At 63.9% G+C, this 57,446-nt stretch carries 48 protein-coding genes (1 of these 48 running past the window's edge); 19 read left to right on the forward strand and 29 right to left on the reverse strand.

The genetic code is table 11. The annotated features are described in order from the left end of the window. Nucleotides 1-340 precede the first annotated feature (340 nt). From I8N66_RS03350 to I8N66_RS03375, 6 genes are all read left to right on the forward strand, one after another. The gene (locus tag I8N66_RS03350; RefSeq protein ID WP_113539745.1) at nt 341-634 is read left to right on the forward strand and encodes a XapX domain-containing protein; all 294 of its coding nucleotides are present in this window, start codon (nt 341-343) and stop codon (nt 632-634) included. Next, nucleotides 634-2,616 carry an amidohydrolase gene (locus I8N66_RS03355; protein ID WP_291149811.1) on the forward strand — a complete coding sequence of 661 codons (1,983 nt, stop codon included), beginning with the start codon at nt 634-636 and terminating at the stop codon, nt 2,614-2,616. Before I8N66_RS03350 ends, I8N66_RS03355 begins: the two co-directional genes overlap by 1 nt. A gap of 23 nt (nt 2,617-2,639) precedes the next feature. After that, nucleotides 2,640-2,855 (forward strand): hypothetical protein, encoded by a 216-nt coding sequence (locus I8N66_RS03360; RefSeq protein WP_291149659.1) that lies wholly within the window; start codon nt 2,640-2,642, stop codon nt 2,853-2,855. A 50-nt stretch (nt 2,856-2,905) separates the two neighbouring features. After that, nucleotides 2,906-3,364, forward strand: coding sequence for a DoxX family protein (locus tag I8N66_RS03365; protein ID WP_291149661.1), 459 nt, complete (start codon nt 2,906-2,908; stop codon nt 3,362-3,364). Then, nucleotides 3,361-4,959 (forward strand): MFS transporter, encoded by a 1,599-nt coding sequence (locus I8N66_RS03370; RefSeq protein ID WP_291149663.1) that lies wholly within the window; start codon nt 3,361-3,363, stop codon nt 4,957-4,959. The genes I8N66_RS03365 and I8N66_RS03370 overlap by 4 nt, the downstream gene beginning before the upstream one ends. Nucleotides 4,960-5,046: 87 nt before the next feature. Continuing rightward, the gene (locus I8N66_RS03375; protein WP_291149665.1) at nt 5,047-5,877 is read left to right on the forward strand and encodes an alpha/beta hydrolase; all 831 of its coding nucleotides are present in this window, start codon (nt 5,047-5,049) and stop codon (nt 5,875-5,877) included. A 94-nt stretch (nt 5,878-5,971) separates the two neighbouring features. Here I8N66_RS03375 and I8N66_RS03380 read toward each other — a convergent pair whose 3' ends face one another. Then, nucleotides 5,972-6,865 (reverse strand): LysR family transcriptional regulator, encoded by an 894-nt coding sequence (locus I8N66_RS03380; RefSeq protein ID WP_291149668.1) that lies wholly within the window; start codon nt 6,863-6,865, stop codon nt 5,972-5,974. Nucleotides 6,866-6,968: 103 nt separating this feature from the next. Between I8N66_RS03380 and I8N66_RS03385 the strand changes: the two genes are divergently transcribed. Then, on the forward strand, nt 6,969-8,162 hold the full coding sequence (locus tag I8N66_RS03385) for an MFS transporter (protein ID WP_291149670.1): 1,194 nt from the start codon (nt 6,969-6,971) through the stop codon (nt 8,160-8,162). A gap of 8 nt (nt 8,163-8,170) precedes the next feature. Here I8N66_RS03385 and I8N66_RS03390 read toward each other — a convergent pair whose 3' ends face one another. Together I8N66_RS03390 and I8N66_RS03395 are read right to left on the reverse strand one after the other, a co-directional pair. Then, entirely contained in the window at nt 8,171-8,815 is a 645-nt protein-coding gene (locus I8N66_RS03390) for a PQQ-binding-like beta-propeller repeat protein (RefSeq protein ID WP_113539861.1), read from the reverse strand. Between the two features lie 10 nt (nt 8,816-8,825). Beyond that, nucleotides 8,826-10,046 (reverse strand): helix-turn-helix domain-containing protein, encoded by a 1,221-nt coding sequence (locus I8N66_RS03395; RefSeq protein ID WP_291149675.1) that lies wholly within the window; start codon nt 10,044-10,046, stop codon nt 8,826-8,828. 323 nt (nt 10,047-10,369) lie between these two features. On the opposite strand from I8N66_RS03395, the gene I8N66_RS03400 reads away from it, so the two are divergent. Further along, on the forward strand, nt 10,370-11,584 hold the full coding sequence (locus I8N66_RS03400; RefSeq protein WP_291149678.1) for an MFS transporter: 1,215 nt from the start codon (nt 10,370-10,372) through the stop codon (nt 11,582-11,584). Between the two features lie 94 nt (nt 11,585-11,678). On the opposite strand, the gene I8N66_RS03405 is transcribed toward I8N66_RS03400, so the two are convergent. The 11 genes from I8N66_RS03405 to I8N66_RS03455 all read right to left on the reverse strand — a co-directional run bounded on the left by I8N66_RS03405 (nt 11,679) and on the right by I8N66_RS03455 (nt 26,332). After that, on the reverse strand, nt 11,679-12,983 hold the full coding sequence (locus I8N66_RS03405) for a CynX/NimT family MFS transporter (protein WP_291149681.1): 1,305 nt from the start codon (nt 12,981-12,983) through the stop codon (nt 11,679-11,681). Continuing rightward, the gene (locus I8N66_RS03410; RefSeq protein ID WP_291149684.1) at nt 12,980-13,657 is read right to left on the reverse strand and encodes a FadR/GntR family transcriptional regulator; all 678 of its coding nucleotides are present in this window, start codon (nt 13,655-13,657) and stop codon (nt 12,980-12,982) included. Before I8N66_RS03410 ends, I8N66_RS03405 begins: the two co-directional genes overlap by 4 nt. 214 nt (nt 13,658-13,871) lie before the next feature. Further along, nucleotides 13,872-14,213: an STAS domain-containing protein gene (locus I8N66_RS03415; protein ID WP_291149687.1), complete on the reverse strand. Its 342-nt coding sequence runs from the start codon at nt 14,211-14,213 to the stop codon at nt 13,872-13,874. Between the two features lie 13 nt (nt 14,214-14,226). Then, nucleotides 14,227-14,787, reverse strand: coding sequence for an ATP-binding protein (locus I8N66_RS03420; RefSeq protein ID WP_291149688.1), 561 nt, complete (start codon nt 14,785-14,787; stop codon nt 14,227-14,229). Between the two features lie 4 nt (nt 14,788-14,791). Continuing rightward, complete coding sequence (locus tag I8N66_RS03425) at nt 14,792-17,152, reverse strand: SpoIIE family protein phosphatase (RefSeq protein ID WP_113539733.1); 2,361 nt, start codon at nt 17,150-17,152, stop codon at nt 14,792-14,794. Next, on the reverse strand, nt 17,149-18,324 hold the full coding sequence (locus I8N66_RS03430) for a class I SAM-dependent methyltransferase (RefSeq protein ID WP_291149691.1): 1,176 nt from the start codon (nt 18,322-18,324) through the stop codon (nt 17,149-17,151). Before I8N66_RS03430 ends, I8N66_RS03425 begins: the two co-directional genes overlap by 4 nt. Next, nucleotides 18,321-18,839: a ubiquinone biosynthesis methyltransferase UbiE gene (locus tag I8N66_RS03435; protein WP_223728474.1), complete on the reverse strand. Its 519-nt coding sequence runs from the start codon at nt 18,837-18,839 to the stop codon at nt 18,321-18,323. Before I8N66_RS03435 ends, I8N66_RS03430 begins: the two co-directional genes overlap by 4 nt. A 144-nt stretch (nt 18,840-18,983) precedes the next feature. Further along, nucleotides 18,984-20,660 carry an EAL domain-containing protein gene (locus I8N66_RS03440; protein ID WP_113539730.1) on the reverse strand — a complete coding sequence of 559 codons (1,677 nt, stop codon included), beginning with the start codon at nt 20,658-20,660 and terminating at the stop codon, nt 18,984-18,986. A gap of 549 nt (nt 20,661-21,209) precedes the next feature. After that, entirely contained in the window at nt 21,210-23,006 is a 1,797-nt protein-coding gene (gene ade, locus I8N66_RS03445; protein WP_291149699.1) for an adenine deaminase, read from the reverse strand. Nucleotides 23,007-23,072: 66 nt separating this feature from the next. After that, a complete protein-coding gene (locus I8N66_RS03450) occupies nt 23,073-24,473 on the reverse strand; it encodes an NCS2 family permease (RefSeq protein ID WP_291149702.1) in 1,401 nt (466 codons plus the stop codon). Nucleotides 24,474-24,532: 59 nt separating this feature from the next. Then, complete coding sequence (locus I8N66_RS03455) at nt 24,533-26,332, reverse strand: adenine deaminase (protein ID WP_291149705.1); 1,800 nt, start codon at nt 26,330-26,332, stop codon at nt 24,533-24,535. 111 nt (nt 26,333-26,443) lie between these two features. Here I8N66_RS03455 and I8N66_RS03460 point away from each other — a divergent pair, with 111 nt between their 5' ends. Then, nucleotides 26,444-27,385 (forward strand): LysR family transcriptional regulator, encoded by a 942-nt coding sequence (locus I8N66_RS03460; RefSeq protein ID WP_291149708.1) that lies wholly within the window; start codon nt 26,444-26,446, stop codon nt 27,383-27,385. Between the two features lie 29 nt (nt 27,386-27,414). Here I8N66_RS03460 and I8N66_RS03465 read toward each other — a convergent pair whose 3' ends face one another. From I8N66_RS03465 to I8N66_RS03490, 6 genes are all read right to left on the reverse strand, one after another. Further along, the gene (locus tag I8N66_RS03465) at nt 27,415-28,377 is read right to left on the reverse strand and encodes a pyridoxal-phosphate dependent enzyme (RefSeq protein ID WP_291149711.1); all 963 of its coding nucleotides are present in this window, start codon (nt 28,375-28,377) and stop codon (nt 27,415-27,417) included. After that, on the reverse strand, nt 28,374-29,351 hold the full coding sequence (locus I8N66_RS03470; RefSeq protein ID WP_291149714.1) for an ornithine cyclodeaminase family protein: 978 nt from the start codon (nt 29,349-29,351) through the stop codon (nt 28,374-28,376). Before I8N66_RS03470 ends, I8N66_RS03465 begins: the two co-directional genes overlap by 4 nt. Then, nucleotides 29,348-29,959, reverse strand: a complete 612-nt coding sequence (locus tag I8N66_RS03475; protein ID WP_291149717.1) for a PAS domain-containing protein — start codon at nt 29,957-29,959, stop codon at nt 29,348-29,350. The genes I8N66_RS03470 and I8N66_RS03475 overlap by 4 nt, the downstream gene beginning before the upstream one ends. Nucleotides 29,960-30,116: 157 nt before the next feature. Beyond that, the gene (locus I8N66_RS03480) at nt 30,117-31,622 is read right to left on the reverse strand and encodes a tripartite tricarboxylate transporter permease (protein WP_291149720.1); all 1,506 of its coding nucleotides are present in this window, start codon (nt 31,620-31,622) and stop codon (nt 30,117-30,119) included. 24 nt (nt 31,623-31,646) lie between these two features. Next, nucleotides 31,647-32,105, reverse strand: coding sequence for a tripartite tricarboxylate transporter TctB family protein (locus I8N66_RS03485; protein WP_113539859.1), 459 nt, complete (start codon nt 32,103-32,105; stop codon nt 31,647-31,649). Between the two features lie 134 nt (nt 32,106-32,239). Then, nucleotides 32,240-33,211, reverse strand: a complete 972-nt coding sequence (locus I8N66_RS03490; RefSeq protein WP_113539723.1) for a tripartite tricarboxylate transporter substrate-binding protein — start codon at nt 33,209-33,211, stop codon at nt 32,240-32,242. Nucleotides 33,212-33,490: 279 nt separating this feature from the next. Between I8N66_RS03490 and I8N66_RS03495 the strand changes: the two genes are divergently transcribed. Genes I8N66_RS03495 through I8N66_RS03505 form a run of 3 tightly spaced genes read left to right on the forward strand, consistent with a single transcriptional unit; the run spans nt 33,491 to nt 36,640 of the window. After that, nucleotides 33,491-34,165: a response regulator transcription factor gene (locus tag I8N66_RS03495; protein WP_291149726.1), complete on the forward strand. Its 675-nt coding sequence runs from the start codon at nt 33,491-33,493 to the stop codon at nt 34,163-34,165. After that, the gene (locus I8N66_RS03500) at nt 34,152-35,537 is read left to right on the forward strand and encodes a sensor histidine kinase (protein WP_291149729.1); all 1,386 of its coding nucleotides are present in this window, start codon (nt 34,152-34,154) and stop codon (nt 35,535-35,537) included. Before I8N66_RS03495 ends, I8N66_RS03500 begins: the two co-directional genes overlap by 14 nt. Then, the gene (locus I8N66_RS03505; protein WP_113539858.1) at nt 35,537-36,640 is read left to right on the forward strand and encodes an ABC transporter substrate-binding protein; all 1,104 of its coding nucleotides are present in this window, start codon (nt 35,537-35,539) and stop codon (nt 36,638-36,640) included. Before I8N66_RS03500 ends, I8N66_RS03505 begins: the two co-directional genes overlap by 1 nt. A 253-nt stretch (nt 36,641-36,893) precedes the next feature. On the opposite strand, the gene I8N66_RS03510 is transcribed toward I8N66_RS03505, so the two are convergent. After that, nucleotides 36,894-37,688: a DeoR/GlpR family DNA-binding transcription regulator gene (locus I8N66_RS03510; protein ID WP_291149732.1), complete on the reverse strand. Its 795-nt coding sequence runs from the start codon at nt 37,686-37,688 to the stop codon at nt 36,894-36,896. A gap of 235 nt (nt 37,689-37,923) precedes the next feature. Between I8N66_RS03510 and I8N66_RS03515 the strand changes: the two genes are divergently transcribed. Together I8N66_RS03515 and I8N66_RS03520 are read left to right on the forward strand one after the other, a co-directional pair. Beyond that, nucleotides 37,924-41,211, forward strand: a complete 3,288-nt coding sequence (locus I8N66_RS03515; protein ID WP_291149735.1) for an autotransporter domain-containing protein — start codon at nt 37,924-37,926, stop codon at nt 41,209-41,211. Nucleotides 41,212-41,667: 456 nt separating this feature from the next. Continuing rightward, entirely contained in the window at nt 41,668-43,482 is a 1,815-nt protein-coding gene (locus tag I8N66_RS03520; protein WP_291149738.1) for an ABC transporter ATP-binding protein, read from the forward strand. Between the two features lie 52 nt (nt 43,483-43,534). On the opposite strand, the gene I8N66_RS03525 is transcribed toward I8N66_RS03520, so the two are convergent. From I8N66_RS03525 to I8N66_RS03540, 4 genes are all read right to left on the reverse strand, one after another. Further along, nucleotides 43,535-44,749 (reverse strand): TIGR03862 family flavoprotein, encoded by a 1,215-nt coding sequence (locus tag I8N66_RS03525; RefSeq protein ID WP_291149741.1) that lies wholly within the window; start codon nt 44,747-44,749, stop codon nt 43,535-43,537. 78 nt (nt 44,750-44,827) lie between these two features. Continuing rightward, nucleotides 44,828-45,901 (reverse strand): amino acid ABC transporter permease, encoded by a 1,074-nt coding sequence (locus I8N66_RS03530; protein ID WP_291149744.1) that lies wholly within the window; start codon nt 45,899-45,901, stop codon nt 44,828-44,830. After that, entirely contained in the window at nt 45,898-47,088 is a 1,191-nt protein-coding gene (locus I8N66_RS03535; RefSeq protein WP_291149747.1) for an ABC transporter permease subunit, read from the reverse strand. The genes I8N66_RS03530 and I8N66_RS03535 overlap by 4 nt, the downstream gene beginning before the upstream one ends. A 20-nt stretch (nt 47,089-47,108) precedes the next feature. Next, a complete protein-coding gene (locus tag I8N66_RS03540; protein ID WP_291149750.1) occupies nt 47,109-48,152 on the reverse strand; it encodes an amino acid ABC transporter substrate-binding protein in 1,044 nt (347 codons plus the stop codon). Nucleotides 48,153-48,511: 359 nt separating this feature from the next. Between I8N66_RS03540 and I8N66_RS03545 the strand changes: the two genes are divergently transcribed. Next, nucleotides 48,512-49,588, forward strand: a complete 1,077-nt coding sequence (locus I8N66_RS03545; protein WP_291149752.1) for a DUF930 domain-containing protein — start codon at nt 48,512-48,514, stop codon at nt 49,586-49,588. Nucleotides 49,589-49,781: 193 nt separating this feature from the next. Here I8N66_RS03545 and I8N66_RS03550 read toward each other — a convergent pair whose 3' ends face one another. Beyond that, complete coding sequence (locus tag I8N66_RS03550) at nt 49,782-50,984, reverse strand: MFS transporter (protein ID WP_291149755.1); 1,203 nt, start codon at nt 50,982-50,984, stop codon at nt 49,782-49,784. A 107-nt stretch (nt 50,985-51,091) separates the two neighbouring features. Between I8N66_RS03550 and I8N66_RS03555 the strand changes: the two genes are divergently transcribed. Then, complete coding sequence (locus I8N66_RS03555; protein ID WP_291149756.1) at nt 51,092-52,030, forward strand: AraC family transcriptional regulator; 939 nt, start codon at nt 51,092-51,094, stop codon at nt 52,028-52,030. 21 nt (nt 52,031-52,051) lie between these two features. Here I8N66_RS03555 and I8N66_RS03560 read toward each other — a convergent pair whose 3' ends face one another. Beyond that, entirely contained in the window at nt 52,052-53,167 is a 1,116-nt protein-coding gene (locus I8N66_RS03560; RefSeq protein WP_291149758.1) for an autotransporter domain-containing protein, read from the reverse strand. Between the two features lie 394 nt (nt 53,168-53,561). On the opposite strand from I8N66_RS03560, the gene I8N66_RS03565 reads away from it, so the two are divergent. The 3 genes from I8N66_RS03565 (at nt 53,562) to I8N66_RS03575 (ending at nt 55,939) form a co-directional block, all read left to right on the forward strand. Beyond that, nucleotides 53,562-54,620 (forward strand): P1 family peptidase, encoded by a 1,059-nt coding sequence (locus I8N66_RS03565; protein WP_291149760.1) that lies wholly within the window; start codon nt 53,562-53,564, stop codon nt 54,618-54,620. 71 nt (nt 54,621-54,691) lie between these two features. Continuing rightward, nucleotides 54,692-55,558, forward strand: coding sequence for a D-amino-acid transaminase (locus I8N66_RS03570; protein ID WP_291149763.1), 867 nt, complete (start codon nt 54,692-54,694; stop codon nt 55,556-55,558). A 36-nt stretch (nt 55,559-55,594) separates the two neighbouring features. Continuing rightward, nucleotides 55,595-55,939: a hypothetical protein gene (locus tag I8N66_RS03575; protein WP_291149766.1), complete on the forward strand. Its 345-nt coding sequence runs from the start codon at nt 55,595-55,597 to the stop codon at nt 55,937-55,939. Here I8N66_RS03575 and I8N66_RS03580 read toward each other — a convergent pair. Together I8N66_RS03580 and I8N66_RS03585 are read right to left on the reverse strand one after the other, a co-directional pair. Then, nucleotides 55,936-56,835 (reverse strand): LysR substrate-binding domain-containing protein, encoded by a 900-nt coding sequence (locus I8N66_RS03580; RefSeq protein ID WP_291149770.1) that lies wholly within the window; start codon nt 56,833-56,835, stop codon nt 55,936-55,938. The genes I8N66_RS03575 and I8N66_RS03580 overlap by 4 nt on opposite strands. A gap of 87 nt (nt 56,836-56,922) precedes the next feature. Continuing rightward, nucleotides 56,923-57,446, reverse strand: the 3' end of a protein-coding gene (locus tag I8N66_RS03585) for a serine hydrolase domain-containing protein (RefSeq protein ID WP_291149773.1). The gene runs 997 nt beyond the window's last position; the window shows 524 of its 1,521 coding nt (coding positions 998-1,521); the start codon falls outside the window, past its right edge — the gene reads right to left on this strand; its stop codon occupies nt 56,923-56,925.

Raw genomic sequence — 57,446 nt, forward strand, 5'->3', positions numbered from 1 at the left:
GCAGTCGTAACCCACTGAATATACACGCGCGCCGCCGCGGCAAGGCGAGCGTAATTTTCAAAAATCCATCTTTGGCGACAAGAACGAGAGCGCCGTCGGCGGCATAGTTGGGCTTCTCCAGTCGGAGTCAGTTTCAACAGAAAGAGGTCTGGACCATGTCCGCGACAGCGACCCCCGGCAAACTCCTCGTCTCGCCTAGGGATGGCCTCGGCATCATCTATGCCAAGTCGATGTTCGGCGCGTCCGAAGGCCACTGACAGAACGCTTCTGCGCTCTAGATTAACGCTCTGACCACAACGATGCGGCCGGGGCGACACTGTCATTCGCGAAGGAGTTGGCGATGAAGATGTATCTTCTCTCGCTCGGAGCCGGGCTGCTTGTCGGCGTCATCTATTCCCTCTTGAACGTCCGCTCGCCGGCGCCGCCTGTCATTGCGCTCGTCGGATTGCTCGGCATCCTCATCGGGGAGCAATCGGTCCCGTTGGTCAAGCGCGCCCTATCGGGCGAACCGGTCAATCTCAGCTGGTTCAACATGCAGTGCATGCCGCACATGTTCGGCCATCTCCCTGGGGGCGGGCAGGCCAGTGCCGGCACGGCGAAGGACGCAGCCGTCAACGACGAAAGGGCCGGATGATGCCCACCCGACGCACGTTCCTCGGCGCAGCCTCATCGCTTGCCCTGCCTGCTCTCTTTTCGTCGGCCCGCACCGCCGGCGCCCAACAGTCCGGAGACACCACGATGACGCCTGACCTCATTCTCCACAACGGCCTTGTCACGACGCTCGATCGCGCCAATCCGATGGCCACCGCCATTGCCATCGCCGACGGCCTCATTCTTGCGGTCGGCGACGACCGGACGATCATGGCGCTTTCAGGCCCGGGCACCCGAGTGATCGACCTCAAGGGCAAGCGCGTCCTGCCGGGTCTCAACGACAATCATACCCACGTCGTGCGCGGCGGTCTGAACTACAACATGGAGCTGCGCTGGGACGGCGTGCGTTCGCTGGCCGATGCCATGGCGATGCTGAAGCGGCAGGTGGCGATCACGCCGGCGCCGCAATGGGTGCGGGTCGTCGGCGGCTTCACCGAGCACCAGTTTGCGGAAAAACGCCTGCCGACGATCGACGAGATCAATGCGGTGGCGCCGGATACGCCGGTGTTCCTGCTGCATCTCTACGACCGGGCACTGCTCAATGCCGCAGCACTCCGGGCGGTCGGCTATACCAGGGACACGCCGAACCCGCCGGGCGGCGAGATCACCCGGGATGCCAATGGCAACCCGACCGGCCTGCTTTTGGCCAAGCCCAATGCCGGCATCCTCTATTCGACGCTCGCCAAGGGGCCGAAACTGCCCTTCGACTATCAGCTCAACTCGACGCGCCATTTCATGCGCGAACTCAACCGCTTGGGGGTCACCAGCGTCATCGATGCCGGCGGCGGCTTCCAGAACTATCCGGACGACTATGCCGTCATCCAGAAGCTCGCCGACGAAGGTCAGATGACTGTCCGGCTCGCCTACAACCTCTTCACCCAGAAGCCGAAGGAGGAAAAGGACGACTTCCTCAAGTGGACCTCCTCGGTCAAATACAAGCAGGGCAGCGACTACTTCCGCCACAACGGCGCCGGCGAGATGCTGGTGTTCTCGGCAGCCGATTTCGAGGACTTCCGCGAGCCGCGCCCAGACATGCCGCCGGAGATGGAGGGCGAACTCGAAGAAGTGGTGCGGATCCTTGCCGAGAACCGCTGGCCCTGGCGCCTGCATGCGACCTATGACGAAACGATCAGCCGCGCGCTCGACGTCTTCGAGAAGGTCAACCAGGATATCCCGCTCACCGGCATCAACTGGTTCTTCGACCACGCCGAGACGATCTCCGACCGGTCGATCGACCGGATCGCGGCGCTGGGCGGCGGCATCGCCGTTCAGCATCGCATGGCCTATCAGGGCGAATACTTCGTCGAGCGCTATGGCCACGGGGCAGCCGAAGCGACCCCGCCGGTGGCCAAGATGCTGGAAAAGGGCGTGAAGGTTTCCGCCGGTACCGATGCGACCCGCGTCGCCTCCTACAACCCTTGGGTCTCGCTGTCCTGGATGGTGACCGGCAAGACGGTCGGCGGCCTGCAGCTCTATCCGCGGGCCAACTGCCTCGACCGGGAGACGGCGCTTCGGATGTGGACCGAGAAGGTGCAGTGGTTCTCCAACGAGGAGGGCAGGAAGGGGCGCATCGAGAAGGGGCAGTTCGCCGATCTGATCGTGCCCAACAAGGACTACTTCAACTGCGCCGAGGACGAGATCTCGTTCCTGACCTCGGACCTGACCATGGTCGGCGGCAAGATCGTCTATGCGGCGGGAGATTTCGCCGCCCACGACGAGAACGAGGTGCCGCCGGCGATGCCCGACTGGTCGCCGGTGCGGGCCTTCGGCGGCTATGCCGCCTGGGGCGAGCCCGACGGTGCGGGCAAGAACTCGCTGCGGCGCACGGCCATCACGTCATGCGGCTGCGCCAGCAACTGCGGCGTCCATGGTCACGACCATGCCGGCGCCTGGACGTCAAAGCTGCCGATCGGCGATCTCAAGGGCTTCTTCGGGGCGCTCGGCTGCTCCTGCTGGGCCGTGTGACGATGAAGGAAGGGAGACGCACCATGCGCACGATCGCCGGCGCCGTGGCGATGGCCGCGGCCGCAATCCTGATCAACGCGTCGCTTGGACCGGAACGGGCCTCGGCCTCGTCGACCGACGGCGTCCGGCACCCTTGGGCGAAAGTCGTGGTGAACCATCCGCCGGCGAGGCACGGCGCCTACTACCAAGGCATATCCCAGAGCGCGATCCCCGCTTTGAAATGGCCGAAATCCCGATGAGGGCGGTTTCGCCGCCCCTTAAGCCGAAGACCGCCTGACGAGGAAACAAAATGCTGAGCCTGTCCTCTCTCGAAAGCCATCTCGCCGACCGCCTTCGGCCGGGCCTTGCCGGCAGCCGCATCGTATTCATCGGCGTGCTGGCGCTATGCTCGGCCTACATCCAGGGACCGCTGACGAAGATATTCGACTTTCCGGGCGCGCTGGCAGAGATGGATCACTTCGGCCTGCATCCGGCGCCGCTCTTTGCCGTCGGGGTGATCGTCTTCGAGTTTCTGATGTCGGCCCTCATTCTCACCGGGTTCTATCGCTGGGCGGCGGCAATCGCGCTCGCTGCCTTCACGCTCGCCGCAACCTTCCTCGCTTTCCGTTTCTGGGAGCTGCCGCCGGGCATGGACCGTGCGATGGCGACGAACGGTTTCTTCGAGCATATCGGCCTAGCCGGTGCCTTCCTGCTCGTCGCCTGCTACGATCTGCGCGAACGGGCATCCGCAGGGAGGGCTTCGCAATGACGGCAGCGAAGGACGGCGCAGGCACGTTTGCGCCGTTGCGGCAGAAGGTTTTTGCGGTCTTGTGGGTCGCGACGATCATCGGCAATACCGGCAGCTTTATCCGTGATGTCGCGAGCTCCTGGCTTGTCACCGACCTGTCGGCGACCCCGGCCGCCGTTTCCATGGTTCAGGCGGCGGCGACGCTGCCGATCTTCCTGCTCGCCATTCCTGCAGGGGTGCTCTCGGATATTCTCGACCGGCGCAAGTTCCTGATCGCCGTTCAGTTCCTGCTTGCATCCGCAAGTCTCTGCCTGCTGTTTCTCTCCGCCACGGGCCTTCAGTCCGTGAGCTCGCTGATCGCTCTGACCTTCGTTGGCGGCATAGGGGCTGCCCTCGTCGCCCCCACCTGGCAGGCGATCGTGCCGGAACTCGTTTCGCGGCAGGACGTCAAGGGCGCAGTGGCGCTGAACTCGCTCGGCATCAACATCGCCCGCGCGATCGGACCGGCGCTCGGCGGCCTGCTGCTTGCCTGGTTCGGCGCAGCCGTCACCTACGGCGTCGATGTCATCAGCTATGTCTTCGTCATCGCTGCGCTTCTCTGGTGGCGGCGGGGCGTATCGGACGATGATGTCCTTGCCGAGCGCTTCTTCGGCGCCTTCCGGGCGGGCTTGCGCTACGCGCGCGCCAGCCACGAGTTGCACGTGGTCCTGCTGCGTGCAGCCGTATTCTTCGCCTTTTCGAGTGCGATCTGGGCGCTGCTGCCGCTGGTCGCCCGCCAGCTTCTCGGCGGTGGCGCCAGCTTCTACGGCATCCTGCTCGGTGCCGTCGGCGCGGGTGCAATCGGTGGCGCGCTGGTGATGCCGCGCCTGCGTGCCCGGATGGATGCGGACGGGCTGCTGCTGATGTCGGCGGTGCTCACGGCCGCGGTGATGGGTGTACTCTCGTTCGCGCCGGAGCAATGGGTAGCGGTTGTCGCATTGCTGGTTTGCGGTGCCGCCTGGATCACGGCGCTGACGACGCTGAACAGCACCGCACAAGCCATCCTTCCCAACTGGGTGCGAGGGCGCACACTCGCCGTCTATCTCACGGTCTTCAACGGAGCCATGACCGGCGGCAGCCTGGCCTGGGGCGCCATCGCCGAGGCGATCGGCGTACCCTTCGCGCTCGCGGTGGCGGCCATCGGCCTTCTTTGTGTAGGGTTCGTTTTCCACGCCATGAAACTGCCTAAGGGCGAGGCGGACCTCGTCCCCTCGAACCACTGGCCGGAGCCGCTGACCAGCGAGCCGGTCGAACACGACCGCGGCCCCGTGCTCGTGCTGATCGAGTATGCGATCGACAAGGCGGATCGCTCCGAGTTTCTGCAGGCGCTTGCCCACCTGTCGCGCGAGCGCCGCCGCGACGGCGCCTATGGCTGGGGCGTGACCGAGGACGCGGCTGATCCCGGCCGCATGGTGGAGTGGTTCATGGTCGAGTCCTGGGCCGAACATCTGCGCCAGCACAAGCGCGTCTCCAAGGCCGATGCGGATGTCCAGGAAGACGTTCGTCGCTTTCATAAAGGACCGGCGGTGCCGGTCGTACACCACCTTCTCACGATCAACCGACCTCACCTCGGTTGAAGCGAGTTGCGTTCCCCGGCGCCAGTGCAGGCGCTGTGGAGCGTGCCAGGCATACCACCCTAGAACCCTAACAAAGGAACCGCTCCGATGACCGAGAGCTACGTCAGGACTGATGATGGCGTCGATATCTTCTACAAGGATTGGGGCTCGGGCCAGCCAATCGTCTTTCACCACGGCTGGCCGTTGTCGGCAGACGATTGGGACGCGCAGATGCTCTATTTCGTCAACAAGGGCTTTCGCGTCATTGCCCATGACCGCCGTGGCCACGGCCGCTCGACGCAGGTGAGCGAAGGTCACGATATCGCGCATTACGCCAAGGATGTTGCGGCGCTGACCAACAAGCTCGGTCTGAGCGATGCGATCCATATCGGCCACTCCACCGGAGGCGGTGAAGCGGTTGCCTATGTGGCGCGCCACGGCGGCGGCAGGGTCGCCAAGCTGATCATCGTCGGCGCCGTGCCGCCGATCATGGTCAAGACCGCGAGCAACCCGGGCGGCCTGCCGATCGAGGTGTTCGACGGCTTCCGTTCGGCGCTGGCCGCCAACCGGGCGCAGTTTTTCCTCGACGTTCCGGCCGGCCCTTTCTACGGCTACAACCGGCCGGGTGCCGAGGCATCCGAAGGCGTGATCCGCAACTGGTGGCGCCAGGGCATGATGGGCAGTGCCAAGGCCCATTACGAGGGCATCAAGGCCTTCTCGGAAACCGATTTCACCGAAGACCTCAAGGCGATCGACATCCCCACGCTGGTCATGCATGGCGATGACGACCAGATCGTGCCGATCGACGACAGTGCGCGGCTTGCCGTCAAGCTGCTGAAGAACGGTTCGCTCAAGGTCTATGAGGGTTACGCCCACGGCATGCTGACGACCCATGCCGACGTCATCAATCCTGACCTGCTTGCCTTCATCAAGGCCTAAAAGGCTGGCATGATCCGTAGCGTCCCGGCACCGCGGACCGTGCCGGGACAGATCTTGACGCCCGCACCGTGTTGAGCGGTGCGGGTTTTATCATTCAGGCCCTTGCCTTGGCGGTCTTGCCAAGGGCTGCCACCAACAGGTCGATGAAGACGCGCACCTTGGGCGCAACCAGTTTCGTCGTCGGGTACACGGCCCAGATCGCCAATGTCTCGGGTGCAGCGTCTTCGAGGCGAATGCGTATCAGCCGCCCTGCATCGAGCGCATCGGCAATGTTCCAGTCGGAGAGCAGGGTGATGCCGGCGCCGGCGAGACACGCCGCGTGGCATCCTTCGATGCTTGTCGACGAGAATCGGCTCTGCAATCGTACATGCGTCTCGTCCCCGGCGCTCACAAAGGTCCAATGATTGACGCCGTGCAAGGGCAGGCATTGATGGTTGATGAGATCGCCCGTGGTCCGTGGCCTCCCGTGCTTCTCGACATAGGATGGCGAAGCGACGAGGGAGCGCGGGTTTTCGGCCAGTTTTTTGGCGATCAGGCTGCTGTCCTTCAGGCGTGCGATGCGGATCGCCAGATCGATGCCCGACGCTACCAGATCCGGCATGGTGTCGCTCATATCGAGTGCGACCTTGAGCCCGGGATGATGGTCAAGCAACGAGGGCATGAGCGGAGCAATCAGTTTGGTCGAAAAGGCAACCGGCGCCGAAACGCGCAGGAGCCCGGTCGCCCCCTCATCGCCGCCCTTGAGCAGCGTTCGCGCCTGCTGCTCGGTTTCGAGAAGCGCCTGGGCATAGGGCAGAAAGGTCTCCCCCTCCGGTGTCAGCGACAGCGAGCGGGTGGTGCGATGCATCAGCCGGGCACCAAGCGTCTGCTCCAGGGCTGCGAGCCGCCGCGTCGCGATCATGGGTGTGATGCCAAGCCGTCGCGCGGCCTCGGCGAGACTGCCGCCGCTTGCCGCTGCAGTGAAGACGAGGACTTCTTCGAGGTTCATTGTATCGAGTTCCGATATTCTGGTATCAATAATGGCGACACTACAGCGAAAATCGATGATACGATAGATCAAGCCCATCTCCCCAATGAGAAGGGCAAGTGAAATGGATACCAACGAAACGGAGCATTCCGGCCTCGGCCGAGCCCGCCTCTATGCCATGGCCGTCGCCAGCGGCATCGCTGTCGCAAACATCTACTACAATCAGCCGCTGCTCGGCCTCATCGAGGCCGAGTTTCCCGGTGAGCCGGCCATTGGCCTGCTGCCGACGGCGACGCAGCTTGGCTACGCACTGGGCCTGCTGCTTCTGCTGCCGCTCGGCGATATCGTCCGGCGGCGGCGGCTGATCGTCGGCCAGTTCCTGGCGATTGCGATCGCGGCCGCTGCAGCGGCTTTGGCGCCGTCATCCATCCTACTGATCGTCGCCTCAGTGCTGCTGGGGGCCAGCGCCACTGTCGCGCAGCAGATCGTCCCGATCGCTGCGATGCTCTCTACGCCTAACAAACGGGGTGCGGCGATCGGTACGGTCATGGCCGGCGTTTTGACCGGCATCCTGCTCAGCCGCACGATCTCCGGCTTCGTTGGCGCCCACGCCGGCTGGCGCGAGATGTTCTGGGCAAGCGTCCCTCTCGCCCTTGCCGCCTCGCTCTTGATGGTCCGGACCTTGCCGGATCTGCGGTCCGCGTTGCGTTTGCCCTATCGCCAAGCCCTTGGTTCGCTCGTAACGCTTTGGCGACGCGAGCCCGCGCTCCGTCTGGCTTCCGTGGTGCAGGCGGCGCTGTTCGCCTCTTTCACGGCATTCTGGACCGTGCTTGCACTTTATCTCGCGACACCGCGTTTCAATCTGGGCGCGGATGCTGCCGGCCTGTTCGGCATTGTCGGCGCGATCGGCGTCTTTGCAGCGCCAATCGCCGGCAGGATGGCAGATCGACGGGGCGCACGGTCCGTCGTCTGGGTCGGGGCGGCGTTGACGCTCTCCGCCTGGGTCATTCTTGGCGTCTGGGCGTCGCTCGCCGGACTGGTGATTGGCGTCATCGTGCTCGATATCGGCATCCAGGTCGGGCTGATCGCCAACCAGCATATCATCTATGCGCTCGAGCCGGCGGCGCGCAGCCGCATCAATACCGTCTTCATGACCAGCATGTTTCTTGGGGGATCGGCAGGTTCGGCCCTGTCCTTCGCCGCCTGGAGCTATGGGGGCTGGTTCGGTGTCAGCGTGCTCGGTTTCGGGCTTGCGGGTCTGGCGCTCGCTGCCATGCTGCTAGCTCGGCGAGCGGCCAGGCTGGCGATCTCGCGCTGACGGCGAGGCTAGGGCGCGCGCTTCTTCGGCCGGCGGACGGCCCGGATCGTTCCGCTTGTACCACCACCGCAGAAGAAGCGGTCACCGCCATCGGACTCCAGTCCGGAGACACCGAAACCCCGCGGCATCACGATCCGTTCAAGCACAGACCCCGTTTCGGGGTCGATACGCCTCAAGTCGCTGTCGTCGCCCTCCCAGGTGCCGTGCCAGAGCTCACCGTCGATCCAGGTGACGCCTGTCACGACGCGCTTGGATTCGATGGTGCGCAGGATAGCGCCGGTCTCGGGATCGATCTGATGGATCCGCCGGCCCCGATGCTGCCCGACCCAAAGGGTACCCTCCGCCCAGGCAAGGCCGGAATCGCCGCCCCCACCGGGCGCGGGGATGGTTGCCAGTACGCGGCCGCTGGAGGGATCGATCTTCTGGATGCGGTCCTCGGCGATCTGGAACAGATGCTTGCCGTCGAAGGCAGTGCCGGCATGGGCTGCGACATCGATCGAGCGCACCGGCGTCCCGCTTTCGGGATTGAGCGCATTGATCTTGTCGCCGGAGGCAAACCAGATGTTCTCACCGTCGAAGGTGACGCCGTGCACTTGGTCGGCCCCGGGGAAGGGGCCATATTCGCGGAGGATTTCGGCTTCGGATCGTTTCATGGTCTCCATCCTAATCGCTTGGCAATGGGCCCGGGAGTAACAAGACTGTCGGGAATGTCGGCACCGGCGGGATCACCCAGCGTCGCGCGCGCCCGCGACCGACTGGAAACACCTTCTTTTCCGCGGAAAGCTCTTCGAGCGCCCGTTGTACGGTGCGGGGGCTGGCGTCGAGCGCGATCGCGAGGGCGGAACTCGACCATGCCTCGCCGTCGCCGAGCAGCGCGAGCACGGCCGCATGCCGCTCATCGACCGGCGGTGCCAGCACCATGACTGCGTGATTGCCTTGGGGAGCCAGCCGGAAACCGTCGCTGGTCGCGCTGATATCCGCGAAAGCACGGAGTTCGTCGCGAAGCCGACCGATCTCGACCCTCAGTCTTGCCCGATGGGAGTCGTCGACATGTTTCGCCCCGAAGGCACGGGCGAGCAAGGCGCGCCGCGAGACGTCGGCCGGCCAAGCCTCTCCGAGTGCCCGCACGAGCGCGAAGAGCACCGGTCGGGTTGAAAGCGAAACGGCGGCAGCTTCACGTCGGACCACGTTCCGGCAGGCGTCGATGACGAGGGCGTCGGAAGCAAACAGGGTTTCGACTTCCTCAAGCCGCAGCAGGCGCGCGTCTCCGCCGGCCAGAAGCCGGGCGGCCGGCATCTCCAGCACGAGGGCCGCGCCTTCGACCTCGGCAATCAGTGCTGCAATCCCTGTCGCGCGCGCCGCCTGGGTTGCCCGGGCGAAGGCGCTGGCCGCGGAGGCGGTCTGCAGTCGCCGCACGGCGATGCCGGCGACCGCAAGCTCGTGTGTGGCTCTCGCCGGCGGCGTCAACCGGCCCGGATCGACATCGGCGAGCATCTGTTCGGCTTCGTCGAGACGGCCGATCAGCAGCAGGCGTCGGGCGCCGAGGTTGCGGGCGTGGGCGGCATTGAGGTGGTCGCCATGGGCTTCGAGCGTGGCGCGGGCGGCTTCGAGTGCCTTCATCGGCCAGGAGAGGTCTCGCGAGACGATGGCGATTTCCGCCTCGGCGACGATACAACGCGCGCGGGCGACAGCCTCCTTCGGGCCAAAACCGCGCGCGGCCGCCTTCAACAGCGTCTTGGCGCGGACGAGATCGCCGAGCTGAGCCATCGCGATGCCACGCAGTGCCAATGCCGGCGGGTCGTCGCGCAGGCCAACACGCTTCAGCACGCCGAGAAGATCTCCAGCCGCCAGCGCCTGGCCTGCCGCGGTAATCAGCGAATCCATCGAAATCCCGTCACACTTGTCACTCCCCCCAACAGTGCTTCGGCCTCTATCTATTGCCTGAACGGCACGCGACAACAGAGAGGACCTTGGAAGCACAATCAAGTGGCTTGGATCCGAAGCGGTTGACGGCGTGCCGCGAGACGTCGGCGAACCTGCAATAATTATGAAATTCTGCAAGATGCGATGTCGGCTTTGCGCCGGCGCCTGCGTCTTACAACAACCAGCAAGAGGAGGTGCTGTGCACATCCAGACCTGCTGCGCGATCAGTTTGCATGTTATCGGCGCTGCCGGCCGTCTGACCGCGCGCCGCCAAGGAGATTGCAATGAGCAATTCGTTTTATCGTTGGGTGATCGTGGCGGCGGGCGGCCTGCTTGGCTGCCTGGCAATCGGCGCCATGTTCTCGCTTCCGGTTTTCCTGCTGCCGATCTCGCGTGACACCGGCTGGTCCGTCACCGGGGTCTCCAGCGCCATGACCATCGGTTTCTTGGCAATGGCATTCGCCAGTATCGCCTGGGGCAGTCTCTCCGATCGCTGGGGTGCGCGGCCGATCGTGCTCATCGGCTCGGTGCTTCTCGCCGTCAGTCTGATGGCGGCAAGCCGGGCGACTTCGCTGATCGCCTTCCAGTTCGTCTTCGGCGTTGTCGTCGGCATCGCGACGGCGGCGATCTTCGCGCCGATGATGGCCTGCGTCACCGGCTGGTTCGATACGCATCGGAGCCTTGCGGTCTCGCTCGTTTCGGCCGGAATGGGCATGGCGCCGATGACGATGTCGCCCTTCGCGGCCTGGCTGGTTTCGGCCTACGACTGGAGAACGGCCCTGCAGATCATCGCCGTCGTCGTCGCCGTCGTGATGATCCCGGTCTCGCTTCTCGTTCGCCAGGCACCCGCACTGGCCGGCGGTGCTGCGGCGGCCTCTCCCGAGGAAGAGGCGCAGTCGTCGATGACGACGAGCCAGGTGCTGAAATCGCCGCTCTTCATCATCCTGCTGCTCACCAACTTCTTTTGCTGCGCCACCCATTCCGGGCCGATCTTCCACACGGTGAGCTATGCCATCACCTGCGGCATTCCGGTGATGGCGGCTGTCTCGATCTATAGCGTCGAGGGGCTCGCCGGCATGGGTGGACGCGTCGTCTTCGGCCTGCTCGGTGATCGCTTCGGGGCCAAGCGCGTGCTCGTTCTCGGGCTGCTCGCCCAGGCTTTTGGCGCGCTCGCCTATGTCTTTGCCGCGGGGCTCGGCTCGTTCTACGCCGTCGCCGCCCTGTTCGGCTTCATCTACGCCGGCGTCATGCCGCTCTATGCCGTGCTCGCTCGCGAGAACTTCCCCTTGCGGATGATGGGGACCGTGATCGGCGGCACGGCCATGGCCGGCAGCCTGGGCATGGCGACAGGGCCGATTGCCGGTGGCCTGATCTATGATGCGCTGGCGAGCTATACCTGGCTTTACATCGGCTCTTGGGGCATCGGCCTTGGCGCGTTCCTGATCGCGCTCACCTTCAGGCCCGCGCCGCGATACCAGCAGGCGGTAGCTGCGGCATGACGCAACCGCGCTAAGCACCAATCGATCGGGCTCCGCCTGATAGGTGGAGCCCGATCATATTGATGTCCGTTTTTATCCGAGCTGCTTTCCCGGCTTAGCGGTCGTCAATCTTCACCGTTCTTGCGCCGACATGAAGTGCCCGGCCGGCGCCCATTCCCATGATCGCCACGCCGATGCCAAGGACGATGAAGAGAACGGAACTCGCGGCAAAGCTGCCGGTCCAGCTGCGGATGAAGCCGACGAGCAATGGGCCGATGGCGGCGAGCACGTATCCGACGCCCTGGGCCATGCCCGAAAGATGCGCGGCGACATGGGAATCGGGCGAGCGCAGCACGATGAGGGTCATCGCTGCGGCGATCAGGCCGCCCTGTCCGATTCCCTGAAGAACGGCCCAGACGAGCACCGTCGAAAGCGGCGCGAAAAGGATGCCGATCAGCGCGATGACGGCGGCGGCGACGAGCGCCACGCAGACGGCGCGCTGGTCGCGCCGTCGGACGGCGAAGGAAGGCACAGCCAAGCAGGTGACGACCTGCATCATGATCGACGCGGATACGACGGCGCCGGCGGTTGCAGCATCGAGGCCGCGCTCGCGAAGGATCGGCGCCATCCAGCCGAAGACGCAATAGGCGAGCGCCGACTGCAGCCCCATGAACAACGTTACCTGCCAGGCGAGGCGATCGCGCCAGAGGCCGACGACGCGGAAGCCGGTATGACGCGCCTGCGCCTTGCCGCGCAAGGCCTGCGGCGCCCAGATCAAAAGCACGATCAGGGCAGGCACGGCCCAGGCGGCGAGCGCGCCGGACCAGGATCCGACCACATGATGCTCGATCGAAAGCGTCAGGCCGGCGGCGCTGGCAGCACCCGCGCAGAGCGCCATGGTGTAGAGGCCCGTCATCATCGCGGCCCGATCGGGGAAGTCCCGCTTGACGAGGCCGGGGAGAAGCACGTTGCCGACCGCGATCGCCGCACCGGCGGCGAAGGTCGCGATGAACAGCAACGGCACGGACTGGACGCCGCGCAGGCCGGTGCCCAGCGTCAGGAGCAACAGCACACCCAGAAGTGTGCGCTCGGCGCCGAAGCGTTGGGCGAGCTTTGGTGCAAGGGGCGCGAAGATGCCGAGGCAGACCACCGGCAGGGTGGTAAGCACGCTGGCGCCGGCGGTTGACAGGCCGGTTGCCTGCATCACCTCGGGCAGCAGCACCGAGAGGCTCGAAAACAGCGGCCGCAGGTTGAAGGCGATCAGGACGAGGCTCACGCCGAGAAGGATGCGGGCACGGCGGCTCAAGACCGGCGGTTGCGGTGCCGGCAGGCTGTCGGCCTCGGCGTCGATCAGCTGGTCTTCGAGGTCGAGTGGCTCGGCCGTCTCGGCCTTGTGAGGGTCGCGAAAAGTCTGGTTCATTGGGTCAAGAGCCGATCAAGTTCAGTGAGGACGGGCGCCATGAACGCCCGCACGGAGGCTGCGGCCTTGTCCGGATCACTGGTTGCAATCGCCTCGACGATCGCCGCATGCGCCCGGTCGTCCGGCTCGGGCAGATCGCCGCGAAGGGTCGAGTGGATGGTTTCGAGGATGGCCGAGGTAAAGAAATCATAGAGCTCGACGATCGCCCTGTTGCCCGATGCCTCGACGATCGATCTGTGGAAGGCGATGTCGCGTTGACCGAAGGCGTCGCGTCCACCATCGGTCACGGTGCCGCGGGCGCCAAGCAGCTTGAGCATGCGATCGAGGTCTTCAGGCGTATGGCGCAGCGCCGCCAGCCGTGCCGCCTCGACGTCGAGTGCCGCGCGTGCTTCCCACTGATCGCGAAGACCTGTGCGTTTGACCCGGTCGAGTGCGCCCGAGGCATCGACGGTGGAACGGACATAGGTGCCAGAGCCTTGGCGGGCGTCGAGCAGGCCCTTCGAGATTAGCACTCGAACGGCCTCACGCACGGTGCCGCGGCTGACCGCCAGCAGTTCCGTGAGCGCCGTCTCATTAGGTATCCGCTCGCCGACGGCCCAGCGGCCGCTGAGGATTTCCGCCCGCAGGCTTTCAGCCGCGCTTTCAGCGAGATTGGTGCGATTAATCGGTTGCATCGTCTGGTCATCAAGTCATCAGATGATTTTACCGATAAGCCGAGTTGATGCGCGAGTCAATCAGGGTAAGGCGCAGCCGAGGCCGAGCGGCGGTGAGTTCTTCCGCTGCGATCTGTCATTTCGGAAAAGCAACAGCCAGCGCTGCCGGCGGAGACCGGGAGCACTGACGTGAAGGATCGACTTGCGTGGGCCGCAATGCCGCCGAACGGCTATCTCAGTTGAGCCTGAGGTCGAGGCCTGGGTGCAGCTTCTTGAGGTTTGGCAAAGATTTCGATTGCCACGGGATTTCGGAGGTCCCGCGCACCGTCAATTGCACGTTCGGGCGGTTGCGCGCCTCGATCGTCAGCTTGGCGAGCAAGTTGATCCCGGACGAGTTCAGAAACTGCAGTTCCGTGAGATCGATGGTGATGTGCTCAGGCTCGGTCTCCAGCACGCCCATGACGGTCGAGAAGATGGGGGCATAGGCTTCCGTTCCTGACAGCCGCATGGTGCCTTCGAAATGGATATCGTTGCCTTCGGACCAAACGCGATACTCTTCTTCGTCCTTATTTTCCATGTTCACCGGCTCATCAGTTCGAGAGGTCTGGGACCGCAATGGAGGCATAGGTCTCCAGCGAGGTTTCTCCGTCGTCTCCCTGGGCACCAAAAACCCAAGCGAAACGAACGCCATAATCGCTCATCAGCGTCAAAAGACCAAGCCCCGAGCCGCTCTTGCCGAGCCCGTTTGCATTGGCTTCGATACGCTCGATGAGCAGGTCTCCGGGGTCGCCGTCGGCGATCTCGGAAAGCAGGTCCTGAAAGCGCGCAGCCGTCTCGTTGTCGATGACGTTGGAGACTTTCGTGCGAAAGCTGTTGGCTTCGAGAGCGGCTTCTACAATAACCACACCGGAGGCGCGGAACTTCACCGCGTTCTCCACCAGCTCGTTGGTCAGGTAGCCGATGTTGTGCCGGACTTCCCGATAGGTATTGCGCGAGGCGCGATAGCGTAGCGCCGCGAGCTCGGCCACGAAATCCGAAGCCATCGCGCAATGCTTCCAACTGAGGTCGAGCGGGCCGTCATAGAGGCGCAGTCGCGTCATCCTCTGGTGGGCGCCGATCGTCAGGTCCGCCAGTCCGTAGAGCGTGGTCATCTGATCACCTGTGTCTCATGACGACGAGCGTGATGTCGTCGTAAATCTTCTGCTTGCCGATATGCGCCATCAGGTCCTCGATGATACCCGATTTGACGTCCTCGGCGCTCTGTCCGTAAAACTTCCCGGCACTCTCGCACAGTCGCTCGATGCCAAACAATTCGCCCTTGGCGTTCGCCGCCTCGGTCACGCCGTCCGTGTGCAGCACGATCATGTCGCCGCGGCCGAAGGAAATCTCGCGGGTGGCAACAAAGCGCGAAATGTCCGATTCCAGCCCGATCGGCAGGCCGAGGTCGAGCGTGTCGATCCGTTCGATTTCCGCACCCTTGCGCACGACAATCAGTTCCTCGTGCTGCCCCGACAGCGTCAGGCGGCCAGCGTCGTAATCGAGGAAGGCCAGCGACAGATGCTTGTCGGTATTGGTCCGCACGATGTTCTTGTATATGGCGCGGTTGAGCCGGTTGAGGAACACTTCAGGGTCCATGTCGCCGGCTTCCTGCAAGGCACGGGCGACGGACTGCACCATCAGCATCAGCACACCGCTTTCAAGGCCATGACCGGTCACGTCGCCGATGCCGATCTTGAGCCGCTCGCCGTCCCGCAGCACGTCGTAGTAGTCGCCCCCCACCTCGTCGGCCGGGCGCATATAGGCAGCGATTTCGAGGTCGGCGATTTCAGCGAGCTCACCGGCCTTCGGCAGCACCATCATCTGGATCTGCTTGGCGACAGCGAGTTCGGCGCCAAGGCGCAGGTTCTCGCTGCGCAGTTGGGTATTCAGCGTCGAAATCTGATGGTTGGCGTCCTCGAGCTGCTTGGTGCGTTCGGTCACCAGGTTTTCGAGGTTCTCGGTGTGGTAGCTGATCTCCTCGGCCATTCGATTGAACGCGATACCGGCTTCACCGACTTCGTCGCGCGTCGTGATGGGCACCCGGACGGAATAGTCCTTCGCCTCGATGCTGGTTGCCGCTTCGGCGAGTGCGCTGATGCCACGCGTAACCCGCTTGGAAATACCGAACACGGCGAGCGTGACGAACAGCAGCGAAGCGAGCAGCGCCAGGATCTGGTAGATCAAGATGCGGTTCGTCGCTTCAGAGATACTCGCCTGTGCCGCAAACAGCGAGGCATAGATCTCCCGCTCCGGCACCACGATGCCGATCGACATGGTCTCGCGGCGCACAGGGCCGGACACCCAGAGGTTCTCCGGCTCGAGCTGCTTCAGGAGCATGAGATAGGGGACTTTCTCACCGCCCTCGTCGAGCAGCACCCGCTGAATGGCGCCATCGGTGCCAAGCGGCAGCTCTGCGATTGCGGGCTGCACACTGCGGCGCAGCGAACGCTCCAACCCGGTAACGCCCTGTCCACCCGTGTCGCTGGACCGCCTCAGACCGATCACCTTTTCGCCGACCGGATTGATGGCAAGCACGTTGCCGTCGGACATCGCCAGAAACCCGAAGCCGCTGTCGCCGACCTTGACGCTTTCGACCACCTCGGCCAGTTGGTCGAGGGTGATGTCGGTTCCGGTCGCTCCGGCGACACGCTTGCGGTCAGGCGTCCAGAGCGGTTGGAAGAAACTGACGATCAGCTTGCCCGAGGCGGCATCGGTGTAAGGCGCCGTCTGTGTGGTATCGGCTGCAACGGGCCTGAGGCTTGGATTCTTCGCCCATTCCTCCCAGGACTCGTAGAGGCCGGGGAAGAAGAAGTTCCAGAAGTTGGCCGCGTTGTGGCCGGGGTAGAGACGGTCGAACGTCTGCGCCTGATCGGCATAGGGCGCCATCCGCAAGATCGGCCGTTCCTTTGGCCCGACGTAGTACATCTGCAGTTTGGACCGGCCGTGCGCAAGCAGGGCGGGCGCGACCAGATCGAGAACGGCGCTGTTCTCGATGTCGGTCTGCACCTCGGGAAGTGGCCGGTGGTCGGGGCCCAGGAGATAGCTCCAAACGCTGACGCTCGAGAGCGGACCCCGAAGGTTCTGCGCCCACCCACCTTTGGAATCGTATTCCACGGTCACGGATTCCGGTGCATGCCGGGCAAGTGCCTCTCCGACGTCGGAGCGGCGCACTGGGCGGTCGATCTGCGCCTGGAGCACGCCCGCGAGCGTGGCGACGTCGGCGTGAACCTGGCCGAGCAAAAGATTAACCCGCGCGGCCGTCGATTCCGCGTAGGTGAGCATGTAGTCTTCGTTGGCCTTTTGCAGGCCCTGTCCGACCTCGGTTGTCGCGTCGCGCGACAGCCTTTGAACGTTCCAGAGCGCCAGACCGCCTGTCAGCAGGAGGTCAAAGAGCACGGCGCTGCCGACGACCAGCACGAACTTGGCGCGGAAGGATCTCAAGCCGAACCGGGGACGTTGGATAGTGCTCGCGTTCATAGTGGTTTGCGCCCGGACGCTGCCCAGATCGGCCAGCCCGCATAACCCTTTGGATGCAGTGCAGCGAAGATGTGATCCCGGAAGCCCTGGCGGAACCGCTCGATGAATTCGGGTGCTTCGCCGTGCCTCACCGCCATGTCCGCAAACATCTTCTCCCAGCCGGCGATGATATCGGCGAAATCCTGTGGGTCACCGTCCAGATTGGTGACCATAAAGGATTCGACCAGGATGTCGTCGAAGCCCGTGTCGGCGAGATAGCGCCTGCTCTTCGGCCCGAACTCCACATCTATCTCGAAATTGCTCAATAGCCGTGCGAGCTCATTGTAGGTCCATTGGATGCTTTGCGCCCGCGGTTCGCCGAGGCAGTGCGAGTTCTTCTCGTTGGTGATGTAGACACGGCCGCCCGGCTTCACGATCCGATAGAGTTCCTTGAGAAGCAGCTCCGGCTGATTGAAGACCTGCAGCGAGTGGCGGCAGCTCACGAAGTCGAACTGGTTGTCCTCAAGCAGCATCTCCGACGCGTCGCCGTAGGTGTATTCGATACCCGTCACGCCGAACTCGGCGGCCACGTTGCGGGCATAGGCGAGGCTCGGCTTCGAGTGGTCGAGGGCGACGATCCGCGACGGCAGGAACTCCTTCTGCGCGAGCACGGCGAAATCGCCGATGCCGCAGCAGATGTCGGCCATGGCGATGCCCGGCCGCATGCCGTGGCGCGGCAGGATGTCTCGTTCGTGGCGCCAGGTCAATTTCGTCTGCGCGCGCAGGATTGGAATGAAGCTCGTATCCTCGAAGTAGTCCTGGCCGGGATAGAACATCGAATCATAGACCTCGACGGAGATCTGCGGCTCGATTGTGCTCAGGTGCCGGAACATGCGCGTCGTCCAGCTGACGACGCTCGAAGTGACGACGATCAGGCGCAGGTCCGACCGCTCCCGGCAGGCGTCGAGGGCGACCCGGATGAAGGCCTGGAAGGCCGTGTTGTTCATCTGGATGAGGCGCTTCACATCGATGTAGAGAACGCCGCGCACCGCATCGATCGCTTCCCGCAGCGCGTGAATGCTCTCGGCGATTTCATCGATCGAACGCGGCCGGATCGTCCCGGCGAGCGAGAAGACCTGGCTGTTCGGATCGAAGTCGACCTTGAAGCGCTGAGTAAGGCCCGCCGCGATCAACTCACCATTCCTTCAAGAGGAAGGTCCACGATCAGGGTGATTGCCGGCGCCGCATCCTCGTCAAGCCGGAGGCGGGCGTCATAGTTGACCGCGAGGTCCAGAAGCACCGATTCCCGGCTGGGGGCAAGATCGTTGGAAATGGCGTCGAGATAGCGGGCCTGGGCATCGCTCTCACGGGTTCTCGATACCGCCTCGCGATAGAAGCGCACCTGGGCCGGCGGGCATGGAAAGCTCAGCTGAACCCGTTCCGTGGCGCCTTGGCGATAGATCGACAGGCCAATCTTCCCGTCGGTGGTACCGCCGCGAAACGAAACTTCGAGAAGCTCGTTCAAGGCGGAGGAGAAGAAGTTCGAATGCCTCACAGGATCGGTTCTGTTGTGGCTGATCATGCGGGCAAGGTAGCTCGAAACATGGTCGCAGTGATGCCAGTCCGAGAGGAAATCTTCCATCTCCATATCGAACTGCAGCAGGGGCTCGAAAGCCGCCTCCGTGGTCTTATTGACAGTTGCACCCATACAGCAATGTCCTCCGCACCCCGAACTCTGCCACGGCCATAACGCAGTTTCTATAATGATTTGTAACCAGGTACCCCCCGGATCTTGCACGTGAACAACCCAGGTTTTGCGCCGCGTTTCACGGCGCGCAACGCACGGATGCCGCTAGAGCGTCGCCATTGCCGACGAGCGGCGGAGATAGGCGCCGATCGCTTCAGCCGGCATGGGCATGCCCAGGAAATAGCCCTGCAGCCGGTCGCATCCCTCTTTTCGCAGCCAGACCGCCTGTCCCATCGTTTCCACGCCTTCGGCGGTGACCCGCATGCCAAGGCCATGCGCAAGCCCGATGATCGATCGAACGATTGTCTGGCTCTTCTCGTCGCTCTCGAGGTCCTTGATGAAATATCGGTCGATCTTGATTGTGTCGAAGGGGAAGTTCTTGAGGTAGCTGAGTGAGGAGTAGAAGGTGCCGAAATCGTCGAGCGAGATCTGGATGCCCAGCACGTTCAGCGTATTCAGCGTGTCCAGATTGTTGGTGGTGCGCTCAAGCAGGACCGTTTCCGTAACTTCCAACTCGAGCCGATCAGCCCTGAGGCCCGCCATGTCGAGCGCCTGGGCGATGCGGTCGGTCAGTCCCTCCCGCAGGAATTCGGCCGGCGACAGATTGACGGCGACGGTGAAGTGCGACGGCCAGGTGGCGGCCTGCCGGCAGGCCTCTTCCAGCACCCATTGGCCGATCTCGTTCATCAATCCGTCGGCTTCCGCCATGGGAATGAAGACGTTGGGTGGGATGACACCCACCAGCGGATGGTGCCAGCGCACCAGCGCTTCGAAGCCGACGATCGAGAACGGCGGTTCGACGAGCGGCTGGTACTCGATGGAAAACTGATTGTCCTGCAGCGCGGTGCGCAGGCTGCGACGCAGCATTTCCCGCTGCTCCAGCACGATCAGCATCGAGCGGCTGAACGTTTTTGCGCGTCCCCGTCCGTCCTTCTTTGCGGCATAGAGGGCGATGTCCGCCGCCTTCATCAACTGCTCGATCTCGTTGCCATCATTGGGAGCTATGGCAATGCCGATGCTGGCGCCGACGAAAACCGCGATGCCGTCGATCGTGAACGGCTCATTGAACGACTGGATCAAGGCCTCTGCAAGATATTCGGCATCCGTCGGCTGATCGCTGTGGCGCTGGATGACGGCGAATTCGTCACCGGCGAGGCGATAGGCCACCTCGCCATCGCGGAGCGCGCCGCGAATGCGCTCGGCCGCCATCTTGAGCACGGCGTCGCCGGCGCCGTGGCCGAGCGTATCGTTGACCGGCTTGAAATCGTCGAGGTCGATCTGCATCAGTGCCAGCTTTTCGCCGGGCGTCGGCAGGATGTTCTGCAGGTCGTCGCTGAATTGGCGGCGATTAGGCAGGCCCGTCAGCACATCGTGCGTTGCCTGGTGCAGGAGCAGCGCCCGTTCGCTCTCGCCATGGCTGCCGACCTCGCGGCGTGTCGAGCGGCCGCTGGTTTCGAGCACGCCGATGCCGCGCAAGGCGCGGAAGACCAGAAGCGTGCGCTTGGACTTGGTGTTGGCGTCGATGACTTCGACGCTTCTGGGCACGCCGTTTGCGATCACGGACGCGACCGTCGCCTTTGAGGCAGGGGCCAGCAGTTCGGGATAGAGGTGCCACAAGGTTGCATCGACCAGCGTCCCGACTTCGTAGGTCTCCTGGAGCGCCGGCGACGCGCCGGTCAGGTGGAACGCCTCGTCGTAGAACGAGAGGATGTCATCGGCGTTGGCCGCGACGGGATCTTGCACTGAAGCTGAAGCAGACAAGTTTGCGTCAGTGTCCGGCATACTTGCCTTTCCCTTTCTGTTCCGAACTCGCCCGGGGACAGCAGCGGTCGCGGCTCCCGGGGACACCGCCACGCGCGGCATTGCGGCGTGGGTCGTCCTTCTCCAAAGCTATCGCGCGACGTATCCGGGTCAATGCCCTTGCCGCACGCTGATAATGGCCTGTGGAAACCTCGCTTCGAAACATGGCGAGCTTGGCGTGGCAGCCATTGCCCCGCACGGTTGTATATGAGCTCCTTCTTTTATCATTTACCATCATTGCATGCAATTTGGTGTCGGTTCGATCCTGCGCCAAAGGTTGGCCCATACAGCAATCCCATTGCAGGACAGCGGCCTGAAGCACGGTTTGCGGCGCTAGGTCGACCTCGCGGGCCTCGACGAATGGTTGATTTGGACGGGCGAGCGGCGGGTTCCGTTTTCCTCCGGTGCCGGTTAACCATAAAAGAAGAAATCGGGGGATTGGACGGCCGCTCTCCGGTTCATAACGGCGCCTTGGCACATCGTGCTCAAGGATCGGCCGCCTGGTTGAGGCGGCCGGCCCTTGAACGGTGATCAGTGCGTGCCCAGAATCACGTCGGTCTTCTGGAAGGTCCGCACGTCGATCAGGCCCTTGTCGGAAATCCTGAGTTCCGGGATGACGACGAGCGCCAGCAGCGAGTGCTGCATATAGGCGTTGTTCAGCCGGCAGCCGCAGGCGCGCATGGCCTCGACGATGGCAGCGGCCTTCTCGGCGACGACCTCTGCCCGCTGATCCGACATCAGCCCGGCGACGGGCAGCTCTACCAGGGCCAGTTCGCGGCCTTCCTTGATGACGACGATGCCGCCGCCGACCTCGTGCAGCCGGTTGGCGGCCTTGGCCATGTCCGCCTTGTTCGTGCCGACGACGATCATGTGGTGGCTGTCATGCGCGACCGTGCTCGCCATGGCGCAATCGCTGTCATAGCCGAAGCCGGAGACGAAGGCGTTGACCACGTCGCCGGTGCCGCGGTGGCGCTCGACGAGTGCGATCTGGCAGACGTCGTTGGCCCGGTCCATCTGCACGAGGCCGTTCTCGATTGCGACTTCGGCCTGAAGCGCCCGCGTCGGCGCCTGGTTCTCGACGACGCCGATCACGTTGACCCGCGCGCGTGTCGCCCGCGCATTGGATGGGATGTCGAAATCCGCCGCGGCCAGCACCCGGCCGAGATGTACGGTGTTGCAGGCGCTTTCCGGATAGACGTAGGCTGGGATATCGCGCACCAGCGCGCCATTCTCCGCCATCAGTTCGCCACGGGCAAAGACCATTTCGATCGGCAATGCGGCAAGGTCGGAGGTCACGATCAGGTCTGCGCGCCGGCCCGGCGCGATGGAGCCGATTTCGCGCTCCAGGCCGAAGTGCTGGGCGGTGTTGAGCGTCGCCATCTGGATCGCGGTGACGGGCTTCAGACCTTGTGCGATCGCATGGCGGACCACGCGGTTCATGTGCCCGTCGTGAACCAGTGTGCCGGAATGGCTGTCGTCGGTGCAGAGCAGGAAGTTGCGCGGGTCGAGGCCGGATTCGGTGACGGCCTTGATCTGTGCCGCAACGTCGTACCAGGCGGAGCCGAGGCGCAGCATGGCGCGCATGCCCTGGCGTACACGGGCGATCGCGTCGTCGACCGTCGTGCCTTCATGGTCGTCGGCCGGGCCGCCGGCGGCATAGGCGTGGAACTCGCGGCCGAGATGCGGCGAGGCATAGTGCCCACCGACGGTGAGCCGGGCATCCTGGGTGGCGGCGATCTCGGCCATCATCTTCGGGTCATTTCCGGCGACGCCGGGGAAATTCATCATCTCGCCAAGGCCGATGACGTTCGGCCAAGCGAGCGCTTCCGCGACATCCTGCGCGGAAAGTTCGGCGCCGGCGGTTTCAAGGCCCGGCGCGCTCGGCACGCAGCTCGGCACCTGGACGAGTACGTTGATCGGCAGGCTCTGGGCCTCCTCGTTCATCAGCCGGACGCCGTCGAGGCCGAGCACGTTGGCGATCTCGTGCGGGTCGATGAACATGGTGGTGGTGCCGTGCGGGATGACCGCGCGGCCAAATTCGGTGACGGTGACGAGACCGCTTTCCACATGCATGTGCGCGTCGCAGAGGCCGGGTACGAGATAGCGGCCGGCGGCGTCGACCACCTTGGTGCCCTCGCCGATCGTATGGCTCGCATCTGGCCCGACATAGGCGAAGCGGCCCTCTTTGACGGCGATATCGGTTCCGGGGATGATCTCGCCGGAATAGACATTGACCCATTTGCCGTTGCGGATCACGAGATCGGCGGGCTTGCGGCCCATGGCGACGTCGACCAGTTCGGGTGCGGTCTTCGACCAGGATTGAAGCATGACAGTTTCCTTCGGATGGGCGATGTCGGCGCCCTGGCATCGAGGGCGCCGAAGGATTTCTGGCGGTTACTGGGTCTGGGCGACGAGCGCTGCGGCAAGCAGGGCGACGAACCACATGACCGGTCTTACATCGCCGGCCCGGCCGCAGACCAGCTTGATCAGCACATAGGCGATGATCGCAAGCGACAGGCCGAGCGTGATCGAGAAGGTGAGCGGGATCAAGACGATCGCAAGGAAGGCAGGGATCGCCTCGTCGAGCGCGCTCCAGCGGATGTTGCTGATCGGTTCCGACATGAACAGACCGGTAAGGATCAGCACCGGTGCGGTCGCGACCGCCGGCACCAGGGAAAGCAGCGGCGACAGGAACAGGAAAGGCACGAAGAGAAGACCCGCGACCAGCGCGACGAGGCCGGTGCGTCCGCCCTGCTGGATGCCGGCACCAGATTCGAGATAGACGGTCGCCGGGCTGGTGCCGAGCGGTGCGGAAATCAGCGCCGCGATGGCGTCGACATGCATCGATTCCCGGATGTTGCGCGGCATGCCGGTCTCGTCCTTGAGGTCGGCCGCTTCCGCGAGGCCAAGGAATGTCGAGAGCGCCTCGATGAAGTTGGTGAACAGGAAGACGAAGATGAAAGGCAGGTAGATCAGGTTCAGCGCGCCCAGAAGATCGATCTGGCCCACGAAGCTGAAATCCGGTGCAGCGGAAAAGCCGCTCCAGTTGACGAGCGTGTGCACATCGGGCGTCTCCGGCCAGAACGCAGCTCCGTCGCCCCACCAGCGGCCGATCGGGATCGACAGGACGGTGGTGAGGATCATGCCGGCCATCATCGCGCCGGGGATCCGTCGCACCACGAGAGCGACCGTCAGGATGAAGCCGGCGATGAAGGTGAGCGTCACCGGATTGAACTGCGTCAGGCCGACGATGGTGTCGGGGTTGGCGACGATGAACTTGGCGTTCTCCAGGCCGATCAGCGCGATGAACAAGCCGATGCCGCAGGCAATGCCGTAGCGCAGATCGACCGGGATCGCCTCGATGATCGTCTGGCGCAGGTTGAAGAAGGCCATGACGGTGAAGAGCACGCCGGCCCAGAAGACGCAGCCGAGCGCGACCTCGAGCGGAACCTTGGCACCGACCACCATCGTATAGGCAAAGAGCGCATTGATGCCCATGCCGGGCGCCACCAGGATGGGGCTGCGCGCATAAAGCCCCATGGCGCAACTGCCGATGAAGCTGACAAGCACGGTCGCCGTCACGCCTGCCGAAAACGGAATGCCGGCATGGGCGAGGATCGACGGGTTGACGACGATCACGTAGGAGGCGGCGAGAAAGGTCGTAAGACCCGCGAGGATCTCCGTGCGGACGGTCGAGCCGAAGCGCGAGATCTGGAAGTAGCGGTCGAGAAGCGCGTGAAACCAGGATCCCCCCGGGCCCGGCGCCGCCTCCACGGACTTGTTCTGAATGTTCATTTTGTTCCCCTTTTTTGAAACGACGAAGGGGGGCCGGTCAAACCGGCCCCCCTTGAGCACTATTCCGCGGCTTCGGCGCGCTCGTCTCCGCTTGCGGGCGAAAACGGCGAGATCACCTTCAGCCCGACGCAGTCGACGACACCGAGATCGGTGATCGCATATTCCGGGATCGCGGTGATCTGCAACACGAACATGTACATGAAGGGCCAGGGCAACGGGCAGCCGAGCGCACGGGCCGCATCGTCGAGCTGGTCTTCCAGCGCCGCCATCTCGGCCGGTTCGATGTCGGAGACGATCCCGCCGATCGGCAGGTGCAGGAAGGCTTCGACCTTGCCGTTTCTGACCACGACCTGGCCGCCATTGTTGGCGATCAGGTGGTTGATGGCGATGCGCATGTCGTCGAGATCGGCGCCGATGCAGATGATGTTGTTGTCATCGGGCGCGGTGGAGCTGGCGATCGCGCCTTGCTTGAGGCCGAAGCCGGAGGCAAAGGCGACCGGGCGGTTGCTCGTCTTGCCGTACCGTTCGACGACGGTGACGTATTGCACGTCCCTTGCCGGATCGGCGAGGACCTGGCCATCCTTGACCGCAAGTGTCACGTCGCGGCGGGTCCGCACGAAGATCTTTTCCGGGGTGACGGCGATCGCCATGGCGTCCGCCGTTTCGCCGGCGCCGTGATAGGCGACCTTGAGATCGCCGGGCTGGAGCGGCGCGACCTTGACCGAATTGAGAAGGGCGACGCTGCGCTGCGGCGGGATCAGTTCGATCGCCATCTTGCCGTCACGAGCGACGACTTCGCCCTTGGCGACGACGGTTTCGATGCTGAAGTTGCGCAGGTCGTCGACGAGCAGGATATCGGCGGCGCGGCCGGGCGAGATCGAGCCGACCTTGTCGTCGATCCTGAGCGCATCGGCGCCGTTGATGGTCGCCATCTGGATCGCTGCCATCGGCGAAATGCCCATGGCGATCGCCATGCGCACCATGTTGTCGAGATGGCCGCGCTTGAGGATGTCGCTCGCTACCACGTCGTCGGTGCAGAAGCTGATGCGGCGCAGCGCCTTGACGCCCATCTCGGTGACGATGCGCAGGTTGTCGGCGAGGAAGTGCGAGATCGAGGATTCGCGTACGACGACATGCATGCCGGCGCGCAGCTTTTCGAGCATCTCCTCGGGCGTGTAGCTCTCATGGTCGGCGCGCACGCCGGACTGCTGGTAGCCGTTGAGCCGCGCCCCGCGGGTCATCGGGCAGCAGCCGAGCACGGGAAGCCGGCTCTTTTCGGCAAGTTCGAGCGCCGCCAGAACGTCGGTGTCTTCTTCCTGGATGAATTCGCGCACGGTCTCCCAGATGCCGACGCATTCCGGCCAGTGGTGCGTCGCCTGGTGATCGGCCGGGCTGAAATAGTGGCCGACAGTCGAACGCGGCATGGTGTAGGGCGTCTTGCACGGCGCGCCCCAGAATACCCTAAGCGGCGTTTGCTTGGCTTCATCGAGGAACTCGCGCGCGGCGGCGGGGCCGCCGACGACGATGATCTGGTCGAGACCGGTGACGATCGAGGTGGTGCCGAGCGGCACGACAGCCTTGGCAAAGCTCGTCAGCGACATCTTCGAGCATTCGACATGCAGATGCCCGTCGATCATGCCGGGTGCCAGGTACTTGCCGGTGGCGTCGACGATCTTCGTCTCTGGCCCGATATAGTCGGTGATGTCGCCGACCGCGATGATGCGCTCGCCATAGACGGCAACGTCGGCCTGATAGATCTCTTCCGAAACGACGTTGACCAGGCGACCGCCGCGGATCGCCAGGGTTGCCTTGCCGCCGGTGCCGGATGCGGCGCGAATGAATTCTCTGATATCGCTCACTGGAACCTCTTCTCCCTTAGCTCTAGTGAATATTCCCAATTCCCACTCGTTTACACAATGGGCCGAAATAGGCTAATCTCTGGACATATCGTACAAGATTTTGGACGAAATATGGATCTCTCGCTTATCGACTGCTTTGTGAAAGTTGCGGATTCCCGTTCGATTTCAGCGGCTTCCAGGCGTCATCGCCTGCCGAAATCGACGCTCAGCCACAAGATCCGACAATTGGAGGATGAGTTCGGCATCGAGCTCTTCGTGCGCGAGGGGCACCAACTGCATGTGACCGATGCCGGCGCGGAGTTCCTGCGCTACGCCCGACTGATCCAGTCGAACTGCGACGATGCGGCGACGGCGATGGCGGAGATGCGCCAGGAGGTGGCGGGCACGCTGCGCGTGGGCTCGACCGGCGAATTCGGCACGACGATCACCTCTGAGCTGCTCTACGCCTTTCGCCAGCAATATCCGCAGGTCAATCTCGACGTCGTGTTCCTCTCCTCACGCCAACCCTTTTCCGATGTCACCGAACAGGCGCTTGACGGCATTTTCCACTGGGGCGAGCCTTCTGATGTCGACTATATCAGCCGCAGACTTTCTGTCTCGTCCTACGGCCTCTTCGCCAGCCCGCAATACATCGCCCGACACGGCCAGCCGGATAGTCCGGATGCGCTTGCCGGCCACCGCGGCCTCGTCTTCCGCCAGCCGACGCGGTTGCAGTCTTGGTATCTGACGCAGGCAGGGGACGACGAAGTGGATCTCTTGCCGACCGCGACCTGCACCACCAACGACTACTGGACGATCAAGTACTTCGCGGTTGCCGGTGAGGGCATCGCCTATCTGCCCGATTTCTTCGTCGAGACCGAGCGGCAGGCGGGCCTGCTGGAGCCGGTGCTACCAGACTGGCGCTCGCCGCAGACGGCGATCAACCTCATCTATTCGCGCCGCCGGCACGTCTCGAAGCGGTTCAAGGCCTTCGTCGATTTCTGCATCGACTTCTACCGCGATCGGGACCGGGTGAAGATCCCGCGCTACTACGTGGAGCGTGTCAGCCTCTAGAGGCGAGGCGGAACCATGCAGCGGTGCTTCTACCCCAGCAACGAAGGCAACACGCTGGCGCCATCGACATTGCCGCCGCAGAGCAGGACGACATTCGTCTGGCCGGCGCATCTTCCTGCGATCTGCCGGAAGCCAGCAAGTGCGAGAGCTGCCGCTCCTTCGACCAACATATGCTCATCGAGAAGCACGTCCCGCATCGCCGCGGCAATCTCGGCTTCGGAGCAGGTCACGACCTCATCGACGACGGCCATCGCAAGCCCGAGTGTCATGCTGTCTTCGTCAAGACCGCCGGCGACGGCATCGGCGAGCGTGTCGAGGTGTTCGGTTTCGACCACGCGGCCAGCCTTCATCGAAGCCGCGAGCGCCGCCGAATATGCGGCGGAGACGCCGATGACGCGGGTCAACGGGCTGAAGCTCTTCAGCACCGAGCCTATGCCGCTGATCAGTCCGCCACCGCCCATGGCGATGAAGACATTGTCGATGCGCTCGGCCTGCTCCAGCAGTTCAAGCGCAATCGTGCCCTGGCCGGCGATGATTTCCGGGTCGTTGTAGGGCGAGACGTAGCCGAGCTTTTCGGTCGCGGCCAGTTGCTGCGCATGCTGTTCGGCAAGCCCGGTTTCGGAACCGTGGAGGACGACGTTGACACCGTAGGCGCGGATGCGCTCCAGCTTCGCCGTCTTGACGATTTCGGGCAGCACGACCGTCAGTTTCTGGCCGATCGCGCTTGCTGCATGGGCAGCGCCAATGCCGTGATTGCCGGAAGAGGCGGTGATCACCGGACGGTCCCTGGGCAGCGACGTCATTTTGCTCGCAGCACCCCGGATCTTAAAGGAACCGGTCAGCTGCAGGTTTTCCGCCTTGAACAGTACCGACGACGATGCCTGTTGCCCGGTCGTGCGCGAGGGGATCAGCGGCGTCTCATAGATGAAGGGGCGGATGCGCTGGCGTGCGCGGACAGCGCGTGCGGCCGTGTCGAGGACGTCTTTGGTCATGCGGTTGTTCCTTGGGCGCGGCCGAGCAGGCCGAGTTCATCGAGCACGGTGCGGGCGATGGCGATGTCCTGCGTCGCGATCCCCGTCAGGTCGGCGATGGTGATGTCGCGGTCCGAGCGCCGGCCTTCGGCCGCACCGGAAAGGATCGCGCCGAGCGCGACACAGCGGTCCACGCCGATCAGCCCGGCGCGCGCCGCCGCGGAGAGTTCGCCATGGTCAAGGCATTGCTCGGCGAGATCGACGACCAGCCGGTCGGCGCGCGCAACGAGGGCAATGTCGAGTTCCTGCTTAGCGGGTGCGTCCGCACCCATGGCGGTGACATGGGTGCCAGGCGCGATCCAGTCCGATCGGATCAGCGGCTCCTTCGATGGCGTCGTGGTCACGATCGCATCGGACTGGCGGCAGAGCGTCTCGAGATCGGTTGTCGCCGCGATGGAAAGGTCAAGCTCCGCCAGATCGGCAAGCACGGCGTTTGCCCGTTCCATGGATCGCCCCCAGACCGTGAACCGCAGTGGACGACCCGCGAGCGCGGCAAGCGCCTGGATCTGGATGCGCGCCTGCGTGCCGGTACCGACGATCCCGACCCTTCGCGCGTCCTTGCGCCAGAGCGCCATGGTCGCGATCGCGCCGCCGATGCCGGTGCGCAGATCGGTGAGCAGACCCTTGTCGTCGAGCACGGCCACCACGTCGCCGGTCTCCGAGGATACCGCGACCATCATGCCGTTGCTCGAGGGCAATCCCTTGGCCGGATTGTCGTAGAAACCGGAGGCGATCTTCACGACGAAGATCGGATCGCCTTCGATGTAGCCGTACTTGATGTGGCAATCCGCATTGCGACCAGGAAGCGGTAGATAACCGACCGGCGGCAGGTTGGCGCGACCGTCGGTGACCGCGATATAGGCATCGCGGATGGCCGGTGCGGCGAGCGTCAGCAACGGTAGCTCGGCCAGTCTTTCTCGGTCGATGACGATCATGGCGCACTGTCCTTGCTCAGATATTTATAGACGGTCGCCCGGCCCATGCCGAGGATTCGCGAGATGTAGGACGCGGCGTTCTTGCCGCCGAAGGCGCCGTTTGACGAAAGGGCGATGACCAGTTCTTGCTTGTCGGTGCGGCTCAGGGTCGAGATCGTCAGCCCGCGCGCTGCGGTCCACTGCTGGACGTATTCGTTGACGCGTTCGTGCCAGTCCTCCCGAAACAGGCTCTCCGGCTTGTCAGCGTCGACGGGAACGCGGACGAGCGCGTTGAGCGTGCGGAGTGCTGCATGGAAGTCCGAGACGTCGGCATTGATGCAGAGCACGCCGATCGCCCTGCCGGCCGTATCACGCAGCACCGCGCTGATCGCCTTGATCGACCGGCCGTCCCAGTTGACCTTTTCGTAGGGGCCGATGATCGCATCGCCTTGCCGGAAGCCGATTTCGCTCAGCAGCGAGGGCTCGCCGATCTCGCGCTTGGAGAAGTTGCCGGCGAAGTGGACGACGGTTTCGGTTGCGAGGTCATGCAGCACGACTTCGGCATAGGGCTGGAACAGCAAGGCGACCGCGTCGCAGACCAGGCTATAAGGGCGGAGTTCTGGGGTCACGGTATTCCTCTTCCTCGATGGCGTCCCTTAAAACATGCGTAGACGAAATTGTCTATATTGGATTTATAGTCTGAAATTGGTGCCGCCCTAAACGACAACAGCGGCGCGCGATGAGTTCGCGCGCCGCTGTCCAAGCAGCCGACAGGGAGGGGATCAGCTAGCTCGTCGCGGTCTTCATGCGCTTTGCCTTCCTCCAGCCGACAACAAGCGGCATCACGGCCATGGCGCCCGCCAGGATCCAGAGGATGATCGAGATCTTGCTCTGGAACAGGATCGAGATGTCGCCGCCGCTGATCGCTAGTGCATTGCGCAGGTTCACCTCCATCACATGCCCGAGCACAAAGCCGAGGATGATCGGCGCCATGTCGAAGCCGGCCTTTCTAAGCAGCCAGCCGATGACGCCGATGCCGAGCATCAGGAGGATCGAGAACACCGACGCGTGGGTGGAATAGACGCCGACAACCGAGAGCACGAGGATGCCCGGAACCAGCAACCAGTTCGGTACCGTCAAAACGCGAGCGAAGATGTTGACCAGCGGCAGGTTGAGGAGAAGAAGCAGCACGTTGCCGATGAACAGCGACGCGACAAGGCCGCCGACCACTTCAGGTCGTTCGGTGATCAGCATCGGGCCCGGCTGGATGTTGTAGAGCATCAGCGCGCCGAGCATGACGGCGGTCGTGCCGGAGCCGGGCACGCCGAGCGTCAGCATCGGCACGAAGGCACCACAGGCGGTGGCGTTGTTGGCCGCCTCCGGTGCCGTGAGACCACGCACGTCTCCCTTGCCGAAGGTGCCCTCGGTGTCGGAGATCCGCTTTTCCGTGGTGTAGGAAACCGCGCTCGATACCGATGCGCCGGTGCCGGGCAGCACGCCGACGATGAAGCCGATGACCGAGCCGCGCAGCGTCGCGCCGACGGACTTGCGGATGTCGTCGAGGCGGGCGGTCATGCGACCGAGTTCGCGGATGACCGTGACGCCGCTTGCCTGGTGCTCGAGGATCAGCAGCGCCTCGGACACCGAGAACAGGCCGATGACCAGCACGACGAATTCGATGCCGTCACCGAGTTCCGGCTCGTTGAAGGTGAAGCGGTAGGCGCCGGAGGTGGCGTCAAGGCCGACAGTCGCAAGCATCAGCCCGAGGGTGCAGCCGATCAGCGTCTTTACCGGCTGGCTGCCGACCATGGAGCCGAGTGTGGCGAAGGCAAAGACCATCAGCACGAAATATTCGGCCGGGCCGAAGCCGATCGCGAGGCCCGCAAGCAGCGGCGCAAACAGCGCAAGCCCGACGGCGCCGAAGACGCCGCCGACGAAGGAGGAGAGGCCCGAGAGCATCAGCGCTTCGCCGGCGCGGCCCTGGCGGGCCATCGGGTTGCCGTCGAGCGCCGTCATCACGGCGCCGGCATCGCCCGGCACGTTCAGAAGGATCGAGGAGATCCGGCCGCCATACTCGGCGCCGCAATAGACGGCGGCGAGCAGGATCATCGTGCTTTCAGCCGGCAGTCTCATCGTATAGGCGATCGGGATCAGGAGCGCGATGCCGTTGATCGGTCCGATCGCCGGTAGCGCGCCGACGAGGGTGCCGATGAAGCAGCCTGCGAGACCGATGAGCAGGTTCTGCATCGTCAGGGCGACGGTAAAACCGTTCCAGAGATATTCGAGATTCATGGGTTTAACTCCTTGACCGGCGGATCAGCCGAACAGCCGGCCGGCGGGCAGATAGACGTCGAGCAGGTAGGAAAAGACGAACCACCAGAGGACCGCCTGTCCGACGCCGCCGATCAGGGCGAGACGCAGCGGCGCGCCGAAGATCCAGCCGACGCCGAAGGTCAGCAGGAAGATCGAGGCGGCAAAGCCGGCGGGCTCCAGAAGCAGTGCCGATGCAAGAAGCAGGAGCGGTACTGCAACGATCTTCACGAGAAGCTGCCCCCGCGGAAAGGCTTCGGCCGTTCCGGGGTTTTTCAGGTAGAAGAGGCAAAGCACCGCGAGGGTGATGGCGAGCAGTACCGGCACGACGCGTGGACCGAGCGGGTCCGAGGCGAAGGCATATTCGATCTGGCTGCCGCCGATGCCATAGGCAATAGCCAGCGCGAGCATCACGAGCCCGCCGATCCTGCCGATCAGGGAGGATGAGGATGGAGTGTCTGACATGTTGGGTTTCCCGATGATCACGTCGTCACGGAAAACGGGCATTCCTTCACGGCCGGATCGGATCGCCCGGTGCCTATGTGCCCGCAGGATGATGGCGATCGGAGCGGGAGGTCGTCCCGCTCCGATCCTCGGCATTACATGCCGGCTTCCTTGGCGATGATCTTGAAGCGCGCCACGTCCGCCTTGACCTGCTGGTCGAAGGCATCGCCCACCTGGTTGTATTCGTAGAGACCGCGCGCCTCGCGCTCCTTCACGAATTCCGGCGTTGCGACGAGCTTGGTGAAGGCGTCGGCCCACCATTTGTAGTCCGCGTCGGAGACGTCCTTGCCGACATAATAGCCGCGCCAGACCGGCCATTCGATGTCGACGCCCTGTTCCTTGGCGGTCGGCACTTCGGCAAGTTCGCCGGGAAGGCGCTCGGGCGCCATGACGGCGAGCACGCGGACCTTGCCGGCGGCATGGTGCTTGGACATTTCCGCCGCATCGCCGGCGCCGACCTTGACGTGGCCACCTTCGAGCGCCGTCAGCACCGCACCGCCGCCTTCGAGCGCCACATAGCGCATCTGCTTCGGCTCCTGTCCGGCAGCCTTTGCCAAGAGCGAACCCTTCATCCAGTCCTGTGAGCCGACGGCGCCGCCGCCGGCAACCGAAAAGTCGGTCGGGTTTGCCTTGTAGGCCGCGATCAGTTCGCCAAGCGTCTTGTAGGGCGAATCGGCGGCAACGACGAGCACGCCGTAGTCGGCGCCGAGCGCGCCGAGCCAACGCACGGCCGTTTCGTCATATTGCCCGAACTTGCCCTGGGCGATCAGAAGCGCCGAGCCGGACGAGGCCGCGGTGATCAGGTTGCCGTCGGTTCCGCGCTTGCCGATGACGTGGTTGTAGGCAACTGCACCGACCCCGCCTTCCATGTAGGTGACGGCCATCGGCTTGCCGATGATCTTGGCTTCGAGCAGCGCATTGGCGGCAAGCCGGCAGGTGAGGTCGAAGCCGCCGCCGGGCTTGGCGCCGGCGAGGCACTCGGGCTTCGTAGGCTCGGCGCCGGCCGGCGATGCAACGGCGGCAAAAAGCCCGGCCGCCAGAAGGGTCTTTACGAGGGTTCGGGTCATGGTCTCTCTCCCATCCATGAGTTGTTCTTTCGAAGGCGCTGTCGCGCGCCTGCCCCACCGTGACATCCAGGGCCCGGACGGGCATCGACCAGCATCGACGGACCGCGTGGCGGCCGCCTGAAAATGCCTCGGCGATGATTGTCCTCCAGACCCTGGCCGCATCTCCCGTTGCCGCGGTCAGGCTGCCCTCTTTCCTCCCCGAACCTGTCACCATGCTGTCACTGTCGTCACCAGATCCGCCGGGTTGATCGCTGAAATCTTCCATGTCACTGCTTGCCCATGCGCATCTTTCTGGTGGAGGACACGAGGGATGTCGGGGAGGCAATCAGCCGACGACTGGAAAAGGTCGGGCACACCGTCGATTGGCAGACGGACGGTCAAACCGCCGCCGACATACTCGAATTTACCGATTATGATCTCGTGATCCTCGACGTCATGTTGCCGGGGCTCGACGGGTTCGAGATCCTGCGCCATCTGCGCGCCCGGCGAAAGACGACGCCGGTGCTGGTGCTGACGGCGCGATCGGAGATCGAGGACCGCGTCGGCGCGCTCGATCTCGGCGCGGATGATTATCTGGTCAAGCCGTTCGATTTCCGTGAACTCGAGGCCCGCACGCGCGTGCTGCTGCGCCGCCGCCAGGGCGATCCGACCAATCTTATCGAGTGTGGAGATCTTGTTCTCGACCGCAACAGCCGTTCCGTGCGGGTGGGCAATCGCGAGGTCCAGCTCAAGCGGCGCGAGATCACGCTTCTGGAGGTACTGGCCGCCCGGCCGGGGCGGGTTTTCAGCAAGGACGAACTGCTCGACCGGCTGTTCGGCTTCGACGAAAACGTCAACCCCAATGCCGTCGAACTCTATGTCGGTCGGCTGCGCAAGAAGATCGAGGGCTCGTCGGTGCGCATCGTCACCATCCGTGGTCTCGGCTATCAACTGGTGGCCGATGAAGCGGCGTGAAACCTCTCTCTTCTGGCGGCTCGTGCTGCGCGTTGCGCTGGTGCTTTGCTCTGGGGCGGCGCTGCTCTCGGCGGCTGCCTGGTACTATGCCCGCGCGGCTGCCGACGATGCCTACGACCGGCTGCTGCTTGGGGCAGCAATCCAGATCACCGCGAACATGACCGTCGACGCGGGCAATCTTGGCGTGACGCTGCCGTCGTCGGCCTTCGAACTGCTCGGCCTTGCCGAGCGTGACCGCATTTTCTATCGGGTGGTCGGCCCGGATGGCCGAACCCTTACCGGCTACGACGATCTCGACACCGGCATCGACGTGACAGCGGCCCGGGCCGGCCCGGTGTTCCTGACGACGGAGTATCGCAAGGTGCCGGTGCGCGTGGCCGTGGTCTCGCGGGCGCTGTCGGACCCGTCCTTTTCCGGCTGGGCCTATGTGGTCATGGCGCAGACGACCGAAGCGCGGCGCGCGCTTGCCGGCGAACTGACGACGCGCGCGATGATCCTCGTCGGCATCATGAGCCTGCTGGCGCTTGCCGGCACCGTGCTTGCCATCCGCTATTCACTGCTGCCCGTCGATGCCCTTGCCGCGACGCTGCGTGCCCGCGATCCGCAGGACCTGACCCCCGTCGAGGCCGACATGCCAAGGGAGCTCAAGCCTTTCGTCGGGTCGATCAATCATTTCATGGGCCGCCTCGACGAACGCGTCACCCTGCTTCAGCGCTTCATCGCCGATGCGGCCCACCAGATCCGCACGCCGCTCACGGCCCTTTCGGCGCAGGTCGACATGCTCGAAGACGACGATCTCGACGCCAACCGCAGACGGCATCTGGGGCGGGTGCGCGATCGCGTCAGCCAGCTGGCGCGGCTCACCAACCAGCTGCTCAGCCATGCCATGGTCATCCACCGATCCGATTCCGTGCGCTTCAAGCGGGTCGATCTCGGCGATGTCGCCCGCAAGGCTCTACGGTCGACGGTACCGATCACCGTCGACGCCGATGTCGTCGTTTCCTTCGAAGTCGGCGTGGAGCCGGTCTTCGTGCTTGGCGATGCTGTGAGCCTGCGCGAGGCAATAGCCAACATCATCGACAATGCCCTGCAGCACGGCGTCAAGCAGCGCCTGGCGGTCCGGGTGGACCGGAAGGACGAGCAGGCGCTCGTGGAAGTCGCCGATGATGGCCCCGGCATTCCGCCAGGCGAATGGCCGCAGGTCACGGCGCGTTTCGTCAGTTCGAAGACGGGGGAGGGGAGCATGGGGCTTGGTTTCGCGATTGCGGCGGAAGTGGCGGCTGCCCATCGGGGCACGGTCCGTTTTATCGAGAAGGGCGAGCACGATTTCACCGTCGTTCTCGAAATTCCCCTCTACCGGGAGGGCGTATGATGATCTGGTCGAAGCGCGTCTTCCTTGCACTCTCCGCGGTCTTCGCGCTCGCCACGCCGGCTGCTGCCGTCGAGGGGATGCGGGCGCACTTTCCGGCGCTTGATGCAGAGCGCGGCAGGCTCGTGATCAACGGTGCGACGGATGTGGAGGCGATGGAGCCGTTGATCCGCGACTTTCAGGAGACGGCAAGGGACGTCGCCATCGACTACACCGACTATGTGACCAATGACCTCTACCGCGATGCCGATGCCGCCTGCCGCCGGCAGCAGCCCTTCGGCGACATCCTCCTTTCGTCGTCCGTCGATCAACTGGTGAAGCTCGCAAATGACGGCTGTGCGCTCGCCCATGTTTCGCCGGAAACTGCCGACGTACCCACCTGGGCAAATTGGCGCGATGAGGTTTTCGGCTTCACTTTCGAGCCTTCGGTCATGGTCTACCACCGGGATTTCGTGCCGCCGGAAGATGTGCCGCACACCCATGGCGAGTTGACGGACCTCTTGCGCTTCAAGCCGGATTATTATCGTGGCCGTATCGGCACCTATGACCTGCGCCAGTCCGGCATCGGCTATCTGCTCGCCTTCCTCGACGCCCAGCAGGCCTCGACCACCTACGGCCGCCTGCTCGAAAGCCTGAGCCGCGCCCAGGCGGTGCTGCGCTGCTGCAACAATGCGGTGTTGTCGGAACTGGATAGCGGCAATGTCTATATCGGCTACAACATCCTCGGCTCCTACGCCTATGCCGCCTCGCGCCGGAACGCCAAGCTCAGGATTGTTCTGCCGCGCGACTATACGCTGATCCTCAGCCGTGGGGCGCTCATCCCCGTGGGTGCGAAGCGCAGCGATCTGGCCGGTCGTTTCCTCGATTACTTGCTGTCCGAGCGCGGGCAGGATGTCGCACGGGAGAAGGCGTTCTTTTTTTCGCGGAATGGCGCCTTGCCCGCCGAGGTCGACGGGCCGGTGAAACTGGTGGAATCCGGCATCGGTCGGCCGATCCGTATCGGCCCGGCGTTGCTCGCCGCGCAAGACCGGTTGCAGCGCTCCCGTTTCATCGACGATTGGACCAATCTCATCGTCAACAAGCCGACGCGGTTACGGCCGAACTGAAGGGGGTTGTTGGCCGCTCTGGCGGGCAAAAACAAAAAAGGCCGGCGATGCCGACCTTTTCCCGCTCGCTGCGTCACACTGCCAGTACATCCGTGGTCAGCGTCTCCGCGCGAACTACGCCCGGAGCCTTCGGATGATCAATTCCGGCGGGCTCCACGGGCAATTCGTTGATGCCTATGTGTGGTGTCCGGTCACGGCTTTCAAGCCCTTGCCACGAAATCGCCGTCGGCGCCCTTCGAGCCTGGCGCTTGCGCTAGCAGTGGATGCTGACGCTATGCTGACGCAAAAGGGCGACGATGTGTTCGTCCGGCAACTGGTCGGTGACGAGTGCGTCGATATCGGCCAGCGATGCAAGGCGCACGAGCGCGCGCCGTCCGAACTTGCTGCTGTCAACGGCGAGGATCACCCGCTCGGCCTGGCGCATGGCGGCCGAGACGGCGGCGACTTCCGCATGGTCGTCATCGCCGATATCGCCGTCCTGGTCGATGCCGCTGACGGAGATGATGGCGACGTCGAATTTGAACTTGCGGATATAGTCTGCGGTCTCCTCGCGGAACACACCGGCATCCACTTGCCGCACGAAGCCGCCGGGCACCGCAACCGCGAAGCTGCTGCTTTCGCTGAGCGTCGTTGCGACGCGCAGACTGTAGGTGACGACGCGCAGGTCGCGGCGTTTCAACAGGCCGCGCGCCACCGCTTCACAGGTCGTGCCGGTATCGATGAACACCGCGGCGCCATCGGCGACGAGGTCGGCGGTCAGCTGTCCGATGCGCTCCTTCAGGCCAGCGTTGTCGACGCGCCGCTGGCGGTAGGTGTCAGGGTCGACAGGGGTGGCGATGGTCGCGCCGCCATGCAGGCGTCGAACCCTGCCGTCCTGCTCGAGCGCCATGATGTCGCGCCGCGCGGTCTGGGTCGTCACGCCGAACATCTCGGTGATCTCGTCGATTGAGATGTAGTGGTTCTTTTCGAGATGCCCGAGAAGCAGCGTCTGCCGGCGCGTCTTCTTGTCTCCCGTCGGGAGATCCCGATCGTCGTCCATTGCTGTCATCTCATTCCCCCGAGGCACGTCTAACATAGGGCTTCAGTCAATCTCCAAGGAAATCGCGGGAACGCCGATCCGTCGCGCGAAATTTTATGTCGGCCTATGAAATGTTGTAAAACTGACATTTGACTCGCCTAATGTCCGTAATCGTACATCTCTTCGAACCTTTCCGCTCATCAACACCATCGCCATGAAGGTCTTGTGACGGAGCGTGTTCGCATCGCGACATTGGAGCAGTAAAATGAGACAACGTGGACACGACCTCCGCGGGGTGCGGGCTATTGCGCGCCTTCGCCTGGCGACGGCGATCCTTCTGTGCGGAACGAGTCTGACGCTTTCGGCAGCCGAAGCCCGCGCCGCCGACGACAGCATGAAAATCCTGACGCTGAATACCTGGCTCGACCGCTTCAAGGCCAATCCGAGCGTCATGTCGGACTTCTTCATCAAGGGGAACTACGACATCCTGACCTTCCAGGAGTTTCGCGCCAACAGCACTTATGCCCGAGACATTCCCGGTATTCTGAAGAATGCCGGCCTCGGCACCTACGCCACCCGCCAGGACAGCGACACCGGCGTGTTCTCGCGTCTCCCCGGCACCTTCGGCGCCAGTACGCTCGGCGACATCGTGACCTATACGGTGGTCGATCCGACCATCAGCAAGCCGCAGGTGGTCGTCGGCACCACCCACCTCAACTACTACGACCCGCCGACGACCCGCATCAACGAAGCCAAGGGCATCAATCAGTGGGCCAAGTCCGAGGCGCGGCCGATCATCCTCACCGGCGATTTCAATGCCGGCGACGTCTCGGAGCGCGGCCTGCATTCGGTCAGCCAGCAGGAATTGCTGCTGAAGACTTACGTCAAGAGCCCGAGCAACAGCTTCTATCTGAGCCTCCTGCGCGACTACGCCAAGGATCAGCAGAAGCTCGACGCCTATATCGCCGAGTGGAAAGGCAAGAGTGCCTCGGCGATCAACGCCTCGACGGTGCCGTCAGGCCTCTTTGCCGACGAGATGTATCCCGTTGCAGGCAACCTGCCGCAGACGATGAACATCCTGAAGAAGCAGTTCCAGATCCTGCAGCTTCCGAACGAGCGCGAGCAGTTCTCGCCGCATGCTTTGAACGACGGTAGCGTCACCTGGCCATCGCACGGCGAGGACGCCACCAATACCTGGGCAAGCTGGCACCGGGTGAAGATCGACCACTTCCTGGCGTCGCGCCCCTTCGGCAAATGGTGGACGCTCGCCGACGATCCGAAGGATTCCTACTCCGGCGTCATCACCGACGTCAGCTACGTGACCAATCCGGATGGATCGAAGACGCCGCTTTCTGACCACGAGCCGGTTGCCCACACGGTGCGCTGGGTCGGCCCGGTGCTGCAGAACTACACCGATCCGGCGTCAGCGACGGCCAAGACCCGGATCCTCTGGGGCGACGAAGCGTCGACCTTCTCTGAAAAGGGTGGGGTGTTCAACCTCAGCCGTAACAACATGCGCAACGATGTCTATCTCGGCCAGATCGCCGACGAGAACGGCCTGCCGATCCTTGCCGGTCTGACCGATCAGGAGAAGAAGACGCTGCTTGACTGCAAGAGCACGGATGCCCGCTTCCAGCGGGCGATACACGACTATTGCATCGATGATCATTCCTTTATCGGCGAGACGCTGGTGAGTGATGGCGGCACGGTGGTCGTCGAAGAGGACGCCGCCCTCGGCGGTGCAAATGCGAAGTTGCGGCTCGACGGCGGTGCTTTGAGGATCGCCGGTCGCGACATGCACCAGATCAATCGCGATATCGTGCTCGAAGCGGGCGGCGGTGCGCTTGATGTCGCCGATGCGGCCAACGTCGTTGCCGTCAACAAGGCGATCAGCGGCAACGGTGGTCTGACGAAGCTCGGCGCCGGCGCACTCGTGCTCAACGGAGACAATACCTATACCGGCGCGACAACCGTCAAATCCGGCCTGCTCTCGGTTCAGGGCTCGATTGCTTCGTCTTCGGGTCTGGCGGTCGAAAAGGGTGGTGCTGTCGGTGGTGTCGGCAAGTTCGGCAGCTTGACGGTCGCCGATGGCGGCGTGATTGCGCCCGGAAATTCGATCGGCACGCTGAACGTGGCCGGCGACATCACCTTTGCGGGCGGCTCGACCTACCAGGTCGAAGCCAATGCCGAGGGCGAGAGGGACAAGATCATTGCGTCAGGCAAGGCGCAGCTCAACGGCGGCTCGGTTCTGGCGCTCGCCGCCAATGGCAGCTACGCGCCGCAGACGCGCTACACGATTCTGACGGCGGCCGGCGGCGTGAACGGTACGTTTGCGAATGTCGCGTCGAGCCTCGTCTTCCTCGATCCGACGCTCGGTTACGACGCCAACAACGTGACGCTGACGCTCAGCCGCAACGATATCCGCTTTGCCGATGTCGCGACGACGTCAAACCAGCGGGCAGCCGCGGTCGGCGCTGAAAGCCTCGGCTTCTCCAGTGCCGCCTATTCGGCTCTCACCAACCTCGATCGCGACCAGGCGCCTCTTGCCTTCGACCAGCTCTCCGGCGAAATCCACGCCTCGACCAAGGGCATGCTGCTGCAGGGCGGCCTGCTGTTGAACGCCGCGGCCACCAACCGCATCCGCGCGGCCTTTGGCGATGACAACACCAAGGCGGCGCCGGTGCTTGCCTATGGCGAGGGCGGCATCGAAAGCGTTGCCGCTGACACCGACCGCTTCGCCTTCTGGAGCCAGGCCTTCGGCACCTGGGGCGATACGGATGGCAACGGCAATGCGGCCGGCTTCCAGCGCAACATCGGCGGTTTCCTCTTGGGCGCCGACGGCCTTGTCGGTGACAACTGGCGTGCCGGTCTCTTCGGCGGCTACAGCCGCTCGTCCTTCGATGTGGTCGATCGTCGTTCCTCGGGGGACAGCGACAACTACCATATCGGTGCCTATGCCGGGACCGGGCTTGGCGCGCTGTCGCTGACAGCGGGCGCGACCTATAGCTGGCACCGCATCGAGACCACGCGCGGCGTGTCCTTCGCCGGTTTCGAAGACAGCCTGTCGGCCGCCTATGATGCCCGCACCGCCCAGATCTTCGGCGAGGCGAGCTATGCCATGAGTGCCGGTCGTTTCGACTTCGAGGGCTTCGCCAATCTTGCCTATCTCAACCTCGACACGGATGGTTTCCGTGAAAAGGGCGCGGCAGCGGCGCTCTCGGGCCGTTCGGACAACACTGACACGACCTTCACCACGATCGGCGTGCGCAGCTCGACCGACGTTTCTTTCGGCGAAACGGCGGCGGTCCTGAGCGGCACCGTCGGCTGGCGCCACGCCTTCGGCGATGTTGTGCCGACCTCCACGCTTGCTTTTGCCGGTGGCGATGCGTTCACCGTCGGCGGGGCGCCGATTGCCAGGGACGCGGCGCTCTTCGAGGCTGGCATCGACTTCAAGGTTGCGCCATCCGCGACCTTCGGCGTCAACTACACCGGCCAGATCGCTTCGGGCGTCTCCGACCACGGTGTAAACGCCAAGCTGAAGGTGAGCTTCTAAGAGCCGCCTCGACCGAGCGCATCAAGGCTGGCCGGGTGCCCGGGGTTAAAGCGTCGCGCATTCGTGCGCGGCGCTTTTCTATGTCAGCGTTGCCTTACGTAACTGTTGCAAACAGGCCGCAGCCGCGACGATTGGCGCCATGGCCAGATTTCTGCACTTGGCGGTTGCTGCCGATTCGCCTATAGGTCGTCTTCCGGCAACCAATCAGGGAGGTTTCAAAAGATGCCAGCTTATTCTTTCTCCCTACGGGGCGGCGTACAGTTCTGAGCTGGACGCAGAAGGGCAGTTTCGCCTTTCCGTCTTTTCCAGGTCAGAGTTCGTTTCGCTGACCTTGGCCGTTCTCTTCCGGAGAATCTCGCCAAGCCAATGATGCCGCATCGGAAGCTGGGTTCCTTTTAACGGCATATTCCATCTGAATCTTTTTGAGGCCGATGCGTCGCGCATCGGGCAAATATTATGGCTTTTACTCGTTTTGCCTTGCGCGGTGGTGCGTTCCGCAGCGTTCTTGGTTTCACCTGGTCTCATTGGAAGGCGCAGCCGGTCAGGATCAGCGTCATCCTCGGCATGGTCCTTCTGTCGACGCTCGCCGATGTCCTGACGCCGCTCTATTCGGGTCGGCTCGTCGATGCCGTCGTTTCCGGCGCGGCGACGGATGAACTTGCCTGGAACGCGGCGATTGCCGCATTCTGGATGCTGATGGCGCTTTCGCTCGGCGCGATCCTGCTGCGTCACCTCACCTTCCTCGGCGTCACCGACCTGACGCTCAAGATGATGACCGACATCGCCTCGGCTGCCTTCTACCGCATCCAGCGGTTCTCGACCGACTGGCACGCCAACAGCTTTGCCGGTTCGACCGTGCGTAAGGTGACGCGCGGCATGTGGGCGCTCGATCTGTTGAACGACACCCTGCTCGTCGCTCTGTTTCCGTCCGTCGTGATGCTGGTCGGTTCGACAATATTGATGTCGTTGTACTGGCCGATGATGGGCGTCATCATCGGTATCGGGTCGATTGTCTTCATCCTGATGACGATTGCGCTGTCGCTCGGCTATGTCGCGCCGATGGCAAGCCTGGCCAACCGGTGGGACACCAAGCTCGGCGGCGCGCTTGCCGACGCCGTCAGCTGCAACATCGTCGTCAAGGGCTTCGGTGCCGAAGGCCGTGAGGACGCGCGCCTGGCCAAGGTTCTTGCCAAGTGGCGGGACCGCACGCGCCGCACCTGGATCAGAGGCACGACCAACGGCACGACGCAGGGCGCGATGCTGCTCGTCCTGCGTGCGGCGGTGATCGGCTTTGCACTGCTTCTGTGGGCGCGGGGTCAAGCGACTGCGGGCGACATCACCTTCGTGCTCACCTCGTTCTTCATCCTGCAGGGGTACCTGCGTGAAGTCGGGCAGCACATCCGCAACCTGCAGCGCTCGGTCAACGACATGGAAGAGCTCGTCGATATCCATGGCCAGTCGCTCGGCATCGACGACAAGGCGGATGCCAAGCCGATCCGGATCACCGATGGCCGCATCGAGTTCAAGGATGTGACGTTCCACTACGGTGCGCACCGCAAGCCGCTCTACGACCGCTTCTCGGTGACGATCCGGGAGGGCGAGCGTGTCGGTCTCGTCGGGCATTCGGGCTCGGGCAAGACGACCTTCGTCAAGCTGATCCAGCGCCTGCACGACCTGAAGGCCGGCGAGATCCGGATCGATGGTCAGGACATCGCATCGGTAACGCAGACGTCGTTGCGCCAGCAGATCGCGATCGTGCAACAGGAGCCGATCCTGTTCCACCGGTCGCTTTCCGAGAACATCGCCTATGCGCGGCCGAACGCCACGCAGAGCGAAATCGAGAAGGCGGCGAAGCTTGCAAGCGCCCACGACTTCATCACGGCGCTGCCGAAAGGCTATGGCACGCTCGTGGGCGAACGCGGCGTCAAGCTCTCGGGTGGCGAACGTCAGCGCATCGCCATTGCGCGCGCGTTCCTCGCGGATGCACCGATCCTGATCCTCGACGAGGCGACCTCGAGCCTCGACTCGGAATCGGAAGTGCTGATCCAGCAGGCGATGGAGCGGCTGATGCTCGGACGCACGACGCTGGTGATCGCGCACCGGCTCTCGACGGTCCGGGCGCTCGACCGGCTGTTGGTCTTCGATCACGGCCGGATCGCCGAGGAGGGCACGCATGACGCGTTGATCCGTCTCGACGGCGGCATCTACCGTGGTCTCTTCGAGCGCCAGGCGCTGGAACTGACCAAGGGTCTGGTATTGAACGACCAGTAAGAATGCCCGCTGGCAAACTATTCGCCGCGCCTGACGAAGGCGCGGCGAAACCCTAAGCCGATTGGCCGAGCCAGCGATCGATGCCGCGGGCGGCGGTGCGACCGGTGGCAAAGCAGGCGGTGAGCAAATAGCCTCCGGTTGGCGCTTCCCAATCGATCATCTCACCGGCAACAAAGGTGCCGGGCAGCGCCTTCAGCATATAGTCGTCATTGAGCGCGGCCCAGGTCACACCGCCGGCCGAGGAGATGGCCTCGGCGATCGGGCGCGGGCGTAGCACCGGGATTGGCAGCGCCTTGATCAAGGCAGCAAGATCGGGCGGCGCCAAACGCGCCGCATCAGGCGAAAGCTCGCGCAGCGCGGCAGCTTTCACGCCTTCAAGCCCAGCCCCCTTGCGCAGACGGTTGGAAAAGCTGGTCTTGCTGTCGAAGCGGCCGAGATCCTTCGCCAGTTTCTCGACGGTTCGTCCGGGCGTGAGATCAACCACCAGTTCGGCCGGCTCGCCGTGTGACAGGCGGTCGCGAAGCGCGCTCGTGTGGGCATAGACGAGACTGCCTTCGATACCGCTCTTGCTGACGACAAATTCGCCAGGAACGGTGCCAGCCGGGGACGTTGCCGTCACAGCCTTGAATGCATCGCCGGCGAAGCGGTCACGGAAGGTCTCGCTCCAGTCGACGTCGAAGCCGCAATTGGCGGGCTGGAGTTTCGCGATGGACACACCCCTCTTCTCCAGCCGGGAAACCCAGGCGGCATCCGATCCGAGACGCGGATAGCTGGCGCCACCAAGTGCAAGTAAAGTCGCATCTGCGCTGACAAGCGTCTTGCCATCAGGGGTATCGAATGCGAGTGCTTTGCCCTCAAAGCCAGTCCAGCGGTGCCGCGTCAGGATGCGAACGCCGCGGCTTTCCAGCGACTTGAGCCAGGCGCGCAGCAGCGGCGAGGCCTTCATCACCTCGGGAAAGACACGGCCCGAGGAACCGACGAAGGTCCTGGTTCCGAGGTCTGCTGCCCATTGCCTGATATCGTCGGGCGTAAAGGCGCCCAACGCCGTCCGCAGTCGAGGTGAGGCATCGCCGAAGCGCTCGGCAAAGGCGGCGTAGGGTTCGGCATGGGTAATGTTGAGGCCGGACTTGCCGGCGAGCAGGAACTTGCGCGCGACCGTCGGCATGCTGTCGTAGACGGTGACCGCGTGGCCGCGCTCCGCCAACACCTCGGCGGCCATCAGGCCGCTTGGCCCGCCGCCGACAATGGCGATCTGTTTCTTCCCCATGCGCTTGGCCCGGTCTCGATTCCACGTCAGCGCACTCTTGACCCGGCGTCGCACGGTGTGCAACCCCGCGCGGCGTGCTCAGCGGCGATTGGAACCGTTCAGCTTCTTTTCGAGCCAGAGGCTGTAGCGCGAACCGGTGAAGCAGATGACGAAATAGACCAGGGCCGCGAAGATATAGGCCTCGCTGTAGAAGCCGAGCCAAGCGGGGTCGGTTGCCGACGTTTTGGCGGCGTTCAAGAGATCGTAAATGCCGATGACCGCAAGCAGCGAGGTGTTGAGCACGATGCCGATAGAGAGGTTGACGATCGCCGGGATGACGGCGGTCAGCGCCTGCGGCAGCACGACCAGCCGCAACATCTGGACCCGGCCAAGGCCGAGCGACAGCGCCGCCTCCTTCTGGCCCACCGGGATCACCTGCAGGCCGGCGCGGATGACTTCGGCGAGATAGGCGGAGAAGAACAGCGTGACGCCGATCTGGGCGCGCAACAGCTTGTCGACGGCTGCACCGCTCGGCAGCGCCATAGGCACGATCAGCATGACCACATAGAGAACGGCGATCATCGGCACGCCGCGCAGCACTTCGATGAAGGCGATTGCCAGGCATCGCACGATGCCCATGTCCGATTGCCGGGCAAGCGCCAGCAGCAGCGCGATCGGAAAGGCGAAGGCAAGGCCGGCGATAGAGACGGCAAGCGTAATGGGCAGTCCGCCCCAATGATTGGTCGACACCGGTTCCAGGCCGGCCGTGCCCGCCATCAGCAGCCAGATGCCGAGAAGCGCCAACAGCCAGACCGGCACCAGGCGGAAGCTCCAGAAGCGGGGAAGGGCCGAGATCGTCAGGAGCGCTGCAATGAGGGCGATCACCAGCGCCGGGCGCCACTGCAGAGGCGGCGGGAAGAAGGCGAAGAGCATGAACCGAAACTTGGCGCCGACGAAGGCCCAGCAGGCGCCGGCCGTTTCCTTGGCGCAATCGGCTGATGTGCCCAACCAAACGGCATCGATGACGGCCCAGCGGAAAAAGGGAAGCGCGAGCCAGAGGATTGCCGCGAGTGTTACAAGCGTGACGAGGGCGTTGGCCCAGCCGCTGAAGAGGCCTTCACGCCAGCGGTGCCAGTCGGGTGCGACGGGTGGCGCAAGTTCGATCTGGCTCATCGCTTTCCTTCTCCGCGCAGAACCACGCGCCGGTTGTAGAGGTTCATGACGGCCGAAACCGCAAGGCTGATCGTCAGGTAGACAGCGCCGATGATGATGATCGCTTCGAGCGCCTGACCCGTGGTGTTGGCTGTCGTGTTGGCGACGCTGACGAGGTCGGGGTAGCCGATCGCCACCGCGAGGCTCGAGTTCTTCGTCAGATCCAGGAAGCTCGAAATCATCAGCAGCGTGATGACCCGAAGCGCCTGCGGCAGCACGACAAGACGCAGGATCTGCGGGGGCTTTAGCCCGAGTGCCCGGGCCGCTTCCCATTGGCCGGACTTCACCGACTGGATGCCGCTGCGTACGATTTCGGAGATCGAGGCGGAGGCATTGACGACGAGGCCGATCAGCAGCGCTGCGAATTCCGGCGTCAGCGACAGGCCGCCGCGGATGTTGAAGCCGCCCTTGGCAGGGATCTCGACAGAGGCGGCGAAGCCAAGCGAGGTAAGGGCCAGGTAGCAGAGGGCAAGCGCGCCGAGCACGGTGCCGGCGGTTTTCGGCAGATAGAACGTCGCGCCCGACAGCAGGCGCCTGGAAATGACGAGTGCGGCGAAGGCCGTCAGGAACACCGCAGGCAGCCACACGGCGGCCGGCAGCCCGTCGACCGAGAGCGAGGGCAGAAAGACGCCGCGATTGCTGAGATAGACGCTGCCGAGGAACGTGTAGGCGCCGCGCGGCGGCGGCAGCGCGCGGATGATCGCGCTCCAGAGAAACAGTTGCAGCAACAAAGGCGTGTTGCGCAGAAGCTCGACATAGCCATGCACGAAGCTCGCAAGCAGCAGATTGCCGGAGAGCCTGACGATGCCGAGCACGACGCCGAGCACGGTCGCAAGCAGGCAGCCGACGATCGCGACCTTGACCGTATTGGCGATGCCGGCGGCGAGCGCCCGGGCGTAGCTGTCGCCGGCAGAGTAGGGCACCACGCTTTCGCCGATCTCGAAATTCGCCTGATGGGAGAGGAAGGCGAAGCCGGGCGTGAGGCCCATGCGATGCATGCTTTCGGCAGTATTTTGACCGAGAAAGGCAAAGAGCAGCAGTACGCCGATGAAAAGCAGGCCCTGCTGCAATGGCAGAGGCCCGATCCACGAGCGCAGCCGCGAGACGGGTCCGGGCCCCGAAGGGCCCGGTTGGAGTTGGCGTGTCATGGGAGGGACCATGAACCGGCTCAACGGAACGGCGGCGAGTAGAGCAGGCCGCCTTCGGTCCAGGGCTGGTTATAGCCGCGCTCGAAGTTGAGCGGCGTGCCCTTGCCGACATTGCGCTCGAAGATCTCGCCGTAATTGCCGACGGTCTTGACGATGTTGTAGGCGAACTTCGGATCAAGGCCGATCGCTTCGCCGAGCGACGGGTCGACGCCCAGGAAGCGCTTGATCGCCGGGTCCTCGCTTTTGAGGAAGGTGTCGACATTGTCCTTGCCGATGCCGAATTCCTCGGCCTGGATCGTCGCGTAGACGGTCCAGTTGACGATTTCGAGCCACTGATCGTCACCGGCGCGGATTGCCGGGGCCAAGGGCTCCTTGGACAGGCGCTCGGGCAGGAGCACGTAATCGTCGGGCTTGGAAAGCTGGGTGCGTTTGGCGGCAAGGTCGGTCGCGTCCTGGGTGAGCGCGTCGACGCGACCCGAGTCGAGTGCCTTCAGGAACTCGCCGGTTTCCTCGATCGTCACCGGCGTGAAGGCCTTGCCGGTCTTGCGGAAGAAGTCGGCGATGTTGAGCTCGCCGGTGGTGCCGCTCTGGACGCCGATCGTCGCGCCGTCGAGTTCCTCGCCCTTGGCTACGCCGAGGTCTTTGCGCACCAGCAGTCCCTGACCGTCGTAGAAGACGACGGGACCGAAGTGGAAGCCGAGCTTGAAGGCGCGACTGACGGTCTGCGTCACGCCCGAAAGCAGAATGTCGAACTCGCCGGATTGCAGTGCCGGCAGACGCTGCTGCGGCGAGGAATTGGTGAACTCGACCTTCTCGGCGTCGTTGAAGACGGTGATGGCGATGGCGCGGCCGAAATCGACGAAGAAGCCCTGCCAGCGGCCGCTGCTATCGGGCGCGAAGAAACCCGGTGTGGTGCCGACGCCGACCTTGATCACGCCACGCGCCTTGATCTTGTCGAGGGTTTCACCAGCGAGCGCCGAGGTGGCGATCAGGCCAGCCGCCAGCGCTGCCGTTGCGGCAAAGGCTTTGGTGAAGAGTTTTCGGTGAGTGAAATGTCGCTGCATAAGGGCCCCCAAGCCACAAAAAGAATGTCACTGCGCATGCACGGCGGAAGTGCCCGCTGCGTTTGAAATATTTAAATCTATAGAGATTATATAATAGGTATTTTTGTGCGAATTTGGCGCGCGGCCTGAAACAGATTTCGCCGCCTCGTTTTTGCCGGGAACGTTTTTGACAAGCATATGGTCGGCCTACGTGCGTGGCGGCCATTCCTGGTTTTGTCGCGCTTGCGGATTGCCGATCGGCCGAAAGCTGCGCGTCCGGGTTGCCGGCGTACTCCAGGGCTGTGCCTCTTGTTGAGATCCGCGGAAGTTCCTAGGTTCCGCCGATCGAATGGGTTACGTCATAGGCGATGCGGCTTTTTGTGAAAGAATGGTGGAAACGGATAGGATGGGGCGCGCCGACGTCGGTTGCCCTGCATCTCATCATCGCCTTGCTGCTCCTGTTCGACCTGCCGCTTGAACTGCCGAAGCCACCGAAGGAGCAGACGGTCAGCGTCGAGCTCGTTCCGCCTCCCGAGGTGAAGCAAGAGAAGAAAGCCGAACAGAAGAAGGCTGAGCAGAAGAAGGGCGAGGAGAAAAAGGCCGAACAGCCGAAACCGCAACCGAAGCCGCAGCCTCAGCCAAAGCCCCAGCCCAAGCCGCCGCAGCAACTGCCGCAAACCTTCGCGTCCGCCATGGCCAAGACCAAACAGGACAACAAGGAGGCCGAGCTTCCGCCGGCTGCGCAATCGGAGGATAAGAAGGCCGAGGCGTCTGAGCAGGCAAAGCCCGCGACTGAACCTGCGAAGTCCGCGGAAGAACCTGCAAAGGCGCCACCCAAGAAGGATGAGACGCCGGTAAAAGAACAAAAGCCCTTGCCGACGCTGGCGGTGCCGGCGAAGTCACCGCAGAACGCCACGGAAAAGCCGGACGAGAAACTAACGGCGGCGGTGGCCGAAGCGAAGCCTGAGCCAAAGGACGCGAAGCCAGCCGAGGCCAAGCAGCAGCCGCCGGAAGAAAAGCCGAAGACGAAGCCGGCCGATGCTGCTGCAAAGGTTGAACTCAAGCCGGTGCCGAGCAAATTGGTGGAGGCGAAGAAGCTCTATGCCGAGAAGGCAATTGCCGATCCGCGAATGAAGCAGGCGCTTCTCACATTGCCCGTCAAGGCGCGCATCAGCCAGCTCTGCAAATCCGAGGCGCTGGAGCAAATCCGCCACCAACGTCCGGATACTCCACCCCAAGGAATGGTACCATTCGGTCCAAGGGGCGGGTTCATCTCGAAAAATCGCATGGATGCCAGCGGTGGTGCCTATCACAGCAAGAAGGTCTGGTACGACGTCGACTTCAAGTGCCTTCTCAACGAGGATGCGACGGAGGTAATCTCCTTCAGCATCGCCATTGGCGGCGTCGTGCCGAAGTCGGCCTGGGAGACGCGGCGCCTCGGCCCGCCGCCGGATTGATCTTGTAGCACAGCGATTTGGCGTGCGCGCCTGCATCGCGCCAAGCTTCAGCCATCGAGCTACGTAGTCCTCCCGTTGTCTTCGCGCGGTCCGGCAAGACGTGTGCCTCGCCAGCGCTTTGCCTGCCGGACCTTTGGGAGCCCGGCAGGCGCAGGTGCGAGTTGCCACTCTCACACAAAACGGAGGCGGTTAGTCATTCCGCCGCCTGCAGCGCCCGCTCGCGGTAGACCGAGACCAGCGAGGTCCCGAGCATCGCTGCCACCGCGGCGAACAGGAAGACGCCGGCCGGTCCCTGCAGTTCGACGAGAAGGCCGCCGAGGATCGCGCCGGTGGAAATGGCGATCTGGAAAGTCGTGAGCGTTGCCGCTCCAGCACCTTCGGCTTCGTCGCCGGCCGCACGGCTGAGGAAGGATTGCACGCTGACCGGCAGCGCGCCGAAGGCGAAGCCCCAGGCGGCGGTGGCAAGGATGGCGACTGCGGGCAGTGCGCCGGCAAGTGCCAGCGTCAGGGTGGTGACGGCGACACCGGCTGCTGCCGACATCATCGACAGCCGCGTGCTGCGCTCGGCGAGGAAACCACCGGCAATGTTGCCGAAGAAGCCACCGATGCCGAAGGCGAGCAGGATCGCGGTGATCGCCTCGACGCCGAACTGCGGCACCTGCTCAAGGAACGGGCGAACATAGGTGAAGCCGGCAAAGTGGCCCGTGACGACGAGCAGGATGGTTGCAAGGCCAAGCCGGATCGCTGGCCGCTTCAGCACGTTGAGGATGGTGTTGAGACCGGTGGTCCCCTTCGGCGGCAGGCGAGGAACGGTCAGTGCCTGGACGATGAAGGTGACGATGCCGACGGCGGCGGCGAGCAGAAATGCATAACGCCAGCCGAGCGTCGCGCCGATCCAGGCGCCGACGGGGGCGGCGCAGACCGTCGCGATCGACACGCCGGACATGATGATCGCCATCGCCCGCGGCATCAGCCGGCCGGGAACGAGCCGCATGGCGAGCGCCAGCGACAGGGCCCAGAAACCGCCAAGGCCGATGCCGAGCAGGAAGCGCGCGACGAGCAGCATCGGAAGGCTGGATGCAAAGCCGGCGATCAGGCTGGAGATGATGAGAAGCGCCGTCAGTGTGAGCAGCACGTTGCGGCGGTCGAAACGACCAGTGTAGACGACGATCGCCGGTCCGGCGATGGCCGCGACGACGGCCGTGGTCGTCACAGATTGTCCGGCCGCGCCGACGGTAACGCCGAGATCGGCCGACATCGGCGTCAGCAGGCTTGCCGGCAGAAATTCCGCCGTGACAAGGCCGAAAACGCCGAGCGCCAGGGATACGACCGCCGCCCATAGCGGCTTTTCTTGTTCATCCGCCTCGCCCGTAGGCCTTGCGACGATGCCATCCATAATCTTCATCTCCATTGCGGTTGCGATGAAAATATGCATGGCCAACTGGAGTTTCTATGCTAGAAAATCCAAAACACTATGCCGTTTGTCCAAAGCTGGAGCGCCCTATGACTGATGCGCTGACTGACATCCTGCGCGGCCTGAGGCTCGATGGGGTGGAATATGGGCGTTGCCAGCCCTGTGCGCCATGGGCAACGTCCTATCCAGCGCAGGAACCTGCGCGTTTTCACTTTCTGGCCTCAGGCTCCGCCCATCTGCAAACGCCGGATGGCGCCTGGGTAGAACTGATGCCTGGAGATGCCGTGCTGCTCCCGCGCGGTGACGCGCATGTTCTCGCCAGCAAGCCCGGCCTGCCGACGATTTCGATCCGCGATCTGCCGAAGCGGCAGCTCTGCGACGGCATCATCGATCTCCAGTGTCCCAACACGGACAGCCAGAACCTTCTATTCTTCGCGGTGATGCAGTTCAATGTCGACCGGCTTCATCCTCTGCTGCAGCTGATGCCATCGGTCATGCGCACCAGCGATCTGGCCTCGAGTGAGCCGTCGATCCCGTCGCTGCTCGATACCATGACACGCGAGGCGGCGATGCAGCGCGTCGGCTCTGGCGGCATCCTGGCGCGGCTTGCCGACGTGCTGACCGCCACGATCATCCGCGCCTGGGTGGAGCACGGCTGCGGCACGGCGACCGGTTGGCTTGCCGCCGTGCGCCATCCGGAGGTCGGCCGGGTACTCGCCGCCATTCATCTCGACCCGACCAAGGACTGGACGGTGCCGGAGCTTGCCAAGCTCATGGGTGCTTCGCGCTCCGGCTTCGCCCAGCGCTTCGCCGATACGGTCGGCGAAACGCCGGCCCGCTACGTGGCGCGCATGCGCATGCACCAGGCCCATCAGTGGCTGCGCGAAGGAAAGCGCGTCGCCCATGTCGCCAACCGCCTCGGCTATGATTCCGAGGCCTCCTTCAGCCGTGCCTTCCGCAAGATCATGGGCGCGCCGCCAAGCCATTCGCGGAGCCTGGCGGCAGCTCCCGAGCAGATCGCGTCATGAATAGCGCGGCGCCAGTGGCGACTAGAACTTGACCGTGAGATCGGCGTGCACGCCATGTTCCCGGACGGTAGAGGCGATCTGCCCCTGATAGGAGACGCCAAACGTTGCCGTCTGTGTAACGGCGAAATCGATGCCGGCCTCGACGAGGGCACTGTCGCGCGCGATCGGTGCGCCGGCGACAGAAAAGGCGTCACTGCCTGAAAACGCTTGAGCGACCGCGGGCGTGACGTCGCCATAGGCGTGCCTCCAGCCGAGAAGGCCGCTAGCCGTAGCCTTGGCCGTTCCGAGTTCGAAATCGGTCGCCAAGCGCAGGCCGAGCGTGGTGAAGGTCATATCGTCCGAGCCGCCCTGGACGGCCAGCGCTGCCGCGCCGCCCTTCTCCGTGAAGGCGTCTGTATGCACGTTGACATAGGCGAGATTGGCAAAGGGCTCGAAGACGAGGTGGCCCACCCGCATGCCATAGCCGAGTTCGCCGAACACCTGGGTCGTGCCTGCGCGGTAGTCGGCAGTCAGGCTGTCGACGAGAACCGGCGAGAGCACATTGCGGCTGCTGTCGACATCGCTCCACGTATAGGCAAGGCCGGAGCGGAACGACAGGGCGCCCCATTGTGTGCCGCCATAGACCCCGAGATGATAGTTGTCGCTGGAGGTCGACGCACGGCGGTCATCGACCTTGAAGCTCGACGAACTGTAGCCGGCGAGGAAACCGAGCCTCCAGTCGTCGTTGACGAGGCCGTCCAGGCCGGCGACGAAGCCGCCGGTGGAACGCGATAGCGCGGCGGCGTTGCCGTCGCCATCCGTATGGCCCCAGGCGCCGAAGGCCGAGCCCCAGGCGCCGGCGCGTTCCGCTGACGCGATAGACCCGGTGGTGAGATCATCCGTTGCCACCGTCCGCACAGCCTTCGCGCCAACAGTGTCGAAGGCGGACCGCAGGCGGTCGTTGATCTGGTTGCCGATGAGTTGGCTGTTTTCGATCAGGCCGGTCACGGTCGAGCCGTAGACTTCGCCGGGCAACTGGCCGAAAAGATCGGAGGCGGTGCCGGCGTCAAGGGTGGTCGCGAGATCATGCAGGGATCGGCCGATACCAAGGCGCTCGATTGCGGCGGCGGTTGCCGCAGCGTTGCGGGTGGAGGCCATATCCGCGAAGGCCACGCCATTGCGGGCGACGTCGAGTTAGACGGTGGTCGGGCGCCGTGGACGTCATCTCCTGAGTTCTGCCGGCGGTCGTATAAAGCGGCTTCGTCACGGATAGGGTCGTTCCAATACCAAGGACCCCGCGACCTTATGAACAGTCTCCTATGGTTGCAACTGCTTTATAATTCTCAACTCATGCGCGCGGAGGGCGTGGGCGCGCGTGGCTGGGGGACCAATGACGTCGGCGGATTGTCGATACTCAGGGGTGGCCGGCGTTGCAGGCTTCTCATGAAACTATTCCATTTTTGAAATGCCGTTTTGTCCGCGGCGAGGGTAGGGTCCCTGCGACGAAATGCCTGCTCCGTGATAGATGACAGGTGACGACTGTGGGAGCACCATGACCGACGACACACGTTTGAGCCTTCGAGACCTCGGCATTCGGCCGGGCTCATATGAGACCGGCCCCCTGAATGCGATCACCGACGTCGAGGGCGTTGCGGTCGGTCATGCCACCGTGATCGACGGTGATCGCATCCGCACCGGCGCCACCGCCATCTTGTCGCATGGAGGCAACCTCTTTCAGGACAAGGTGCCGGCCGCACTCGCCGTGCTCAACGGCTTCGGCAAGTTCGCGGGCTCGACCCAGATCGAAGAGCTCGGCGAAATGGAAACGCCAATCGTTCTCACCAATACGCTGGCGACCGGTCGCGCCATCGAGGCGATCGTCAGCTGGACGCTGGCGCAACCGGGCAACGAGAAGGTCGTGTCGCTGAACGCGGTGGTCGGCGAGACCAACGATTCCCGCCTCAACGACATCCGCGCCGGTCGGCCGACGATCGACGAGATCGGCGCAGCGCTCGTCGCCGCAAAGACCGGTCCCGTGGACGAAGGCGCTGTCGGTGCCGGCGCCGGCACGGTGGCTTTCGGTCTCAAGGGCGGCATCGGCACGAGTTCGCGCCGCGTCAAGACGGCCGGGGAAGTCTTCACCCTCGGCGTGCTGGTTCAATCCAACTATGGCGGCCGGCTCACCGTCTGCGGCCGTGCCTACGAAGCGCCGGCGACACATGACCGGGATGGCTCGATCGTCATCGTGATCGCGACCGATGCGCCGCTCTCCGCGCGCAATCTCAAGCGCCTTGCCGAGCGCGCCTTCGGCGGCCTTGCCCGCACCGGCGCAGCGCTCAGCAACGGCTCCGGCGACTATGCGCTCGCCTTCTCGACGGCCTCTGCCGTGCGCCGCACGAAGGCGCGGCGGGCGGCGATCGCCGAATATCCCGACCTTCCGAACGACCTGATGTCGCCGCTCTTCGAAGCGGCCATCGAGGCGACCGAGGAGGCCATCCTCAATTCGCTGACCATGGCCCGCACGACGCATGGCTTCAACGCCGCGAACGGCAAGCCAAGCACGGTCCAGGCGATTTCGCTCGAACAGCTTCGCGCGCTCAGCGAACAGTGACTTTGCGCCCGTGGATCGCGCCTGCGTTGCGGTCCACGCGCTTATGCCAAACCAATTCTTACGGAGCCCATATGTCCCATCCGCCCATCCGCACCGTCTATCTCAACGGCGAGTTTCTGCCGGAGAACGAAGCACGCCTCTCGATCTTCGATCGCGGTTTCCTCTTCGGTGATGGCATCTATGAGGTCACCGCCGTGCTCGAGGGCAAGCTGATCGACAGTGCATCGCACATGGCGCGGCTGGAACGCTCGGCGCGTGAAATCGATGTGCCGTTGCCGGTATCGACCGACGAAATCGTCGCCATCGAAAAGCGGCTGATCGAAGAGAACGGCCTTGTCGAGGGCATGGTCTATCTGCAACTTACCCGGGGTGCCGAAGACCGGAACTTTCTGTTCTCCGAGGATATCAAGCCGACGCTCGTGCTCTTCACCCAGGCAAAGACGCTGGTGAACGGAACCGCCACAACCAAGGGGCTGTCGGTCAAGACCGTGCCCGATCAGCGCTGGGCGCGCCGCGACATCAAGAGCGTATGCCTGCTGCCGCAAGTGATCGCCAAGCGGATCGCCAAGGCTGAAGGCTGCGATGAGGCCTGGATGATCGAGGACGGGTTCGTGACCGAAGGCGCATCGTCGACCGCCTACATCGTGACTGCGGACAACCGCATCGTCACACGTGGCAACAGTCAAAAGACGCTGCCAGGCTGCACACGGCTCGCCGCTCTGGCGCTCGCCGCCGAACAGGGAATGACGCTGGAAGAACGCCCCTTCACGCTCGAAGAGGCGCTCAACGCTCGCGAAGCGTGTCTGACCAGCGCTTCAAACTTCGTTGCGCCGATCACCCGCATCGACGGCAAGCCCGTCGGTAGCGGTGAGCCGGGCCCGGTGGTCAGGCGCCTGCGCGAACTCTATCTGGAGCACGCACGGCGAACGGCGATCTAGTCGACGGCCGGAGCTCCTGCCTTGGAAGCGCGGGAAATGAATCAGGCTCAACGCGACGTCTGCCGACGCTACGGCGCCGAGTTCGACGCGCCCGACATCTTTTGCAAGCTTGGTGTTTCTGCCAGCGCACTGCGGGGGGAGCTGCCGCTCAATGGGCTGCGGCATCCACCCGAGAACGGAACGAGTGGTTGGTATATCTGGGGAGGGGAAGAATTATCTGCCGATCCCGAATTCTTCATGCCTCTCCATGCCCATCATCTGCAGAAGCTTTGTGTATCAGTGCTGCCGTATCTCGCTCTGCCTCCGGGTTGGCGCTTTTTGATTGTGCCTGACTACGAGGACGTCTGGTACGACAGCACACTTCTCGCGCCGCCTGATTAGGATCCGGCCTCCAGGTTCTGCCAGACGCGGCCGACGACCGGCCGACGGTTCTCCTTGGCGCGGTAGAGCCGAATTTCGACGCTGACGTCCCAGCGCGGGTCGGCGGCCCTGACCAGCGAGCCGTTCGCCAGCTCGTTCGTCATCAGGCTCTCGGGAACCCAGGCGATGCCCCAGCCGGCAGCCGCCATGGCCTTCAGTCCTACGGACATGCTGCCTTCGTGCACCCGTTGCGCCGGCGGCAGGTTGGGGCTTATCAGCTCATCGAGGAGCTGGCCGAAGAACGACGATTTTTCGTAGCTCAGATGCGGAAAGGGTTTCGCTCCGCCTTCGAGCAGATGCATAGGCGCGCCTGATTTGCTCGCGGACGAGACGGGGATGATGCGCTCGTGTCCGAGCACACGATGCTCGAAGGCCTGTGGGTCGAGTAGGTGCGGAACCTGGGTATGGGCGTAGGTGAGCAGGAAGTCGCATTCGCCGTCGACGAGCGAATTGAGGTTCTCTTCCATGCTGCCGGAGTCCGGCCGAAGCCGGGAGAAGAGCGGCCCGATCTTGGCATTGACGCGGCTCATCCACTCCGGAAAGAAGGTGAAGGAAAGCGTGTGCAGCGCCGTCAGCTTGATGGTGCGGGCGTCGGAGCCCTCTTCCTGCTGAAGGTTGCGCCTCGCCTGATAGAGCTGTTTCAGCGTTTCCTGCGCCACCGGCACGAACTTCGCGCCGGCTTCGGTGAGACGCGAAGGGTAGGTCGCCCGGTCGACGAGCGTTGCGCCGAGCCAAGCCTCCAGTTGCCGGATGCGGCGGCTGAAAGCGGATTGGGTCACGTGACGCTCATCCGCCGCCTTGGAGAAGTTCAGTGTGCTGGCGAGCGCCAGAAAGTCTTCAAGCCATTTGATTTCCAAGACATGCACTCCGGAAGCCCAGTCCGCTCAGCCATTCACCGGCGGACAGGCTTCTTTGCGGCAGCGCCCGCGCGTCATCAAGAGAAATCAGGTGCGGCGTCGATATTCGATCATGCGGGCGCGGCTCGACACCAGCTCGAGAAGATCGGGCCCGAGGAGATGCAGGCATACACGTTTGACCCAGGGACCATCGATCAGGGTGAACAGGAAGCGGCCACTGCCGAGTGCAGTCAGCGTCACGGCCTGGCGCACCGGGCCGACCCCCATCAAGACCGTGCCGTTGTCGATCGTGAATTCCGCACCCTCGTCCGAGCGCCAGACGCCGGAAAGCGATGCCGGCACCGGCGCATGCGTCGCCGCGGGAAGGAAACGACGTGCCGCATGGCCGGCCTCGCCGACAAGCGCCGGGCCATCGCGGCGAAGCCGGAGAGGTGATGAGGCGGAGCGCGACGAGACCCAGCCGTCGCCGTCGTCATAGAGCGTCTCGTCGGCATCGAGGTAGGTGCAGGTGCTGCCCTTGATCTCGATCCACCAGGGGCCGGTTTCCGTCACATAGAAACCGTCGCCGAGGTCAGCCGCGGGATCCGGAAGCGCGAGCCCGGTGAGTGCCG

This window comes from Ensifer sp. SSB1, from assembly GCF_016652895.1.
GTDB lineage: Bacteria > Pseudomonadota > Alphaproteobacteria > Rhizobiales > Rhizobiaceae > Ensifer.

Excerpts from the sequence above, each read along its gene's own strand:
- I8N66_RS03575 (WP_291149766.1), top strand. The coding sequence starts at position 55,595 with ATGAATCAGGCTCAACGCGACGTCTGCCGACGCTACGGCGCCGAGTTC.
- I8N66_RS03560 (WP_291149758.1), bottom strand. The coding sequence starts at position 53,167 with ATGGCCTCCACCCGCAACGCTGCGGCAACCGCCGCCGCAATCGAGCGC.
- I8N66_RS03480 (WP_291149720.1), bottom strand. The coding sequence starts at position 31,622 with ATGAATCTCGAATATCTCTGGAACGGTTTTACCGTCGCCCTGACGATG.
- I8N66_RS03370 (WP_291149663.1), top strand. The coding sequence starts at position 3,361 with ATGACGGCAGCGAAGGACGGCGCAGGCACGTTTGCGCCGTTGCGGCAG.
- ade (WP_291149699.1), bottom strand. The coding sequence starts at position 23,006 with ATGCTTCAATCCTGGTCGAAGACCGCACCCGAACTGGTCGACGTCGCC.
- I8N66_RS03365 (WP_291149661.1), top strand. The coding sequence starts at position 2,906 with ATGCTGAGCCTGTCCTCTCTCGAAAGCCATCTCGCCGACCGCCTTCGG.
- I8N66_RS03570 (WP_291149763.1), top strand. The coding sequence starts at position 54,692 with ATGTCCCATCCGCCCATCCGCACCGTCTATCTCAACGGCGAGTTTCTG.
- I8N66_RS03525 (WP_291149741.1), bottom strand. The coding sequence starts at position 44,749 with ATGGGGAAGAAACAGATCGCCATTGTCGGCGGCGGGCCAAGCGGCCTG.
- I8N66_RS03550 (WP_291149755.1), bottom strand. The coding sequence starts at position 50,984 with ATGGATGGCATCGTCGCAAGGCCTACGGGCGAGGCGGATGAACAAGAA.
- I8N66_RS03415 (WP_291149687.1), bottom strand. The coding sequence starts at position 14,213 with ATGGAAAATAAGGACGAAGAAGAGTATCGCGTTTGGTCCGAAGGCAAC.
- I8N66_RS03465 (WP_291149711.1), bottom strand. The coding sequence starts at position 28,377 with ATGACCAAAGACGTCCTCGACACGGCCGCACGCGCTGTCCGCGCACGC.
- I8N66_RS03495 (WP_291149726.1), top strand. The coding sequence starts at position 33,491 with ATGCGCATCTTTCTGGTGGAGGACACGAGGGATGTCGGGGAGGCAATC.
- I8N66_RS03350 (WP_113539745.1), top strand. The coding sequence starts at position 341 with ATGAAGATGTATCTTCTCTCGCTCGGAGCCGGGCTGCTTGTCGGCGTC.
- I8N66_RS03470 (WP_291149714.1), bottom strand. The coding sequence starts at position 29,351 with ATGATCGTCATCGACCGAGAAAGACTGGCCGAGCTACCGTTGCTGACG.
- I8N66_RS03440 (WP_113539730.1), bottom strand. The coding sequence starts at position 20,660 with ATGCCGGACACTGACGCAAACTTGTCTGCTTCAGCTTCAGTGCAAGAT.
- I8N66_RS03405 (WP_291149681.1), bottom strand. The coding sequence starts at position 12,983 with ATGAACCAGACTTTTCGCGACCCTCACAAGGCCGAGACGGCCGAGCCA.
- I8N66_RS03485 (WP_113539859.1), bottom strand. The coding sequence starts at position 32,105 with ATGTCAGACACTCCATCCTCATCCTCCCTGATCGGCAGGATCGGCGGG.
- I8N66_RS03395 (WP_291149675.1), bottom strand. The coding sequence starts at position 10,046 with ATGGATTCGCTGATTACCGCGGCAGGCCAGGCGCTGGCGGCTGGAGAT.
- I8N66_RS03490 (WP_113539723.1), bottom strand. The coding sequence starts at position 33,211 with ATGACCCGAACCCTCGTAAAGACCCTTCTGGCGGCCGGGCTTTTTGCC.
- I8N66_RS03390 (WP_113539861.1), bottom strand. The coding sequence starts at position 8,815 with ATGAAACGATCCGAAGCCGAAATCCTCCGCGAATATGGCCCCTTCCCC.
- I8N66_RS03505 (WP_113539858.1), top strand. The coding sequence starts at position 35,537 with ATGATCTGGTCGAAGCGCGTCTTCCTTGCACTCTCCGCGGTCTTCGCG.
- I8N66_RS03355 (WP_291149811.1), top strand. The coding sequence starts at position 634 with ATGCCCACCCGACGCACGTTCCTCGGCGCAGCCTCATCGCTTGCCCTG.
- I8N66_RS03530 (WP_291149744.1), bottom strand. The coding sequence starts at position 45,901 with ATGAGCCAGATCGAACTTGCGCCACCCGTCGCACCCGACTGGCACCGC.
- I8N66_RS03540 (WP_291149750.1), bottom strand. The coding sequence starts at position 48,152 with ATGCAGCGACATTTCACTCACCGAAAACTCTTCACCAAAGCCTTTGCC.
- I8N66_RS03520 (WP_291149738.1), top strand. The coding sequence starts at position 41,668 with ATGGCTTTTACTCGTTTTGCCTTGCGCGGTGGTGCGTTCCGCAGCGTT.
- I8N66_RS03380 (WP_291149668.1), bottom strand. The coding sequence starts at position 6,865 with ATGAACCTCGAAGAAGTCCTCGTCTTCACTGCAGCGGCAAGCGGCGGC.
- I8N66_RS03515 (WP_291149735.1), top strand. The coding sequence starts at position 37,924 with ATGAGACAACGTGGACACGACCTCCGCGGGGTGCGGGCTATTGCGCGC.
- I8N66_RS03460 (WP_291149708.1), top strand. The coding sequence starts at position 26,444 with ATGGATCTCTCGCTTATCGACTGCTTTGTGAAAGTTGCGGATTCCCGT.
- I8N66_RS03435 (WP_223728474.1), bottom strand. The coding sequence starts at position 18,839 with ATGGGTGCAACTGTCAATAAGACCACGGAGGCGGCTTTCGAGCCCCTG.
- I8N66_RS03410 (WP_291149684.1), bottom strand. The coding sequence starts at position 13,657 with ATGCAACCGATTAATCGCACCAATCTCGCTGAAAGCGCGGCTGAAAGC.
- I8N66_RS03450 (WP_291149702.1), bottom strand. The coding sequence starts at position 24,473 with ATGAACATTCAGAACAAGTCCGTGGAGGCGGCGCCGGGCCCGGGGGGA.
- I8N66_RS03400 (WP_291149678.1), top strand. The coding sequence starts at position 10,370 with ATGAGCAATTCGTTTTATCGTTGGGTGATCGTGGCGGCGGGCGGCCTG.
- I8N66_RS03420 (WP_291149688.1), bottom strand. The coding sequence starts at position 14,787 with ATGACCACGCTCTACGGACTGGCGGACCTGACGATCGGCGCCCACCAG.
- I8N66_RS03375 (WP_291149665.1), top strand. The coding sequence starts at position 5,047 with ATGACCGAGAGCTACGTCAGGACTGATGATGGCGTCGATATCTTCTAC.
- I8N66_RS03555 (WP_291149756.1), top strand. The coding sequence starts at position 51,092 with ATGACTGATGCGCTGACTGACATCCTGCGCGGCCTGAGGCTCGATGGG.
- I8N66_RS03565 (WP_291149760.1), top strand. The coding sequence starts at position 53,562 with ATGACCGACGACACACGTTTGAGCCTTCGAGACCTCGGCATTCGGCCG.
- I8N66_RS03500 (WP_291149729.1), top strand. The coding sequence starts at position 34,152 with ATGAAGCGGCGTGAAACCTCTCTCTTCTGGCGGCTCGTGCTGCGCGTT.
- I8N66_RS03510 (WP_291149732.1), bottom strand. The coding sequence starts at position 37,688 with ATGACAGCAATGGACGACGATCGGGATCTCCCGACGGGAGACAAGAAG.
- I8N66_RS03385 (WP_291149670.1), top strand. The coding sequence starts at position 6,969 with ATGGATACCAACGAAACGGAGCATTCCGGCCTCGGCCGAGCCCGCCTC.
- I8N66_RS03360 (WP_291149659.1), top strand. The coding sequence starts at position 2,640 with ATGCGCACGATCGCCGGCGCCGTGGCGATGGCCGCGGCCGCAATCCTG.
- I8N66_RS03425 (WP_113539733.1), bottom strand. The coding sequence starts at position 17,152 with ATGAACGCGAGCACTATCCAACGTCCCCGGTTCGGCTTGAGATCCTTC.
- I8N66_RS03535 (WP_291149747.1), bottom strand. The coding sequence starts at position 47,088 with ATGACACGCCAACTCCAACCGGGCCCTTCGGGGCCCGGACCCGTCTCG.